The organism is Sporosarcina sp. NCCP-2331, from assembly GCF_023707945.1.
Lineage (GTDB): Bacteria > Bacillota > Bacilli > Bacillales_A > Planococcaceae > Sporosarcina > Sporosarcina cascadiensis.
In genome coordinates, this window is the sequence record NZ_BRCD01000025.1 from 1 (window position 1) to 54584 (window position 54584).

Genomic DNA, 54584 nt, shown 5'->3' on the forward strand with positions numbered 1-54584 from the left:
TCTGACCGCTGATCATACACCCTGCGCTCGTGCTCATTCTCTCCCTGCCAATGATCATGGACCTGTCGTACTTGATCATACACCTTGCCGCTGTGCTCATGGAGAGATAAATCACCCGTTCTCTTGCGTCGGAAACCTGAAGCAGTTTTTCGTTGGCTCGGCTGGCCGTGATATTGGTTCGGTGGGAGAGGTGTATGGTTCGTAGATATGGGATAATAGCGCGGTAATCGGCTGGATTGGTTCGGCGACAATGTAGATTGTTTCGTTGAACGGCTTGTTTGATTCACTTATCAAATCAACTTTGCGAGTTACGTATCTGCCTTGATGTACAGGGCATAAACGTCCCTGATAATAGACTGTGCATAGCAATTGCAACTTTTACTTTCATTAGTACTCTGTTTATAAAGTAATTAAAGGAGAGTTGGCTGTATGGAGTCGCTGCGTTATACTTAGTAAAAGAAAAGGAGTGCTTTGCGGATGAGTTATGAGGATCGGCCATTGATACAAGCATTAGAAGGTTTCCGTGCGAAGCAGCCTGTATCCTTTCATGTGCCGGGTCATAAGAATGGTGAGTTGTCCGGTCTGCCTATGGAATTGCGAAATGCCTTGTCTTATGATGTCACAGAGCTGACAGGGCTGGATGATCTTCATGAGCCTGCGGAAGCTATATTAAAGGCGGAAGAGAAACTCGCCAAGTTGTATCATAGTGATCAAAGCTTTTTCCTGGTTAACGGGTCCACTGTTGGAAATTTGGCTATGCTGTATGCGACAGTCGGCAGGGGAGATACTGTTCTGGTGCAGCGAAATGCACATAAGTCTGTGTTTCATGCTTTGGAGCTGACTGGAGCGCAGGCGGTTTTCTTGTCTCCTCTGTGGGATGAGCGGACTCGGTCGGCAAGCGGGGTTGCAGCTGCTGACGTGAAGGCGGCTTTGATAAATTTTCCTGACGTGAAGGCTGCAGTGTTTACGAATCCGACGTATTACGGGCTGGCGAATAAAGAAATGAGAGAGATCATTGACGTTTGTCATGCATATAATGTGCCGGTGCTAGTAGATGAAGCACACGGAGCACATTTCATTGTGAATAAGGGATTCCCGGAAGGTGCTTTGGCTTTAGGGGCTGATGTGGTTGTTCAGTCTGCACATAAGACACTTCCCGCAATGACGATGGCCTCTTTTTTACATGTTAGATCTGACCTGGTGAATACAGAAAAGGTTGCTCATTATTTACATATGCTGCAGTCGAGCAGTCCGTCTTATTTGCTGATGGCCTCGTTGGATGATGCGAGGCATTATGCAGAGACTTATGGAGAAACAGACTATGAAGAATTGCAGCTGTACCGTCAAAGACTACTAGAGGGACTGCGGGGTATAGACAATATAGATTTCGTCGAAACTGATGACTTACTAAAGCTGATTATTCGGGTGAAAGGCCAGTCGGGCTTTACTGTGCAGGAAGCACTTGAGGAGCAGGGGATTTATTCGGAGCTGGCAGATTTGTATCAAGTTCTGCTGGTGCTGCCTTTGGTAAAGGCAAATCATAATAGAGGGCCGTCTGAGGCAGTGAATAGATTCAAGTTTGCTGCCAAGAAACTGAGTGCATTAGAAAGTAATGCGGTTCAGGTCGGTGTCCTGGAAGCAGTTTTGCCAATATCGGCTGTTGTCTACTCGATAGATGAACTTCAGAGAATGAAAACAAAATGGGTTTCGTTTAAAAAAGCGGCGGGCAAGGTGGCGGGTCAGGCGGTAATACCGTATCCTCCGGGTATTCCTCTGCTGTGTGCGGGAGAGCGTATTACAGAAGATCACTGCAGACAATTACAGGAATTAGTGAACGCTGACGCTCATTTTCAGGGAGCAATTGATTTGGAGAAAATGAGGATACAGACAGTGATTGAATAGGTGAGGAGAGATTTTTTGTGACCGGTTTATTTATTAGTTTTGAAGGGCCTGAAGGGGCGGGGAAAACTACGGTATTGCATGAGGTGGCAGACAGGCTGAAAACACAGGGACATACAGTGACTGTCACCCGTGAACCGGGCGGCATCGCGATAGCCGAAAAGATACGTGAAGTAATTTTGGACTCAAATCATCAGGAGATGGACGGAAAAACGGAGGCGCTGTTATATGCAGCGGCGAGGCGTCAGCACTTGGTAGAGAAAGTGCTGCCTGCCCTGAAAGAAGGACAGATTGTACTGTGCGACCGTTTTATTGACAGTTCTTTGGCTTATCAGGGTGTGGCAAGAGGTCTCGGATTGGAGGAAGTATTGAATATCAACCTATTTGCGATCGAAAATCATATGCCGGACTGCACAATCTTTTTCGATGTGCCGCCCGAAGTGGGATTAGAACGTATTTGGAATGATAAAGGAAGAGAACGAAACCGCCTGGATCTTGAAAATCTGGAATTTCATCAGCGCGTCTACGAAGGTTATCAAGAAGTTATTAGACAGGACAGGGAACGAGTCCGTACGGTTAATGCAAATATGCCTGTGGCACAAGTAGTCGAAAATGTTTGGGAAATTGTAAGTTCAGAAGTCAACTTACACAAGGATTCATGATATAATAAGAAGGAACCTTATTTTTACTAATAGGCATGATTCAATTTGTGTCTTGCATAGATAAGAAATCGGAAAAGGGGAGAGTACATTGAAACTGATAGTAGCAGTGGTACAGGACCAGGACAGTAACCGATTATCTTCCGCGTTAACTAAAAGTGATTTTCGGAATACGAAGTTGGCCAGTACAGGCGGATTTCTTCGCGCGGGCAACACTACATTCCTTATGGGTGTGGAAGATGAATTAGTATCAAAAGCATTGGATTTAATTCGAGTAAACTGCCGTTCACGTGACCAGATGGTTGCACCGGTTTCACCGATGGGCGGTAATGCTGATTCGTATATTCCGTATCCTATTGAGGTAGAGGTAGGCGGAGCCACTGTATTTGTCTTGCCAATTGAACAATTCCACCATTTTTGATATTGAGGTGAGCTCTGATGAAAGTCAATGGTGACTATCGTACAGGGATGGAAAAGTTGCCGGATCCGCTTCGGCCGCACTCGAATAATGCACGTTTTGGGCAAATGGTTGAAAAACAGGAGTCGCGCCTGCAGGGAGAACAAATCACCCGTTTATTTGGAGATATTTCAAGTGCAGGGGATCGTCTGGCCAGATCAAGAAATCTGCGCGACATGGCAAAGTACAAAATGCTGATCAAGCGTTTCTTGAAGGAAGCAGTAGACTCCGGTATTGAGTTGAAACAGTCTCATACGTGGAACCAATTTGGCGAAGGGCGCCGGTTAAAAATTGTTCAGACTATTGATGAAAAATTAATTGCACTGACAGAAGCTTTATTGGATGAAGAATCATCATCGATTGATTTGTTGGCAAAAATAGGAGAAATTAAAGGCCTTCTGATCAACTTATATACGTGATCCCGTGCTGCCCAAACCGAGTAGCACGGGGTTTTTTACAACAGCCAGGAAGAATCGGCAAGGAGGGATTGCATGTCGGAAGCAATAAAAAATCATGCACTGCAGTCTCAGCAGCAGGTAATCCAGCGTTTACAGGCGATTCATCGACGTAAAAGAATAGGCCATGCTTATATATTTGACGGGCCTGCGGGAGCGGGCAAAGAGGAAATTGCAAAGCATTTCACCAAACTACTGCTTTGTATGGATCCGAAAGAAAATGTTCCATGTGAAACATGTCATTCGTGCAAACGAATTGATTCAGGGAACCATCCTAATATAAAGACAATCCGGCCAGACGGACAAGATATTAAAAAAGAACAAATTGAAAATGTTATTCAGGTGATGGCGAAGAAGGGCTTTGAAGAAGGGCGCAAAGTTTATGTCATTGTAAACGCTGAACGTATGAATGGTTTCGCGGCTAATACTCTTCTGAAGTTTCTTGAGGAACCTGAGGGAGAAGTGACTGCCATTTTGTTAACGGACTCTTATACTTCACTGCTGCCGACCATACAGTCGCGCTGCCAGAGGATTTCATTGCAGCCGATGAATCGGGAAGAAATTATGGAAAAGCTCATTCAAAGAGGAATCACTGCATCGATGGCAGCTACGGTAACGTTAATGACGGCAGATATAGAAGCGGCATATGAATTGGCGCAGGAAGATTCCTTTGTACAGAGACGGAAATTAGTGTTAAAATTAGTAGAGGCAATTGAGCAGCGTTCGCCGAGTGAGGCACTGCTGTTCATCCAGACAGACTGGATGCCTTTAATGAAGGAAAAGAACGATTGTGAACAAGGAATTGACTTGCTTCTCTTTGCTTACCGTGATATTGTTGCGGTGAAAGCGGGATTGCATGGAACTATTGCTTATCCTGATCAGCTGGAAACCTTCACTAGACACTCTGTCAAAAATGCGTATAGCAGTTTAACTGTGAAAATAGATGCCGTCTTGCAGGCAAAAAAGCGATTGCATCAAAATATGAATCGTACGCTTTTACTGGAACAATTGGTGCTTACTATGCAGGAGGGGTTATTGTTTGTATAAAGTCGTAGGCGTCCGTTTTAAAAAAGCGGGTAAATTATATTATTTCGATCCATTGGATATGCCAATTGAAATTGGCAACTATGTCATTGTGGAAACTGCAAGAGGCGTAGAGTATGGCAAGGTGGCCAGTCGGAGTAATGAAATAGATGATGAGGATGTCGTCTTGCCATTGAAGAAGATCATTCGTCTTGCAGATGAGAGTGATCGGGAGCGTGTGAAAGAAAATCAGACAGAAGCAGAGCATGCGTTTGTTGTTTGTGCTGAAAAGATTATAGAACATCGGTTGGACATGCGCCTGGTTGATGTGGAATATACGTTTGACCGCAATAAAATAGTGTTTTATTTTACTGCTGAAGGACGTGTTGATTTCAGGAACTTAGTCAAGGATCTCGCATCCATCTTCCGCACAAGAATCGAACTTCGGCAAATCGGAGTGCGCGATGAAGCAAAGATGCTCGGCGGTATAGGTCCCTGCGGCAGAATGTTATGCTGTTCAACTTTTTTAGGGGACTTTGAACCGGTTTCTATTAAGATGGCTAAAGATCAGAATCTTTCTTTAAATCCTTCGAAGATTTCAGGGCTGTGCGGCCGTTTGATGTGCTGTCTGAAATATGAGAATGACGCGTACGAGGAAGCGAAGGTACAGATGCCGGATCTCGGCACACAAGTAGCGACACCGGATGGCGTTGGAAAAGTTGTTGGACTGAATTTACTGGAACGTGTACTGCAAGTGAATATGCCTGCATTTGAAAGAGTGCTTGAATATGCGTGGAGTGAAATTGAGGATTTGCAAAAAGAAATGGCTCAATTGACGAAATGATGAGGTGGAACAGTTGAAAGAAGTGAACTTTCTTGATCGAGTGATGGAATTTGAGCAACAGTTAGATTCCATGCAAAAACAATTCAGGGAACTCATTGGATTTGTTGCAGAGATGACTGAAGAAAACCACTCGCTTCGTCTGGAAAATCATCATTTGCGAATGCGTCTGGATGAAATCGATAAGATTACACAAAATATAGAAGAGACCGCACGAGATGAACGTCCGAAGAAACTGGATGTCGGCGAAGGCGTTGATAATTTAGCCCGTTTGTACAATGAAGGGTTCCATGTGTGCAATGTACATTACGGCAGCAGCCGTAAGGGCGAAGATTGTTTGTTTTGTCTGTCATTTTTAAATAAACAGAACGGTTGAGAAGGTCAATTCCTATTTTTAGGTATTGGCTTTTTCTTTTGAGTAAGGAGTATGCTGGATGAATTTACAGGATGATGAACGACTGGATTACTTACTGGCAGAGGATTTGCGAATTATCCAAAGTCCCTCTGTCTTTTCCTTTTCATTGGATGCGGTATTATTGGCTCGCTTTGCTTATATGCCGATACGAGGAGGAAAAGTGGTGGATTTGTGTACAGGAAATGGTGTGATTCCACTATTTTTGAGTGCTCGGACCAAGGCTAAAATTACTGGAGTTGAGCTGCAGGAGCGGCTGGCTGACATGGCGGAGCGGAGTGTGGCATTTAATAAACTGGAAAATCAGCTGACGATTATGCAGGATAATGTGATCGGGATTGCCAAGAAGATCGGCTATGACCAGTTTGATACAGTAACATGCAATCCGCCGTATTTCCTGGCAAACGATGCAAGTGCCAGAAATAAAAGCGAGCATTATACGATTGCACGGCATGAAATCGAATTAACACTGGATCAGGCAGTGCAGTCTGCAAGTGAATTGCTGAAGCAAGGCGGGAAAGCTGCATTTGTGCACCGCCCGGGCAGGTTGCTGGATATAATCACTTCAATGAGACGGCATCGGCTGGAGCCTAAACGCATTCAATTTGTTTATCCCAAAGAAGGCAAAGAGGCGAATATACTGCTAATTGAAGCAATTAAAGATGGAAAGCCGGACCTGAAAATCCTTCCTCCTTTATATGTCTACCAGAAAGACGGTGAATACACAAAGGAAGTGAGGCTCTTGCTGTATGGAAACGAGTGAGCATTTCTTTTATGTGTTAGAATGCAAGGATGGTTCCTACTATGCTGGTTATACAAATGATTTAGAACGTCGTCTGCAAGTGCATAATGAAGGAAAGGGCGCCAAATACACGAGAGGGCGTTTGCCTGTGCGCTATATATATAATGAAGTATTTGAAACGAAGCGGGAAGCGATGCAAGCGGAGTACCAGTTTAAGACATTAACCCGCACACAAAAAGAGCAGTATATTAGAAAGGAGCGGATTGAATGATTACTTCTCAAAAGAGTGCCGAAGAAACAGCTGCAGGAAAATTATTTATTGTCGGCACACCTATCGGCAATTTGGAAGATATGACGTATCGCGCCGTACGAATTTTACAAGAAGCAGATTTCATTGCGGCAGAAGATACGCGCAATACGATTAAACTGTGTAATCATTTCGATATCCATACACCGATGATCAGTTATCATGAGCATAATACGCGGGATGCCGGCGAAAAGATTATAGATTACCTTCAAAATGGGAAGGATGTAGCTATAGTCAGTGATGCCGGTATGCCGTGCATCTCAGATCCGGGAGCTGATCTAGTGGAATTGGCAATTGAACATGATTTGGCAGTCGTTCCCGTTCCCGGTCCGAACGCAGCTGTTACAGCACTGGTTGCGTCAGGAATTACGCCCCAGCCGTTTTTATTCTGGGGGTTCCTGCCGCGGCAGAAGAAAGAGCAGAAAGCACAGCTAGTTGAATTACAGCGCTATAAAGAGACGCTGTTGTTTTATGAAGCTCCCCACCGGCTCAAGCAAACGCTGCGAAATATGGCAGAGCAGTTCGGCAATGAACGAAAGATTGTTATGGCACGTGAACTGACGAAACGTTTTGAAGAGTTATTGAGAGGATCGTTGGCGGAAGCAATAGAGTGGGCGGATACAAATGAAATTAGAGGTGAATTTTGCTTAGTAGTGGAAGGAAATCAGGAGACTTCGAATGAGGAAACAGAAGAGTGGTGGACAGAGCTTTCGATCAAAGAGCATGTGGAAAGGGTTATTGAACAGCAGGATATGCGTTCTAAAGAAGCTATTAAGGAAGTGGCGGAAGCACGAGGACTGGGCAAGCGTGATGTCTATCAAGCGTATCATGTGGATTGATGAATTTTAAATGAAAAAAGAACCCGGAACGGAAATACGCTCAGGATCCTTTTTCGTTAATTGATTTTATCTTGAATTTCTTCAATTAATTGCTTTGCGCCTTCTGGGCTTAAAATCAATTTACCGTCAATTAGACGAAGATTGTCGTCTGACACTTCTCCTGTAATAGAGCATGTCATATTCGGCATGTACTTCTTTAAGATAATTTTGTCGTCGTCCACGTATATCTCTAACGCGTCTTTTTGCTCAATACCAAGTGTGCGGCGCAATTCGATGGGGATGACCACACGGCCTAGTTCGTCAACTTTTCTTACGATTCCAGTAGATTTCATGACAAGAATTCCTCCTACACTCTAGTTTTCTATTCGTCAAAATTCGACATGATTCTCTTGTCTATTAAACATCATACCAACTCTTCCAATAATCGTCAATCATCATAACTCGAAATATCCATAATAATTTTTATTAATTTTTTGATAGGGAAAAAATGAGAAATGACTGGAATTTCAATTTGTTTTTCATTAACTGCCAAGGGAAAATGATAGAGTTAAGCTTTAGCGGAGGAGAACATGGCACTTTTGTACAATATCCGATAAAATGAATTTATACATTATTTAATCTGGAGGAATTTGTGTGGAGAATCAATCTAAAACATTTTATATCACAACACCGATTTATTACCCGAGTGGAAAATTCCATATCGGAACTGCTTATACAACGATTGCATCCGATGCAATGGCACGCTATAAAAGGCTACGTGGATATGACGTCCGCTTTTTGACAGGGATGGACGAGCACGGACAAAAGATTCAAGAAAAAGCGGAAGAAGAAGGGCTTTCACCAATTAAGTATGTAGATGCTATTGCAGATACTGCGAAGAAATTGTGGAAACTGATGGATATTTCGTATGATGATTTGATCCGTACCACTGAGGACCGCCATACGAAAGTAGTTGAAAAGATTTTCCAAAAGTTTCTCGATAACGGAGACATTTATAAAGGAAAATATGAAGGCTGGAAATGTGTGCCTTGTGAATCATATTTCACAGAATCACAGCTGGAGGACGGAAATTGTCCGGATTGCGGACGACCCGTGCAGCGTGTCGAGGAAGAATCATATTTCTTTAACATGAAGAAGTATGCGGATCGTCTCTTGGCTTATTATGATGAAAATCCAACATTTATTGAGCCGGAGTCGCGTAAAAATGAAATGATCAATAACTTTATTAAACCCGGTTTGGAAGATTTGTCCGTATCCCGTATGTCATTCGACTGGGGAATTAAGGTGCCTGGAGATCCAAAACATGTCATTTACGTGTGGGTGGATGCACTGACGAACTATATTACGGCGCTTGGCTATATGACAGACGATGACTCCCTGTTCCGTAAATACTGGCCGGCAGATGTGCATGTGGTCGGGAAAGATATTGTCCGTTTCCATACGATTTATTGGCCGATTTTCTTGATGGCACTTGATTTGCCTTTGCCAAAGAAAGTATTCGCGCATGGCTTTATCATGATGAAAGATGGAAAAATGTCGAAGTCCAAAGGCAACGTCGTGTATCCTGAAATGCTGGTTGAGCGCTATGGCTTGGATGCTACACGCTATTTCTTGCTGCGTGAACTTCCATTTGGACAGGACGGCGTATTTTCTCCAGAAGCATTTGTCGAGCGGATCAATTACGACTTGGCGAATGATCTGGGTAACTTATTGAACCGTACGATTTCTATGATCAATAAATATTTCGACGGAGAGATTTTGACAGAAGGACTCACTGCAACTGAATTTGACGAGCCGCTGCGCGCAATGATTCAGCAAACCGTGAATAAATATGAGCAATCAATGGAAAAAATGCAATTTAGTGTCGTTTTGTCTGATGTCTGGGCATTAATTTCCCGTACGAATAAATATATCGACGAAACATCGCCATGGGTATTGGCGAAATCGGAAGAAGACCGTATGAAACTTGCTTCCGTTATGTATCATCTGGCGCTTTCACTGCATCATACAGCGGTGTTGCTGCAGCCGTTCATGACGAATGCACCGAAACAGATGGTGGAGCAATTGGGTCTCCCGGCAGAATCACTCGGGTGGGATTCATTGGAAGACGGTTACAAAATCCCGGCCGGCACAACGGTCATCAATAAAGGGGTTCCGATCTTCCCGCGTCTCGATACGGAAGTGGAAGTAGAATACATTCGTCAGCAAATGGCCATCACGGCACCGGCTGAAGTGCAGGAAGAGCCTGAAGAAGCCATAGAGGAATCCAATGAAATCTCATTTGATGATTTTATGAACGTAGAACTTCGTGTAGCGACGGTAACGGCGTGTGAAAAAATGCCAAAAGCCGACAAATTACTGAAGCTCCAGCTCGATCTCGGCTACGAACAGCGCCAAGTGGTATCAGGCATCGCTGAGCATTACGCAGCTGAAGATGTAGTAGGAATGAAAGTCATTGTGGTAGCAAATTTAAAACCTGTAAAACTACGAGGCGAGCTATCCCAGGGAATGATTTTAGCCGGTCAAAAAGACGGTGTGCTGAAACTTGCCACCGTGGATTCTTCATTGGAAAACGGAGCGCAGGTTAAATAATAATAAAAGAGGCTCTTCACCAAAACATGTGCTTGATAATCAATTTAATGAGCAGTTTGAGATGAGATTGCGCAGAATAGGATGGTAAATGGGAGGATACCGTTTCCCTGCGTTCCAGGCGGACGCGTGTCTTGCGGGCCCGCGGTGAGCCAAGCGAACAGCGAAGGGTTCGCTTTGCCGTATTTCTGCGCTCTTTGCGGAAATTAAGGCAATACAGAGTTTCTTCTGCACGCTAATTTCGCTGCGCTCCCGCAAGTTGTCTCACCTGTCGGGCTGATCCTCCCAGAGTCGCCGCCTGGAACGAGGGTACACTGGCTGGTGTTTTAATACTTTTTATGTGAGTAAGCAGTATGAGCATAATATCTGAGACTGTTACAATAGGTGTGGCGTTTCATGCAATACTTAGCATTCTGCAAAGACTTAGATTCTTCTGTTGAATGTATTTGCAAAGTCGAGAAACGGGAACACCACCAACTAAATCCATACTCTGCAAAAAAGCAACATGTTATACTTTCCCCACATCAGCGAAGGCGCAACTGCGGGGTAGGCCGGTGTTATGAGACAACTGGCGTGTTCTTCGCCAGCTGGCTCATAGCGTAAGGCAATCCCCCAGCGCCGAAGCAGGTTTAAACTGCAGCATAATTTTTGCAATACAGACATGACAAGTTTTCAAGAACCGATTTTGGGACAGACCCATAAAAGATGCCAATTCTTAGACGGATTGGCGTCTTTTTTATGTGTTATTTAGAAGTAAAGACAGCTTGTGGTAAAATGAGTGAAAAACTTGCAGGGGGCGTCTATGGAAACGATCTATATTGCTGGCGGATGTTTATGGGGCGTACAGGCATTTATAAAAACACTGCCTGGCGTGATGTTTACAGAGGCAGGAAGGGCAAATGGCACAAGTCCAGTACTTGAGGAAGATTATGACGGGTATGCAGAATGTGTAAAGACAGAATTTGATCCAGCCATCGTAACAGTCAGGGAATTAATGGATTATTTATTCGAAATTATTGATCCTTACAGTGTGAATAAACAAGGACAGGATGTCGGAGAGAAATATCGGACCGGTATTTATAGCAGGGAACCCGAACACTTACGAGAAGCGCAGGCATTTCTCCGAATGAGAGATGATTATAAGAGAATAGCGGTAGAAGTGTTGCCTCTCACAAACTATGTGAGCAGTGCAGAAGAACATCAAGACCGATTAGCCAGATATCCTGACGATTATTGTCATATACCAGAAAAACTGCTGTATAAGTATTCGTAAAAAGGCTTTTCTGTCATAAAAGCACTCAGACATTTTCTGGGTGTTTTTATTTTTCATGGGTCTTTTTCCTATTTTTCGCGGGAGCAAATAAATTCACATGCGGGATAAATTATGATTTACTAGTGCAATCTGGTAATACGAATTGCACACTATAAAGCAGGTTTGTTACACATTTGTAATACAAATGAGATGAAAGACATAATGATTGCTCTTAGAATAGAGAATACTGTGAGGAGAGATACAGATGTTTATCGATACACATGTCCACTTAAATGCAGATCAATATGAAGAGGATGTTGAAGAAGTCATCCAGCGTGCAATTGATGCAAAAGTAGAAAAAATGGTGGTCGTCGGATTTGATAGAAAGACGATTGAAAAGGCGATGGTACTGGCAGATCAGTATCCATTCATCTACGGCGTAATCGGCTGGCATCCTGTTGACGCAATTGACTGTACGGAAAGCGACCTGCAATGGATCAAGGAACTGACCGTCCATCCGAAAGTAGTGGGAATTGGAGAAACGGGTCTTGATTATCATTGGGACAAGTCACCAAAGGACATTCAGCAAGAGCTGTTCCGCAAGCAAATTCAACTGGCAAAAGAAGTAGACTTGCCGATTATTATTCACAACCGTGATGCAACGGCGGACGTTGTTCGAATTTTGCAGGAAGAAAATGCGAGCGATGTGGGAGGCATCATGCATTGTTACGGAGGCAGCGTAGAAACTGCGAAACAATGCATCGACATGAATTTCCTCATATCTCTTGGCGGACCTGTAACTTTTAAGAATGCCAGAATGCCAAAAGAAGTGGCAAAAGAAATTCCTTTGGACAAATTATTAATTGAAACCGATGCGCCCTATTTAGCGCCTCATCCATACAGAGGGAAACGCAATGAACCCTCATACGTACCGCTTGTAGCAGAAGAAATTGCACGGCTAAAAGAATTGTCTGTGGAGGAAGTCGGCAAGCAAACAACCGAAAATGCCATGCATCTTTTCGGAATACAGTGAGTATAGTGTCACTGGGTTTGCGTTTCTGTACAGACAAAAAAGTGCTGCCTTCTCCCGACTGGCTATCAGTTTAAAAGGTTGACAGGCAAAATCAAACACTATATACTCAGCCGAGTAATGAAGGAGGAGTTTTTTTCATGTCTCAGAAACCCATGAAAAACCTGTTCATGCTTTCAACGAAGGGTAAGCGTATTGCAATTTTAGCAGTTGCAATGGCTTTATTTATAGCTACCACATCACTAGTTTTGATTGATGGTAAAAAGAAAAATGTCTCGTTGGCTCTAAACGGTAAGCAAACCGAATTGCGGACGGCAGCAGCAACGGTAGGGGAAGTGTTAGCTGCACATGACATAGAAGTAAAGACGCAAGACCATCTTGAACCTTCAATGAACACACCAGTGGAGAACGGCTTAGCGATCCAGTGGGAACAGGCGAGAAAAGTTACTATAGATATTGACGGCAAAGCAACAGAAATGTGGACGACGGAGCAAACGGTGCAAGATGTGCTGAAGACAGCAAATATTGAAGTCAGCACGCATGATCAAATTGAACCTGCTCTCGCCTCAAACGTTTCAGCCAATCAGCCGATCACGATTGAAAAAGCATTTCAAGTTACGGTAAAAGACGGTGGAAAAGAAAGTAGCCACTGGTCAACTTCGACTACGGTCGCTGACTTTTTAAGAGAACAAAATATCCGTCTTAATGAATTGGATAAAGTAGTAGGCGATTCAAAAGCAACGCTGACATCGTCTAATGCAACGGTAAAAATTGCACGAGTAGAAAAGGTCACCGATGTAGTGGAAGAAGCGGAGAACTTCAAAGTACAGACGAAAGCAGATCCTAAATTACTGAAGGGCCGCGAAAAAGTGGTTCAGGAAGGTAAAAAAGGAAAAGTACAGCGGAAGTTTGAAGTAACGAAGAAGAACGGAAAAGTGGTTTCTCGTGAGCTGGTAAGTGAAAAAGTAATTGAGAAGCCAACACATAAAGTAGTGAATGTAGGATCGAAAGTTATGGTCGCCAGTGCGAATACAGCTTCCGCTTCGCAGAGTAAAGGCAATGTAGGGGTATCACGAGGCAATGAACCAAGCGGCGGCCGTGAATTTTATGCCAACGCCAGTGCCTACACGGCATATTGCAATGGTTGTTCAGGAAGAACGGCAACAGGCATCGACTTGCGCGCAAACCCGAATTTAAAAGTGATTGCGGTCGATCCAAGCGTGATTCCATTAGGCTCAAAAGTGTGGGTTGAAGGCTATGGCTATGCAGTAGCAGGAGATACAGGCGGCGCGATTAAAGGCAACCGTATCGATTTGCATATGCCGACCAAAGCAGCGGCTTATCAATTTGGACGCCGTACAGTGAAAATTAAAGTAATCAACTGATAGATTGCCGGTAAAAGAGAGCGAGACTTTCTTTTACCGGTTTTTTCATGTGCCGGTCAAAGGGCCTGTATGGTTGTACAGCATGTGAAAAAACTGTAAAATAGAAAGAATGATAAGGGCAGAAAAGAGGAATCTTGTGAATATAGAAGAAGTCATCGTAGTGGAAGGAAAATCGGACACAGTCGCTGTCAGGCGGGCAACAGGTGCGGATACAATTGAGACAAACGGCTCTGCTGTCAATGAAAAGACTATAGAACGGATTCGTCATGCGCAAAAGACGCGTGGTGTCATCGTGTTTACAGATCCAGATTTTCCCGGAAGGCGCATTCGTGCGATTGTGGAAGAAAAAGTTCCGGACGTTAAGCATGCTTTCCTGCCGAAAAAAGATACGATTGCGAAAAACGGCCGCGGACTCGGGATTGAGCATGCCAGTGATGAAGCAATTCGCCGTGCGTTGGCTTCTGTTTATACAGTCAATGAGCATACTATAGAAGAGGTCCCTATGTCTATGCTGCTCGAGGCACGGCTGATCGGCCATGAAGATTCCAGAAAACGGCGCGAACGACTGAGCGAGCTGCTGCAAATTGGCCAGGTCAACGGTAAAGGATTAAAAAAGCGTTTGGAAATGTTTCGGATTTCCCAAAAACAATTAGTCGAGGCATTGACAGTTCTTGACGAGGAGGAAATGACAACTGATGTATAAAGACATCGCAACACCGATGAGGACGAAAGAAATACTACAGAAACATGGATTTTCATTCAAAAAAAGTTTAGGACAGAACTTTCTGGTGGATCCGAACGTTCTGCATAATATCGTATCTCACGCAGATATCACGAAGGAAACTGGTGTCATCGAAGTGGGACCTGGCATAGGGGCGCTGACAGAGCATCTGGCGCGTCAGGCAGGAAAAGTGATAGCGTTCGAAATAGACGGCCGTCTGCTGCCTGTACTGGAAGATACGATGTCTCCTTACCCGAATGTCACGGTACTTCATCAGGATGTGCTGAAAGCGGATCTTCATCAAGTGATTGAGGAGCATTTCGCCGACTATGAGGATATCGTGGTTGTCGCCAATCTGCCGTATTATATTACGACACCGATTATCATGAAATTCCTGATGGAAAAAGCGCGGGTCATGCAGCTGGTGATCATGATGCAAAAAGAGGTGGCGGACCGGATTACTGCTGTGCCGAGCACCAAAGCATACGGCTCCTTATCGATTGCCGTGCAGTATTATATGGATGCAGAAGTGTCAATGATCGTGCCTAAAACGGTATTTATTCCGCAGCCTAATGTAGAATCTGCTGTGCTGCGTTTAACGCGCAGGGAAGAAGCGTATCCTGATGTGGCAGATGAAGACTTTTTGTTTACGGTTACGCAGGGTTCATTCCTTCATCGCCGTAAAACAATCTGGAATAACCTGCAGGCCTCATTGCCTGATGGCAAAGAGAAAAAGGAATTAATACAGGAGGCTTTTGAGAAAGCGGAATTGGATCCCGGACGAAGAGGCGAAACTTTATCCATTCCTGAGTTCATCAAGCTGGCAAACGCGTTATACCCTCATTTTCATATGCCGAAACCGGAGTAGAAGTCAACAACATTTTGTTGTGAAAATATAGTGAAATTTATAAGAAAACATTTGACAAATATATAGGTTGACTGTTAAAATAAAAAATTTGGTTGACAGAAATGAACAGAAATGTTATGCTAGTAGTTAGTGAGGTGTAAGCAACATGCCAAAAACATTAGCAGACATTAAAAAGTCACTGGACGCTCATTTAGGAAAACGTCTCCACCTAAAAGCGAACGGCGGTCGTAAAAAGACGATCGAACATGCTGGAGTATTGCGCGATACGTATCGTGCGGTTTTTGTAGTTGAGTTAGACCAGGATGACAATGCGTTTGAAAGAGTTTCTTACAGCTATGCAGATATTTTGACCGAAGCGGTTGAAATAACAATTCTTGATGGTTCAGATCAAACGGCCTTTATCATCAAATAATTACCAAGCAATTTTAATTTATTTCCTAGTAAATCCGCCTGGAATGTTCTGGCGGATTTTTTGTTTTGGAAAAGTAACTTGTACACGGTCTGTATCACAATCGGTTTGACAACTTGTCATGTATGTATTGCGAAAATCATGCTGCAGTTTAAACCCGCTTCGGCGCTGGGGGATTGCCTTACGCTGATGTTGGAGGATGTATATCATGGTGCTTGTTTACAGGATGCGAGCTTAGTTGGTGTATTTTTTCTACTTTGTAATTGCATTGATCAAAAAGCTTTGTATTTGCAGAATAGTAAGTATGGCATGAAACATCGCTACTATCGTTATATTCTCGAATAGTATGCTCATACTACCTACCCACACAAAAAGTCTTGAAACACCAGCCAGTGTACCGGAGTGGAAGGCGGCGACTCCGGGAGGATCAGCCCGACAGGTAAGACAACTTGCGGGAGCGAAGCGACCAAGTTGGCTTACCGCGGGCCCTCCGGAACGCGTCCGCCTGGAACGCAGGGAAACGGTATCCACCCATTTACTATTCTATACTGCACAAGTCAAATCCATGGAATAGACTACCAAGCACATGTTTTAGTGAAGAGCCTTTACCATTCATGAAAGTTTTTTTGTGCCGGCACCTTATCGTGCATAACTTTAGTTAATTTCATTATTGCAATGCGTCAAGCGTACATAATATACAAGTCTTATCTATAAAAAGAAAGAATAATTCCTCCCATATACCACATGCTACACATGTCAGCCAAAGGAGGAAAGCCGAATGGCCAGAAAAGGTGTCATGTCAGAACAATTGAAAATAGAAATCGCGAAAGAATTGGGCTTTTATGAGACAGTGCAGCGGGAAGGCTGGGGCGGTATTCGATCACGTGATGCAGGCAATATGGTGAAACGTGCAATTGAAATGGCAAGCAGGCAGGCAGAGGAGAAAAAGTAACTTCCAATGTCACGGACAATCCAATAAAGGCTGACAAAAGGAACTGTAAACGCGAAATGCGCTTTACAGTTCTTTTTTCGTTTATTCCTCCTACGTTCTATCTATTGTGTGGTAATATAATGAGCAAGAACATGCTGTGGGGAGGGAGCTTTTATCATGATTTACGAAAAGGCGCCTGCAAAAATCAATTTAACGTTAGATGTGCTGAATAAACGGCCGGATGGATATCATGAAGTTGAAATGATTATGACAACTGTCGATCTGGCTGACCGTATTTGGCTGCGTCCTACACGGGACCGCAGCATTACGATTAAGTCATCTCATCGTTTTGTGCCGAATGACCGGAAAAACCTGGCGTATCAGGCAGCGGACTTATTGCGGAAACGTTTTCGAATAAATGAAGGCGTGGAGATTACGCTGGACAAGAATATTCCGATTGCCGCAGGGCTTGCCGGCGGCAGTTCAGACGCGGCTGCTGCATTGCGCGGTCTGAATCGACTGTGGAAACTCGGACTGTCACTGGACGAGCTGGCGGTGCTCGGCGCGGAAATTGGTTCAGACGTTTCATTTTGCGTTTATGGCGGCACAGCGATTGCCCAGGGACGCGGCGAGAAAATCACTCATTTGCCGCCACCTCCGAATTGCTGGGTCATCCTGGCGAAACCGGTAATCGGTGTGTCTACCGGAAATATCTATGGACAGCTTGATCTGGCGTCTATCAAACATCCGCAAACGAAGACGATGATGGAAGCCTTACAGGAAGGTGATTACGAAAAAGTGTGTTCATCTTTAGGTAATGTACTCGAGCCTGTCACAATGAATCTGCATCGGGATGTAGTGGTGCTGAAAGAGCAAATGGAGCGTTTCGGCGCAGATGCTGTGCTGATGAGCGGCAGCGGCCCAACGGTGTTTGGCCTGGTCAAGCATGAATCACGCGTACCGAGAATTGTTAATGCGCTCAAAGGATTTTGCCAGGACGTTCATGCAGTACGAATGTTGGGTGAACGTGTGACAGTTGATTAATTCCGTACGATTATGATAATGTACTTATAATTCATTCGGATTTAGGAGTCGGTATTTATGAAGTGGAAAAGAAGTGAAAGGCTAGTCGACATGACGCGCCATTTGCTGGAAAATCCGCACACACTCATTTCTTTGACGTATTTTTCTACTAGATACGCTGCAGCCAAATCCTCCATCAGTGAAGATTTAGGCATCTTAAAAGAAACATTTGAAGAGAGCGGTACGGGGCGGTTAGTGACCATATCCGGTGCAGCAGGCGGTATTAAATATATTCCTTTGGCAAGCAAAGAAGAAATACAGCAAGTGATTGATTCGTTAATGGAAGAGCTGGCCCAGTCTGACCGTCTGCTTCCAGGCGGTTATCTGTATATGACAGATCTGCTCGGCAATCCAAAGTTTCTCGATCGAATCGGCAAGGTGATTGCTACTGCGTTTTTTGATGCAGGCATTGATGCCATCATGACAGTGGCTACGAAAGGGATTCCTATCGCGCATGCGATTGCCCGGCATTTGAATGTCCCGGTGATTGTTGTAAGGCGTGACAGCAGAGTAACAGAAGGTTCCACGGTCAGTATTAATTATGTGTCAGGTTCTGCACGCCGGATTCAAACGATGGTACTGTCGAAGCGAAGCATGCAAAGCGGCCAGAAAGTGCTGCTGACGGATGATTTCATGAAAGTTGGCGGAACCATTCATGGCATGAAAAGCTTACTATCAGAGTTTAATTGTGAGCTTGGCGGGGTTGCAGTGCTCGTAGAGGCGGAACATCCCGAAGAGATTTTGGTGGATGACTATCTGTCTCTGATTAAACTGCACGCAGTGGACGAGAAACACAGAAAGATCGAGCTAGAAGAAGGAAACTATTTTTCGAAAGGCGGTAATGAGAAATGGAATATGTAAAAACAGAACAGGCACCACAGGCGATTGGCCCGTATTCTCAAGCGGTGAAAGTAAACGGAATGGTCTATACATCAGGAGCAATTCCATTGAACGCAGCGGGTGAACTTGTAGAAGGCGGAATTAAAGACCAGACAAACCAAGTGTTTGCCAATCTAAACAAGATTCTAGAAGAAGCGGGATCAAGCCTGCAGCAAGTAATCAAAGCAACTGTATTCATCCAGGATATGAATGAGTTTGCTGAATTAAATGAAGTATATGCAGAGCATTTCGGTGACCACAAACCGGCACGTTCCACAGTGGAAGTCGCACGTCTTCCAAAAGACGTACGCGTTGAAATCGAAGTAATTGCGCTTTGTAAATAATCTCAACAGTCAAACAGGCGGTTCCTATTTCTAACACAGACATGGGAACTGTTTTTTATTAGGGTACTCTTAAAAGGAAAATTTGGGATGCAATGAAAATAGAATTTAAAAATTCACAAAAATTCTATTTTAATCTGAGTGAAAAACTAGTATTATAGAATCAACACAAAAATTCTGGGTAAAAAGAGGAAATTTTCCATTCTATCTAGAATATATACATTGTGAATAACTGACAACAAGGGAGTGGGGAAAATGGAGATTACAGATGTGAGATTACGCAAAGTAGACACAGAAGGCAGAATGAGAGCGATTGCTTCCATTACGCTGAACGATCAATTTGTCATCCATGACATCCGGGTCATCGAGGGGAATGACGGATTATTTGTGGCGATGCCGAGCAAACGCACGCCAGACGGGGAATTCCGCGATGTAGCGCATCCAATCAATTCTGATGCGAGAACAAAAGTACAAGAATCAGTCTTGGCAGCTTATCATCGAGTTGGGGAGCTTGAGGAAGTTGCGCTTTAAACTAATTGAAACAAAAGAAAGCGTTCTCATATGATTGAATCAGCCAGAAGGCCGTCTATTCGAGTAGATGGCCTTTTGGTTTCATTATATGATGAAAGGGTATAAACAAGACATTCCTGTTAGTTTGGGTTAGTGATTTAGCGGAGTACTGCAAAATCCGCAAAAAGATTAATAATGATAAAAGATAGTTCTGCAATTGTCAAGGGAGTATGCTTGAAAAACCCTATCACTTCCTATATAGTCAATATTGAATTAAGGATGGGGGCCGGCAGATGACAAACACATATGCTATCGTCCTGGCAGCAGGACAAGGGACTCGTATGAAGTCGGATTTATATAAAGTGCTTCACCCGGTCTGCGGTAAACCGATGGTAGAGCATGTTATCGATCATATTCGCCATTTGGATGCAGACCGAATCGTTACCATTGTTGGTCACGGTGCAGAAATGGTAGAGCAGTCATTAGGAAATAAAAGTGAATACGCGCTGCAGGAAGAACAGCTCGGCACAGCACACGCGGTGCAGCAGGCGGAAGAGGTACTTGGCAATCTTGACGGTACAACGCTTGTCGTCTGCGGGGATACGCCGCTGATCAGCAGCGAAACAATGAAGGCGTTACTTGCCCATCATCATGAGTCGGAAGCAAAAGCTACAATACTTACTGCAAACGCAGATGACCCGGCAGGCTATGGCCGGATCATCCGCGCAGAGAATGGTGACGTATTGCGAAACGTCGAACATAAGGATACAAATGATGAAGAACGCAAAGTAACCGAAATCAACACAGGTACGTATTGCTTTGATAATCGTGCATTATTCGAAACACTGAAACAAGTGAACAATGAAAATGCCCAAGGTGAATACTATCTTCCGGATGTCATCGGCATTCTGAAATCTAAAGGACAGCGCATCTCGGCATACACGACACCGAACTTTCACGAAACATTGGGTGTCAACGACCGTGTAGCGCTTGCCCGGGCAGAAAAAGAAATGCGTCACCTGATCGCAGAAAAACATATGCGCAATGGTGTAACGATCATTAATCCGGAACAGACTGTGATCAGTGTGGATGCACAAATCGGCCGCGACACAGTCATTCAGCCGGGCGTGATGATTGAAGGACCGACAAAAATCGGCACGCATTGTATTATCGGACCCAACAGTCATTTGCAGAACAGTACAGTGGGCGATCACACGACAGTCCACTCTTCTGTTGTACTGGACAGCCGGGTAGGCTCAAATACCGCTGTCGGTCCGTTCGCACATTTACGTCCTGATTCCCAATTGGGCAATCACGTAAAGGTCGGGAACTTTGTTGAAGTGAAAAAGTCTCAGCTCGGCGATCACAGTAAAGTATCTCATTTGAGCTATATCGGAGACGCAGAAATCGGTACGAATGTAAACGTCGGCTGCGGTACCATCACAGTCAATTATGATGGCAAGAATAAGCATAAAACCGAAATACAGGACAACGCATTTATTGGATGCAACGCCAATTTAGTAGCCCCTGTGACAATAGGGAAAAATGCTCTTGTAGCCGCCGGATCCACTATTACAAAAAATGTTCCAGAAAATTCACTTGCAATTGCGCGTGTTCGCCAAGAGAATAAAGAGGGATACGTAAAAAACTAATCTTACCCAACTAACAGGAGGGCCATCATGGCAAATCATTATCCAAACAATAAACTGAAAATCTTTTCGTTAACTGCGAATGAACCACTGGCAAAAGAAGTAGCAGAACAAGTCGGACTTCCATTAGGAAAATGCTCAGTCAAACGCTTTAGTGATGGAGAAATCCAGATCAATATTGAAGAAAGCATTCGTGGCTGTGAAGTATTTGTTATTCAGTCTACTTCCAACCCGGTAAATGATAACTTGATGGAACTCCTCATCATGCTGGATGCACTGATGCGTGCTTCTGCGCGCACAATTAATGTGGTTATGCCATATTACGGCTATGCACGCCAAGACCGCAAAGCGAGTTCCCGTGAACCGATCACGGCGAAATTAATTGCGAATTTATTGGAAAAAGCAGGTGCAGACCGTGTAATCGCGGTAGATTTACACGCCCCTCAAATCCAAGGTTTCTTTGATATTCCGATCGACCACTTAATTGCTGAACCGATCTTGACGGAATATTTCCAGGGCCTAGGTTTAGCAGGTGATGATCTTGTCATCGTATCGCCTGATCATGGAGGCGTTACAAGAGCGCGTAAAATGGCGGACCGCATGAAAGCGCCGATTGCGATTATCGATAAACGCCGACCGCGTCCCAACGTGGCAGAAGTCATGAATATTGTTGGAAATGTAGAAGGGAAAACTGCAATTCTAATCGATGATATCATTGATACTGCCGGTACAATTACCATTGCAGCGAGCGCGTTAATTGAAAGCGGAGCGAAAGAAGTGTATGCTTGTTGTTCACATCCTGTATTATCCGGTCCCGCAATTGAACGGATAAACAACTCGCAGATTAAGGAATTAGTTATTACGAATTCCATTAAATTGCCGGAAGATAAACAATCTCCGAAAATCAAACAGCTGTCAATTGCGCCTTTATTGGCATCTGCAATTATTCGGGTGTTTGAGAACAAGTCTGTAAGCACGCTATTTGATTGATGACAAGTTACCTGATGTCGTCTGGTATTGAATGTTTCAAGAGTTAGAAAAAACTTTTTCAAAGGAAAGGTGACTATACAAATGAGCACAATGCAGTCGAACTTAAGAGAAACTGACAAAACAACACTGAAGCACTTACGAAGTGACGGATGGATTCCTTCCGTAGTCTATGGTTACAAGACAGAAAGCACACCGATCTCCGTTAAGGAGCGCGACTTAATTGATACGCTCCGCGAAACAGGAAGAAACGGTGTTATCAAATTGAACGTAGACGGCAACGATGTAAATGTCGTGTTAAGTGATTATCAATCTGACGTACTTAAAGGAAATATTACGCACGCTGACTTTTTGGCAATCAATATGACAGAAGAGCTAGAAGTTGAAGCTGCGATCAACCTGGTTGGCCAATCACCGGGTGAAAAAGAAGGCGGGACAGTTCAGCAGCCGCTGTGGGAATTGTCTATTCGTGTAAAGCCGTCTGATATTCCTGATGGCATTGACATAGACGTTTCAGAACTTCAGATCGGAGATACTATACTTGTCAGCGATATTCGCGACAAAGTGAAGTTCGAAATTCTGAATGAAGATGAAACAGCACTGGTCACGATTTCTGCACCTCGCACAGAGGCAGAGATGGAAGCGCTGGATGAAACAACTGAAGCAGAAGCAGAACCAGAAGTAATTGGTGAAGATAAAGCAGCAGAATAAGTAATGAAATGGGCGCACGGAGTTTGTAACGTGCGCTCCTTTTCTATGCATATATCGATCGCTCAGAAAAGGAAGAGAAGCAAATGAGATTATTTATTGGACTCGGAAATCCCGGAAAAGCGTATGAGAAGACGCGTCATAATATTGGTTTTCAAGTAATTGATGAGTTGGCAAAACGCCTGGAGGCACCGCCTTTCCAGCAAAAGTTCAATGGGCACTATACGACTGTTCATACGGCACAGGGGAAAGTAATCCTGGTAAAACCGATGACGTATATGAACTTGTCAGGAGAATGTGTGCGCCCGCTGGCTGACTACTTTGAAGTCGATGATGAAGAACTTGCTGTCCTTTATGATGACTTGGATCTGCCGGCAGGTAAAATCCGTTTGCGTCAGAAAGGAAGTGCGGGCGGTCATAATGGAATGAAGTCATTGATTGCACATTTAGGGACTTCAGAATTTAACCGGATCCGCATAGGTGTAGACCGTCCGACAGGCGGCATGAAAGTTTCAGACTATGTATTGGCTCCTTTTACTAAAGAGGAACTGCCGCTAATGGAAGAAGCCGTCCAGAAAAGTGCAGATGCTTGTGAAGCCTGGAGCAAGGAGACACCTTTTCTTGAAGTGATGAATAAATTTAACGGATAAGCATAACATATGAATTCTTTGCCTATACTTTGTAAAAGGAAGGTGAAGAGTACGTGATCCGTTATTCTTGCAATCACTGTCACACGGAAATAGGTTCGATTCCATTTGAAGCAGCGAAGGAAACCCTCAGCCAGATTGAGAAGCTGGAAAAAGAAGAGAAACAATCTATGTTGTCCGTCGATCATGACGGGGGTCTGCATATACGCTGTATTTGCGAACACTGTGAACAATCGCTGAAGTCGTTTCCGGCCTATTACACCTTAAAAAAATGGTTACAATAGTAACAGTTGCTTTGGCGCTTACAGCCAAAGCTTTTTGTGCATAAAGCTTTCTGTTATGAAAGAGAAAACTAGACTTGGCAGACAAGTCATAATTGATATATAGAGAGGATTATTCGATTGGAAGTACTAGATCAGCTATTTTTAGAAGAAAAAGAGATTCAAGGTCTGTTGAGTGATTTGCAGACTGGACAAGATCAGCAGTTGGTTACCGGGCTCTCCGGAGGATCTAAAGCTATCTTCTTTAAAGTGATCCAGCAGTCATTGAAGCGGCCGGTCTTAATCGTCTCGCCAAACATGCTTCAGGCACAGCGCACGTATGAGGATCTAATCAAGATGACAGATGAAGATCATGTTCATCTGTATACGGCGGAAGAGCTGGTCGCTGCGGATTTTTCATTCGCAAGCTATGAGCTGCGGGCGGGCCGCATTGAGACACTGGATCATATGGCGCGCACAGGCAGCGGAATTTATATCACTCCTGTGGCGGGCCTCCGAAAACTGCTGCCGTCAAAAGAGCGGTGGCTGTCAAATTACATCACGGTAAAAACGGATGAAGAGATTGATGTCGGCATTTGGCTTGAGAAACTTGTTTCGATGGGCTATATACGTCAAGACTTGGTCAGTGCGCCAGGTGAATTTGCATCGCGCGGGGGGATTCTGGATATTTATCCGCTGACGATGCAGGAACCCGTGCGAATCGAGCTGTTTGATGCAACGATCGATTCAATCCGTACGTTTTCAGCTGAAGATCAGCGTTCGACAGGCAAGCTGGATACTATTACACTACTGCCTGCGACGGAGTTCATTTGGTCGCAGGAAGAACTGCTGCAAGTATCCCGTAATGTCGAGCAGGCATTGGGTGACAGTCTGACACGAATCAAAAGTGAAGAGCTGCAGCAGCAACTGCTGACGACCATTATGGAAGACATCGGTCTCATGAAAGACGGAATTGTCCCGGATACGATGAAAAAGTATGCCTCATTTTCATCTGAAGCAAGCGCTATGCTGACAGATTATTTTCCTTCAGACGGCCTGATTGTATTTGATGAATTAGGACGGATTCAAGAATCGGTTGCCACCTTGGAAGCGGAAGAGCAGGAATACCAGCTGGCGATGCTTGAAGACGGCAAAATGCTGCATGACACGAAGCCGGCATGGAAATATGAGCATGTGCTGAGCGAAATTCATCAGCTTAGGCTATATCTGTCTTTATTCACGCGTACGGTGCCCGGTTTCACCATCAAAAAAACACTAGCGATTTCCTGCAAGCCAATGCAGCAGTTCCACGGTCAGATGCCTTTAGTAAAGAATGAGATTGAGCGCTGGAAGAAAGAGAATTTCAATGTCTTCCTTCTCGCGTCTTCAGATGAACGCATGAAGCAAATTCAAGAAATTTTGCGGGAATATGATATAGAAGCCGTGTTTAATGGCTCGCCGACTAAAGAGGGAACGCTGTCGATTATTGAAGGGGAGCTGACAGCTGGTTTCGAATTGCCGTTTCAAAAGCTCGCGGTCATCACAGACACTGAATTGTTCACGGGCAAGCCCAAGCGCAAAGCCCGTCCGCCTAAAATTACAAACGCGGAACGGATCAAAAGTTATTCGGAAATTAAACCAGGCGATTATATTGTCCATGTCCATCACGGAATCGGCAAATATTATGGTGTCGTGACGCTCGAAGTGGGCGGTCTGCAAAAAGATTACCTAGATATACGCTATCGCGGGGAAGATAAATTATTCGTACCTGCCGATCAGATTGATTTGATTCAGAAGTATGTTGCATCAGGAGAGAAAGAGCCGAAGCTGCATAAGCTTGGCGGAGCAGAATGGACGAAGACGAAACGTAAAGTCACAGCTGCCATCCAGGATATAGCGGATGATTTGATCAAGCTGTATGCCAAACGGGAAGCGGAAAAGGGCTTTGCTTTCAGTGAAGATGATGATTTACAGCGCTCGTTTGAAAATGCTTTCCCGTATGATGAAACAGCCGACCAGCTGCAGTCGATCGGTGAAATTAAGAAAGACATGGAAAGAGAACGCCCGATGGACCGGCTGTTATGCGGGGACGTAGGCTATGGAAAGACCGAAGTGGCGATCCGGGCAGCATTTAAAGCAGTTACCAACGGCAAGCAGGTAGCCTTTTTAGTGCCGACAACCATTTTAGCGCAACAACATTATGAAACAATGAAAGAACGTTTTGCGGATTATCCGGTGACTGTATCCTTGCTGAACCGATTCCGTACGAAGAAAGAGCAAGACGAAACAATTAAGGGTTTAAAAGCGGGAACGGTCGACATCGTCATCGGCACGCACCGATTGCTTTCAAAAGATGTAATCTACTCAGATCTAGGGCTGCTGGTAGTTGACGAAGAGCAGCGCTTTGGCGTGACGCATAAAGAGAAATTGAAACAGCTGAAAAATAATGTCGATGTACTGACATTGACGGCTACACCGATTCCGCGGACATTGCATATGTCGATGGTCGGCGTGCGTGATCTGTCTGTCATCGAAACACCGCCTGCCAACCGTTTCCCGGTCCAGACCTATGTTATGGAGCATAACGGCGGATTGGTGCGGGAAGCGATTGAACGGGAGATGGGCCGCGGCGGGCAGGTATTTTATTTGTATAACCGCGTAGAAGATATGGATCGAAAAGTAGAGGAAATCCGTGAGCTTGTGCCGGAAGCGCGTATTGCATCCGCACACGGCCGTATGGGAGAAGCTGCACTGGAAGCGGTGATCATGAGCTTTCTTGAAGGGGAATATGATGTGCTCGTCACCACAACAATCATTGAGACAGGAATCGATATTCCGAACGTCAACACACTGATAGTCCACGATGCCGATCGCATGGGTCTGTCGCAGCTCTATCAATTGCGGGGACGTGTCGGGCGTTCAAATCGTGTAGCTTACAGCTATATGCTCTATCAGCGCGATAAAGTGCTGACGGAAGTGGCGGAAAACCGTCTCCAGGCAATCAAAGAGTTCACAGAGCTTGGTTCGGGCTTTAAAATTGCGATGCGTGATTTATCCATTCGGGGTGCCGGAAACTTGCTGGGTTCACAGCAGCATGGCTTTATTGATTCGGTTGGGTTTGATCTATATTCTCAATTGCTGCAGGAAGCGATCGAGGAACGGCAGACGGGCGTTGCCAAGGAAGAGAAGACCGATGTCGAAATTTCCCTGCCGATCAATGCTTATCTTCCTGAAACGTATATTCGGGACGGCTATCAAAAAATTCAAATGTATAAACGTGTAAAAGCGATTGAGAACGATGAGGATTATGTGGAATTGGTCGATGAGATGATCGACCGGTTCGGCGATATGCCGCTTGAAGCAGATTTATTGCTGCGTGTCGGTCGAATGAAAGCATGGGGGCGCACGGCTGGTGTAGAATCTATTAAAAAGCAGCAGAATATGGTGGAAATCAGGCTGACTGTAGAAGGAACTGCACGCGCAGACGGCGCCAAGCTTATGGAGCATTCATTAAAATTTGGCCATGCTGTTGGACTGACTCTTGAAAACGGCCAGATTATCGTGACTGTGAACGAGAAGAAGTCAAATCAATTTACGGAGTTTGACATGATTGAGGATATGGTGCACACCATGCAGGAGACGGCAAAAGAAGATTGATCAGCAGATTCCGCGGAAATCCTTCATTGCATAAAATGACCAATGATGATGCATACTACTCTCAGAAATACATTTCATTTCGAGAAAGTGAGGCATTATACATGAAGGCAACGGGTATTGTCCGCAGAATTGATGACTTAGGCAGAGTGGTCATCCCAAAAGAAATCAGGAGGACACTCCGAATTCGTGAAGGAGACCCTTTAGAGATATTCACCGATCGAGAAGGGGAAGTCATTCTAAAAAAGTACTCACCTATATCAGAGCTTGGCGAATTTGCAGTGGAATATGCAGAAACTCTGTATGAAACGCTTGGAACGCCTGCTTTGATCAGTGATCGTGATGAGATGCTGGCGGTGGCGGGTCTGTCGAAAAAGGACTATGTCAACCGTCAGTTGTCAGCATCTTGTGAAGAGCTGCTGAACGACAGGACGGTTATTGTAGAAAAGCATGAAAAGTCAGTGGAATGGGTGCCTGGACAGGTGGAACAGATTAAATCCTATTGTATGGCGCCGATTGTGACGAATGGAGATGCAATTGGTGCAGTCTATTTATTGTCCAAAGTTCATTTTGTTGGGGAAGTGGAACAAAAAGCAGCTGAAACTGCAGCGAATTTCTTAGCAAAGCAGATGGAAAATTAAACAGATGCGGTTATTGTGTCAAATTTTTATCGGAAAACTCACAGTCCAGAGTAATGGGATTGTGAGTTTTTTGTTTGTGGAGTTAGTATGTGCAGGTTTCGTTACTCGACTTTGAAGGAAGCTTAAATACGGTGTGAATTTGCAGTTTGAAGCCGCTTCGGCGCTGGGGGATTGCCTTACGCTATGAGCCTACTGGCGAAGAGCATGCCAGCAGTCTCACAGCAACGGCCGACCCCGCAGTTGCGCCTACGCTGGTGTGGGGAATGTATGTTATGTTGCTTTTTGCAAAGTGTAAATTTAGGTGGTATGGTTTTCGTTTCTCGACTTTGTAAACGCATTGATCATAAGAGTCTGAGCCTTTGTAGAATACTAAGTATTGCATGAAACACCACACCTATCGTAAGAGTCTCAGACATTATGCTCATACCGCTACTCACACAAAAAGTATTGAAACACCAGCCAGTGTACCGGAGTGGAAGGCAGCCTAAGTTCGCCGCGTCCTGCGGCAACGGCTGCATGACTCACTTCGTGTGAGCCCGCGGTAAAACTACTCCGGGAGGATCAGCCTGATAGGATGAGACAACTAAAGGGAGCGAAGCGACCAGTTGGCTCACCGAGGGCCCTCCGGAACGCGTCCGCCTGGAACGCAGGGAAACGGTCTCTTTCCGCATAACCCTATATTCACAATCAAATCTCAGACTGCTGATGAAATGGATAGTCAAGCACACGTTTTTAGTACAGAACTTTAATTTATTTCGATTTTCTCCGTTCTTGCCGAGGATTGGACAACTTCTAACCAAAAAGCGAATATTTTTCCTTCTATATAAGGTGAAAAATTTCACATACTACTCATGTGATAAATTTCACATGACAGAAATGATTAAGTGAAGCTTTTCACATGGGTGATACGTGAAAATATTCACATAAGCCAAATCAAAAGTGAAGGATTTCACATACTACGAAATTAAGCAAAAGTCAAAACTTTTTTTAAAAAATTTTCATCTGTCAGAAAGGCCTTGACAAAGGCAATGTAACCGCTTTCCGATTTTCAATTTTTAGAGTTGATAGAATATTCCCCCTTGTATTTGCTTTGTCAATGCGTTTATAATCACTAACAACAAGAACCACCAACTATTTAACAGGACAGGGAGAGAGATATTTATGAACAGGCAATACAAATCTTCTTTACACATGCATCAAATCCACAACGGAAAAATGGAAACTGTTTCAAAAGTGCCCTTGGAAAATAAAGAGGATTTAAGTTTGGCGTATTCACCAGGAGTTGCTGAACCCTGTGTAGAAATTGCACAAGATCCGTCACTTGCATATGAATATACAATTAAAGGGAATCTGGTGGCGGTTGTAACAGATGGAACTGCTGTACTGGGTCTCGGGGACATCGGTCCTGAAGCAGCTTTGCCTGTCATGGAAGGAAAAGCTTTATTGCTGAAGCAGTTCGCAGGAATTGATGCATTCCCGATTTGTCTGGATACGAAGGACCCGGACGAAATTGTCAATATAGTCAAAGCGATGAGCCCGACGTTCGGTGCAATCAACTTGGAAGACATCTCCGCTCCGCGCTGTTTTGAAATCGAAAAAAGATTACGCGAAGAATGTAATATCCCGATTTTCCACGATGATCAGCACGGTACGGCAATTGTTGTCGGTGCTGGATTGATCAATGCATTGAAACTGGTCGGCAAAAAAGCCAATGAAGTGAAAATCGTTTTGAACGGTGCGGGCGCAGCAGGTGTAGCTATTACAAAACTATTGCTTAGCATGGGCTTTGAAAACATTATCATGTGTGATTCTAAAGGGATTATCTTTGAAGGCAGAGATTACTCCATGAATAGTGTGAAGCATGAGATGTCACGCATTACCAACCGTAACAAAATCGAAGGTTCATTAGAGCAAGCGATGAAAGGTGCAGACATATTTGTAGGTGTTTCCGTAGCAAACTTACTGACGAAGGAATTAGTTGCGAGCATGAATACTGATCCGATCGTTTTTGGTCTTGCTAACCCAATTCCTGAAATGAAACCTGAACTGGCTGAAGAATACGGTGTCCGCGTAATCGCGACAGGACGTTCCGATTATCCGAACCAGGTAAATAATGTCTTGGCATTCCCGGGGATTTTCCGAGGCGCGCTTGATGTCAGAGCAACGGAAATTAACGAAGAGATGAAGCTTGCGGCAACTTACGCAATCGCGGGATTGATTAGAGAAGAAGATTTACGTGAAGATTATATAATCCCTGATCCATTTGATGATCGTGTGGCTTCAATTGTAGCGCATGAAGTAGGTAAGGCGGCAATGCGCACGAACGTGTCAGTAGCTAAAGAAATCATACTTCCCACCCGTTAAAACTGAGTATACCGACCAATCTTTCACTATTTATGAAAGATTGGTTTTTTTATGTGCAGAGGTATTCTCTGCTGCACGCACACACGCTGTCTTCCCTCTGTACGTATAGTAAGATAAAACCTATAGTCTGGAGGGATATACAATGACTTGGCTGCTTATCGCAGGCTTCGCGATTTCATCAAGTATAGATAACTTTGGAGTTGGACTTTCATACGGTGTCCAGCGGGTGCGAATCCCTGCATTATCTAATTTGCTGATTGCAGTAATTTGTTTTGTTTTCAGTTTGCTGGGGATTGTATCGGGTGTCTGGCTGGCGGAATTACTACCGGGGATACTGCCGGATCTAATCGCATTTGCCGTTTTGAGCGTCATCGGGCTGCGGATTATGGTAATTGCGCTTTCACAACAGAAGAAAAGGAATAATGGTGTGCTGAATGAACCGGAAAAGATGGATTTTGACGGTTCATCCCATATTAGTCTTGGTGAGGCACTGTTGTTGGGGGTGGCGCTGTCTGCCAATGCACTGACGAATGGCATCGGGGCAGGGCTTCTGGAACTGTCAGCGCTCGCTATCGCCCTTTCGGCAGCTGCCGGGAGCTATCTAACTCTTTGGATAGGCGTCGCATTAGGAGTGAAACTGTCAGGCTTGCGGATCGGCAGGATGACTGTCGGACAATTTGGCACGTTCATGAGCGGTGTTATCATATTACTGATCGCATGCACCCGTCTCTTCTAACAGCTCGGGTAAATGGTATACTAGTAACCATTATCGAATGAAAGAGGCACATGTATGGCATTGACTAAATGGAATATGAAGTCGTTTATGAAAGGTGCGTCCATTTTGACGATTGCAGCAATTATTGTCAAAGTACTGAGCGCAGTCTATCGAGTGCCTTTTCAGAATCTGGTGGGAGATAAAGGGTTCTATATTTATCAGCAAGTCTATCCGTTCATCGGGATTTTCATTGTCTGGACATCATCGGGTTTTGCGGTGGCGGTATCGAAAATGCTGGCAGAAAGCAAAGGGCCGGGTGAATCACGCGGAATCTTGCGTATATCCCTTGCCTATCTGCTTATTGTGTCAGGAATGATTTTCCTGCTGCTGCGTGCAGGCTCGGCTTTTTTTGCAGAAGTAATGGGTGATATTGCGTTAGCCCCTGTATTGCAGGCGGGCGCGTATATTGTTTTAGTGCTGCCGTTTCTTGCTGTGCTCAAAGGAACTTTCCAGTCGGAAGGCCGGATGATACCCGTGGCGATTTCAAATGTATCAGAGCAGCTGCTGCGGGTGGTCATCGTTCTGGCGGGGACGTGGATTGCGGTAAAGGCCGGGACTTCTCTTTATAAAATAGGGGAGATTACGATGTGGGCAGCGGTTGCCGGAGAAGCGGCGGGTGTATGTATTCTAACCTGGTTCTTTTTGCGGCGGGAGAGGGCGCCATTGGTTTTCGTGAAACCGTGGCATGTGGTGAAGGACCTGACAACGCTTAGTATCAGCGTCAGTGCCAGTTCCCTGATATTGCTCGTTTTCCAGCTGATCGACTCGTTTACAATTTATAATGCACTTGTTGAAACAGGAATTGCGAGCGAGACAGCAATGGCAATGAAAGGTGTGTACGACCGGGGTCAGCCCCTTGCGCAAATGGGGATTTTATTGGCTTCTATATTAGCGCTCGCCCTCGTCCCTTTGATTGCTCATCATGCTGCGAAAAAAGACGGAAATAGTGCGCTTCCTTTCATCAGTCTGACGTTTCGCACATCGATTTTATTCGGCTGGGCCGCTACGGTAGGACTTGCGCTAGTGCTTCCTTACGTCAATGAAATGCTGTTTGAAACACGGACGGGCTCTGCAGCGCTCATCATATTCTGTATCCAAATCTTATGGCTGTCGATCATCCTGCCGCTGACCGCCATTTTGCAGGGAAGCGGAAAAGTACGGGGGCCGTTGTTATTGATGCTGATCGGTGTCGTCATCAAATCAGCGTCGACTCCATACCTAGTCCGGCAGTATGGGATTGAAGGCGCTGCAATCTCGGGAGCTGCGGCTTTTGCAGCAGTGGCCATTTTATTAGTGATCTATTTTAAGCGCTATTGGAGATTCTCCCTGGCCCCGAGACGATTTTACACGGTGCTGCTGGGTGCGGCGGGTGCAATGGCGGCGGTGCTGATTCCTTGGATGCTGCTTTCAGATATTTGGCTGTTTGATTGGCTGCCTTCACGCTTGCAAGCAACCATGACAGCTATGACGTCCGTTACGATCGGAGCAATCATATTCCTGTTCGTCGTATTGAAATCACGTATAATGAAGGAAAGAGAATGGTACTTGCTGCCTTTCGGAAAACGGCTGGCTGCAGTACAATTATGGCTGACTAAAAATAGAAGGTGAAGCATGTGAAGAAAATTACAGTGATCGGACTGGGTGCAGGCGACTTGGAGCAATTGACGCTCGGCACTTACCGTTTATTACAGAAGGCCGAACATCTGGTCATCAGAACTGAAGAGCATCCTGTTGTAGGCGAACTGCGCGCAGAAGGTCTGCAAATGGAAAGTTTTGATGCAGTCTATGAAGCGAATGATTCATTTGAAGATGTCTATCAGACAATTGTCGAAAAGCTGCTTGAAATGAGTGCAGAGCAGCCGGTTACGTATGCAGTGCCGGGCCATCCGCTTGTGGCGGAGAGAACGGTGCAGTTGTTGATTGAAAAAGAGCAGGCTGGCGAGGTTGAACTGCAGATAGCAGGCGGCAGCAGCTTTTTGGATCCCATTTTCACTGCTTTGCGCATTGATCCGATTGAAGGCTTCCAGCTGCTCGACGGCACTGATGTAAAGCGCGACGATATTCGAATGGACCAGCATGTGTTAGTGGGACAAGTATATGATGCCTTCGTTGCGTCTGACGTCAAACTGTCGCTGATGGAAAAGTATCCTGACGAGCACGTGGTGACCATTGTGACAGCTGCCGGTTCTGCAGATGAGAAACTGACTGCCGTGCCGCTGTTTGAACTGGACCGCGCCGTTGCGCTGAATAATCTTACGACGATCTACGTACCGCCACTTGTAAAGCGTGAGCAGCGTCTGAAAGAGTGGAGTTCATTCAGAGAGATTATTGCGGCTCTGCGCGCGCCTGACGGCTGTCCGTGGGATCGTGAACAGACCCACGAGACGCTGAAACGCTATTTGATTGAAGAATCGTATGAATTAATTCAGGCGATTGACGAGGAAGACGATGAAGCGATTATTGAAGAGCTCGGAGACGTGTTGCTGCAAGTCTTTCTGCATGCGCAGATTGGAGAGGACAGCGGATACTTTTCCATGGAAGACGTGCTTGAATCGATCGGTTCCAAGATGATTCGCCGTCATCCTCATGTTTTCGGACAGACAGAAGCAGATACAACGGAAGAAGTACTGACGAATTGGCAGGCAATCAAAGAACAGGAAAAGCCGCAGCTTGATTCTTTGTTGGAAGATCAGGCACGTTACGCTTCCTCTTTGCTGACTTCGTTCAATTATCAAAAAGCGGCTGCCAGAGTCGGCTTTGACTGGCCTGACAGGGAAGGGGCTTTTGCGAAGTTCGAAGAGGAGTGGAAAGAGTTTCAGGCAGAAGTGGAGAACGGCGATAAAGACCGTCAGCTTGATGAGCTGGGCGATGTCCTGTTTACAATCGTCAACATTGCCAGATTCCTGAAAATTTCACCTGAAGAAGCCATGTGGCACGCCAATGAAAAATTCAAATCCCGTTTTCAATATGTTGAGCAAAGTGTCCGGCAAGGAAGCGGCGGATTTTCCGATTACACATTGGAACAGTTAGAAGAATTCTGGCAGCAGGCCAAACGAGAGGAAGAAACTACATGAGACTGGATAAATTTCTAAAAGTATCCCGCTTGATCAAGCGCCGTACATTAGCGAAACAAGTGGCAGACCAAGGACGGATTACCATCAACGGAAAAGTGGCAAAAGCGGCTTCAGATGTAAAACCGGGTGACGAGCTGGCGATTCGTTTCGGCCAGAAGATTGTGACCGCAACCGTTAATGAACTAAAAGCCTCAACGAAAAAAGAAGACGCAGCAGGCATGTACACCATCGTCAGCGAAGAGCGCCTGGACAAAGTGGATCCCGAGTTTGTGGATGATGAGGATTGAATAGGCATTGAAGCAGGAGACAGCTGTGTTTTGGCTGTCTTTTTAGTTTGCAGGTAAAAGATTGGCAGGAGGACCCTCCGGAAAGCGTACCGGCTGAAGCGCAAATCCCATACTGTAACCCGGTTTCAACCTTCTAAACCTTTTGTAATGTTTGCCCAGCCCGCTGCATATGATATGGGGAACGCACTAGAAAAGGGGGACGCATATGCAAATTCAAACTGACAGTTCTACGTATACCATTCCAACAGGAGATCATGTAGTGACCATGCGCAATCGCAAAAGAATGGATCTCACGTCTGTAAAAACAATTGACCGGTTCGACCAAGAGGAATTTCTCGTACGTACTTCGCAGGGAATGCTGCAAATCCGCGGGGAGGAATTGCGCATTGTACATTTGGATGTGGACAAGGGCTTGCTGACACTCGAAGGCTCTGTTCAGACCTTGCAGTACGATGAAGAAGAAGCCGGTTCAAGAAACTTTCTCCATAAATTATTCGGATGAGTCTATCCGTCCAATTCTTCAGCTTACTCGCAATGATTGGAGCAGGAATCCTGGCGGGAGCCGTCATGGATTTATTCGGCACAGTCATTGCTGCCTGTGATAAACGATCCTGGATCCGCAGGCGGGCATTCTGGTTTGAATTGGTCATCTGGGTGCTGCTCGGGATCGGTGCATTTTGGGTTTTGCTGATCGTACGTGAAGGGGCCTGGCGGATGTACGACCCTATTGCGCAGGTCAGCGGCATGCTGCTGTATGCGGCGTTATTTCATTATCCGTTCCGGTTTGCCGGAAGACTGATACTGCTGTTGGTCATCCGTCCTGTTTGGTATTTCATCCGCTTGGTCATCTTTATCATTCAGCGAATCGTCCAAGCTTTGATCTCCATTCTGACATTTGTCAGCTGGCCGGCTGTCCGATTTGCTAAGAAGACCGGGAAATTCCTTCAAAAAAAAGGTAGAGTGCTATATAATAGAGAACAATAGAGTATAAGAGCAGGAAAGGTGTGTGCGCCATGAACAAATCACAGAAGCCGGCATCTCGGAATGTTACATCAATCGAAACTGAATATGTGCGCTCCATGCAGAAAAAAGAAAAATGGAAACTGGCACAAAAGAAGAGGCTGCGGAATCGTCTCATTGTCTTCGCCGTTTTGACGTGCGTAGTGTTTGGAAGTTTATTCAATATGTATTCCGGCCAGAAGAAGTTATTGGCAGCGAAAGAACAGGAAAAGACCGAAGCGATTGCGACACTAAAGGATTTAGAGGCTGAGCAGGAACAATTGAATAAGCAGCTGGCTAAGTTGGATGACGAAGAATATATCGCGAAACTGGCGCGTAAAGAATACTTCCTTTCTGAATCTAACGAGATCATATTTTCCATTCCTGACAAGAAGAAATCGTCAGAAAAAGAGACGAGAAAAGAGTAGTCGTATTGACACTCTTTTTTTGTTGGCTATAATATAGGTAGGAGCCTGTAAAAAACAGGCACTGCCAATATGGTTGATAGGCTTACGGGCCGCTTAAAACTTAAGGAGGAGCATTTTTTTTATGTCAATTGAAGTAGGCAGCAAGTTAGAAGGTAAAGTAACCGGGATCACAAATTTTGGGGCATTTGTTGAGTTACCGAACGGATCCACAGGATTAGTCCATATTAGTGAAGTAGCTGACAATTACGTCAAAGATATAAATGACCATCTAAAAGTCGGTGATATGGTAGAAGTAAAAGTGATGAATGTGGGGGCAGACGGTAAAATCGGTCTTTCCATCCGTAAAGCAAAACCTGAGTCAGAACGTCCTCAGCGTCCACAACGTCCACAAAGACCTCGTCCAGGCAGCAAACCGAGCTTTGAGCGACCAGAGAATTTTGAACAGAAAATGGCAAAATTCATGAAGGACAGTGAAGAACGTCTAACTACCTTGAAGAGAGCGACAGAATCTAAACGCGGCGGTCGAGGAGCAAGAAGAGGGTAACTTGCTGTCTGTTTCAAACACTTAAGTTGTTTATATATAATGGGGCTGCCCGAAAAGTGAACGATCACTTTCCAGGCAGTTTTTTTGTGCTATGAAATAAGCAATGGGAAAGGAATTCGTCAAAGTAACCCGGCAGCTATGATCGCGAATGAAGGCTGTATGAGCGCTTGGGCAACGGATATGATCACACCGACTGTCCGCATGAGCCGCTGGCCGGGCTGAATGATCACGCAGCCCCATCCATGAGCGCAAACAGATTTTTCATGATCACCGACAAGTTCTGCCGCCATGTTAAAACGTATGAACGCACCAATAATGCGCCTCAGCGCGCGAATGAAGGCTGGAAGCGAGCCAAAGCCCCCCGGCAGCGCACCTTTCGCTTGCTGTCGCGCGCCAAACCGGTATCCCAACGAACCAAACCAGCCGCCCGCCGCACATTTGCGACCTCAATAGACAAAGCAGGATGCCCCGGCCTTTATAAATTTTAAACAAAAAAAACCTCCTGCATAGACAGGAGGATCTTACATATATAGCGGCGGAGGGAGTCGAACCCACGACCTTTCGGGTATGAACCGAATGCTCTAGCCAGCTGAGCTACACCGCCAAGACGTATTTGCTGCACATTCAAATAATGTAATTCGAGCGCAACGTCTTTTATCATACAAGGCAAAGCAAGAAGTGTCAACAATTCTTTGGAAAAAAGAAAAAAACAACCGGATTACGTCGAAATGTTTTTTAAACCAGCTGTCACAATGTTACAAAATCTCTTGGGAACCCCATGTATAGTTGCTAGTAAGAGAACATAGGGGGTATGGGAAATGAAGATGATTGACAATATGGAGAGACCGTTTGGCGAACAGTTCAGAGTGGCATGGCAGGGACTGATGAACAGAAAAGTCTATTTTCTGACTGCGTTCCTTTTCTTGATCGGCTCCTTCTTTCTGTCGCAGGCAGTAGTATTCGACATGGCGGTTCCATTTTTCTTATCGATCTGGGCGCTGGCCGCTGTACGTTATCGACAGCATCTGATTTACGTATTCATCGGAGGGATGGCCGGAAGTGCGTTTTTAGGAATGGGACAAGCCGTTATCCATCTGGCACAGCTGCTGCTGTTTCATACGGCAATCAAGTCTCCGTTTGTAAAGAAATCAATACCGCTCGCTGTGGCAGGCTGCATGATCATCCCGCAGATCATCTGGCAGCTTATTATGTACAGCGGGAGCCCGCCGGTGACGGTGCAGCTGTCAATCGGGCTGGAAGCGCTGCTTGCACTGTTCATGACTGTCTTCATGCTGCTCGCCTTTCCTTCTATAGAAAGGCTGCTGTACGGCCCTTGGAATCCTGAGCAGGTAAGTGCCATTTGTATAGTAGGGGCGCTTGCGACGACCGGGATGGGCGGTCTGCAGCTCGGCTACGTCTCGGTGGCAGGTGTGTTTTTATTTCTGGCTATTTATGTAGCCGCCATGGTCGGCGGCGTTCCATTTGCCACAACAGTTGGTATGATTATCGCGTTAATTATAGGTGTTTCCGATTTGGCGTTTACCGGCATGATGGCGCTCTACGGGATGACAGGGTTGCTTGCGGGTGGTCTGAAAAGGTTTGGGAAAATAGGAATTGTGACAGGAAGTTTATTTGTATCGGTCTTTTTCTTGCTGTACGATGCGACTTTGCCGCTGGATACAGTGCATTTTGCAACAATCGGCGTCGCGGCCGGGCTGTTTTTCTTCATTCCTTCGCGCCGAATGAACAAGATCCGCCAAGTGTTCTTACCAAAGCAGGAAGGGATCTCAGAGAAACGTCAGCAATGGCTGGCGGATAAATTAGACGGTCAGCTGGAAGAGTTTCAGCAGTTTGCTCATTTTATGTCGACGCTCGTCAATGATCGTTTTTCTCCCGAAGAGGAAATCGCCGCCACAGACTCGGTGCCGTCTATTTGTCAATCCTGTTTTCGCTATAAAAAGTGCTGGGAGAGTGAGGACAGCAGTATGGCGGGGTTAGTGAATGAATGGGAATCGACTTATTCCGCAACGAAAAAAGCAGCCCGTCTGCGTGTAGAAGAGAAGATGAAGTTTAAATGTCTGCGTTTTAAAGGACTGCTCAATGAATTGGAAGAGCACGGAACAAACCGTCTGTTAATGGGGCAGCTGCAGCATGGAAGGAAGATGCTTGCACTGCAGTTGCGTGATATGAGCACACATATAGAAAAAGTGATGCGGGAAGTGAAGGAGGATCTGACGACGTATAAAATGGCGGAAGAGGAGCTGGCAAATCGTCTGCAGGCGCAGGGAGTGGAATTTTTCCAAGTGGATATACTGTCTGAAGAAAGAGGTTCCTGCAAAGTAGTCATATCAATTCCAGAGAAGAAAGCGGATTTCGAAACGGAGACAACGGTAGGAGAGTATTTAATTTTGCCTATATTGGAACAAATGTATGAGGAACCGATTTATATTTCAAAGTCAGTCTATCAGCCGTTTCCGTTCCCGCATATGCAGCTGACATTCAGTTCGGCCGTTCGTTTTTCATTGGATTATGATATTGTTACGACGGCCGGCGGAGGAACATTCCAGGCGGGTGATGCGTATGAAGTGTTTAAAATTCATGATGGCCTGTATGCTGTGCTGTTATCTGACGGGATGGGACAAGACCTCAATGCCTATCACGAGAGCAGGAAAGTGATCCGTCTGATGCGTGAATGTCTGGGGCAGAATATGGACCCAGAAACTGCCATCCATACATTGCATTATATGATGGCGCTGAACGGACTGGATGATATGTACGCGACGCTTGATCTGGCGTTGATTGATTTGCAGGAAGGCAGGCTGTGGTCGTGGAAAGCCGGTTCGATGAGCACGTATATTAAGCGGGGAGATGAGTGCATACGTCTGGACAGCAAGAACGTGCCGTTTGGCTTCCTGCCGTCCTTTTCGATAGAAGCGAAACAGGAGCAATTGAAGTCAGGGGATATTCTGGTGATGATGACAGACGGTATCTTTAACGGAGAAATTCCTCTGGAAGCACAGGAGAAGGTTCTCGAGCAGACAATCGAACGATACAAGGAACTGGATTGCCGGACGATTGCAGATCAGGTCATGGCCGAGATGGAACGGACATTTGAATCGATCGATGACGACCGGACAATCCTGGTAATGAAAATTGATCATGTGCTGCCGAAATGGTACAGCGTAAATAAGAAACCAAGGATTATTTCACAGAAAAAGATGGTAGGATAGAGACAGAGGGGGAGAATCATGAAAAGTTTGACGCAGAAAGTATTGGAATTCATCGGTAGACAAACGTTGATTCCTCCCAATTCACGTGTGCTTGTCGCTTGTTCAGGCGGCGTTGATTCGATTGCGCTGCTGCATTTTTTGGCAACTCACAGGCAGACGCTTTCTATTGAAGCGGGCGCAATTCATATCGATCATATGCTTCGCGGCAAAGAGTCGGCTGAAGATGCATATGCGGTAGAACAGCTGTGCAAGGAATTTCATTTGCCTTTTTACTCCGAGAAGGTTCCGATTCCGTCGCTGGTGAAAAACAGCGGGGGAAATGTACAGATGCTGTGCAGAGAAGAGCGTTATAAATGTTTTACGAAAACGATGGAACAACAGGGATTTTCTATCTTAGCAACCGCTCACCATGCAGAAGATCAACTGGAGACATTGCTGATCCAATTAACTAAAGGCCGCTCGATGAACGGCATGCCCTTGCAGCGGCCATTCCATCAAGGGAGCGTGGTTCGTCCCTTCCTTCCCTTAAAAAAGAATGAGCTGTATGAGTATGCCGCTTATCACGATCTTACTTTCAGAGAAGATCCGAGCAATCAAAAGGATGATTATTTACGGAACCGCATCCGTCATCAGGTAGTGCCGTTTTTAACGGAAGAAAACCCTTCGGTAGCAGCGGGTGCTGTCCAATTAACCGTACAGCGCCAAGCGGAAGAAAATTTCCTGCAGGAACTCGCGCTGCAGTCTTGGCAGGCAATTGCAGCTTATACTGATGAACAGCTTCCTTCTTTTGACCGCAAGGCATTTCTGGCTATACCCCAAGCTTTACAAAAGCGAGTGATTCAACTACTATTAAGTTGTCTTCCCAGCCAGGAAATCGTCAAAGCGGAGCGGCGTTCTACATTAGTGGATGAGCTGTTGCAGCACATTTGCAATTCCGCTGGAAATAGTACGATGGATTTGGCATATGGCTACCGATTTGTTAGAGAATATGATAAACTGCTAGTTACAAAAACGTATACGGATACAGCCCCTCTTCGTCCAAAAGTACTGTCAAAAGGAACTTGGCATTCTTGGGGAAGTGTTCAGTTTTATTGGCAGCATACCGAAGCGCACATGATCGAGCAATTCCGATCTTCAGATGAAGTGCGCTACTTCCAATTGCCCGCCTCTGAACTGCCGCTGACGGTGCGTCTCCGAGAATCCGGCGATCGTTTACTTGTCAAAGGCATGTCTCATGCAAAACGTGTTTCAAGATTACTGATTGATGAAAAAGTTGGAATGGCGCAAAGACAGCGGCAGCCGGTTCTTACAACGGCAAGCGGTATCGTATGTGCGGTGCCGAATGTTCGGTACGGTGAGATGTTTTCATCTTCCCGGCCGGAAGGCGAGTCATACATATGGATTACGCGAGAAGGCGAAAACAGATAAAATGGAGGGGACGAGCCGATGATCGCACAAGATATCGAGCAAGTGTTAATATCAGAAGAAGAACTTCAAGAAAAGGTTCGGGAACTCGGAGCTACTCTAACGGAAGAGTACCAAGAGAAGTTCCCGCTGGCAATCGGTGTCCTAAAAGGTGCACTGCCATTCATGAGCGATTTGATCAAACGGATTGATACGTATATTGAATTGGATTTTATGGACGTATCTAGTTACGGCAATGCAACAGTTTCCTCAGGCGAAGTAAAAATCGTCAAGGACTTGAACACAAGTGTAGAAGGACGCGATGTACTGATCATTGAAGACATTATAGACAGTGGCAAGACATTGAATTATTTAGTGGAACTATTTAAATATAGAAAAGCCAACTCCATCAAAATTGTAACCTTACTGGATAAACCGACAGGCCGCAAAGTGGATCTGAAGGCAGATTATGTAGGTTTCATCGTTCCGGATGCATTCGTTGTCGGCTACGGACTCGACTATGCGGAGAAGTATCGGAACCTGCCATACATTGGTGTGCTGAAAAAAGAAATTTACTCTTTTTAACGCTTTCCGACTGGATGCAGACTGACCAGTTTGAAAGCCTTTTTCCATGAAGGCATTTTCATTGTAGAGTCGTGTTAATCTATGTTAAAATTTACAATAGTTTTCTGTTTAGTTTTCTGTTGAATGAGATGAGGAGGCTTGGGATGAATCGAATACTTCGATACTTTCTTTTATATGGGTTGATTTTCCTTGCAATCATGGGGATTTTCAGTTCGCTAAATAATCCAAATCCGAAGATGAAACCGATTCGGTATGACGAATTTGTCAAGGCGCTGGAGCAGGGAAAAGTTGAAAACGCTACTTTTCAGCCGTTACAGCTCGTGTTTGAAGTAAAAGGGGAAATGGAAGGCTACGAAAAAGGAGAAACATTCGTAACCAACATTCCGAGTAATGATATGGACGGTATTAAAGAGATCGCTAATACCACAAAGACTGAAATTGAGATCCTGAAGCCGGCTGAAACCAGCGCGTGGGTATCCTTCTTCACAGGACTTGTGCCATTTATCATCATTATTATTCTTTTCTTCTTCCTATTGAATCAGTCACAAGGCGGCGGTGGCGGCCGAGTGATGAACTTCGGAAAGAGTAAAGCGAAACTGCAGACCGACGATCGAAAGAAAGTACGTTTTAATGACGTAGCAGGTGCAGATGAAGAAAAAGCTGAGCTTGAAGAAGTCGTGGACTTCTTGAAAGATGCCAGCAAGTTTGTGGAATTGGGTGCACGGATTCCCAAGGGTATTTTGCTTGTGGGACCTCCGGGTACAGGGAAAACATTGCTTGCGCGTGCGGTTGCAGGCGAATCAGGCGTGCCGTTCTTCTCGATTTCAGGTTCTGATTTCGTTGAGATGTTTGTAGGTGTCGGTGCTTCCCGAGTTCGTGATTTGTTTGAGAATGCCAAGAAAAATGCACCTTGTATTATCTTTATTGATGAAATTGACGCAGTTGGACGTCAGCGTGGAGCCGGCTTAGGCGGCGGTCATGATGAGCGTGAGCAAACATTGAACCAGTTGCTGGTCGAAATGGATGGATTTGAAGGAAACGAAGGAATTATTATCGTTGCCGCGACAAACCGTCCGGATATTTTGGACCCGGCACTTCTTCGTCCGGGACGCTTTGACCGTCAAATCACGGTTGGCCGTCCGGATGTAAAAGGAAGAGAAGCTGTATTGAAGGTTCACGCACGCAATAAACCGCTTGATGATACCGTCGATATGAAAGCTCTTGCCCAGCGTACTCCAGGATTCTCTGGTGCGGATCTTGAGAACTTATTGAACGAAGCTGCTCTTGTGGCGGCGAGAAGAGATAAGACGAAGATCGATATGTCTGATATTGATGAAGCGACGGATCGTGTCATTGCCGGTCCGGCGAAGACAACGCGTGTCATCTCGAAGAAAGAACGAAACATCGTTGCATTCCACGAAGCGGGCCACGTGGTTGTGGGGTTAATGCTCGATGACGCGGAAATCGTCCATAAAGTAACCATTGTTCCTCGCGGGCAGGCCGGCGGATACGCAGTCATGCTTCCGAAAGAAGATCGTTACTTCATGACAAAGCCTGAGCTTCTCGATAAAATTGCGGGTCTTTTAGGCGGACGTGTAGCGGAGGAAATCGTGCTCGGTGAAGTATCGACCGGGGCGCATAATGACTTCCAGCGTGCTACAGGCATCGCTCGTTCGATGGTGACAGAATACGGAATGAGCGATAAGCTTGGACCGATGCAGTTCGGACAGACGCAGGGCGGCCAGGTATTCCTTGGACGTGACTTCAACTCCGAGCAGAACTATTCTGAAACGATTGCATACGAAATTGATTCTGAGATGCAAGTAATCATTAAAGAACAATATGAACGCACGAGACAAATCTTGACAGAAAAAAGGGATTTGCTTGATCTGATCGCTACGACTTTATTGGAAGTCGAAACGCTTGATGCAGAACAAATCAATCACTTGAAAGACCATGGCGTCTTGCCTGAAAGATCATACGAAAATAATAGCGGCACGAAAGAAGTGAAAGAGTCTGATAAGGAGACTCCGAAACTTGCTGAAACGCCGGAAAATGATTCGGATGAAACACCTAATGCAAATCCGGACGTAACGGGTGCTCCGCAAGATCCGTCTACAGGAGATTTGCCGAGTGAAGGCGGAACGGGCAGCAAAACGCTCCCTTCCATTGATGAGGAACGCAGAGATTAAGCGTAACAACAGCCGACTGTATATAGCAGTCGGCTGTTTTCTTATGACAGGTTTTATTTTCGGGGCAGCGAATTCCGTGATGAAATACACCAATCATCAGCGTGTATAAACGATGATTGTTTATGGTATGATGTGTGGGAAAAGTCAGAGCAAGAGAGGAAAGCGACTATGCTGTTAGTATTAGATACGGGCAATACCAATATTGTTTTAGGTGTATATGAAGGAGACGTATTAAAACATCACTGGCGGATGGAAACGTATCGCCATAAGACGGAAGATGAATACGCAATGCAAGTTAAAGCGATGTTCCAGCACGTCGGTCTGTCATTCAAAGACATTACAGGGATCATTATTTCTTCTGTAGTCCCGCCTGTTATGTTTCCGTTAGAACAGATGTGCAAAAAGTATTTCAATCAGAAACCGATGATTGTAGGTCCCGGTGTAAAGACGGGCTTAAATATTAAGTATGAAAACCCCCGGGAAGTCGGAGCCGACCGCATCGTGAATGCAGTCGCTGCTATCCGTGATTATGGAAGCCCACTTATTATTGTTGATTTCGGTACCGCCACAACGTACTGCTTTGTCAATGAACATGGTGAATATATGGGAGGTGCCATTGCTCCCGGAATTAAAATCTCGATGGAAGCATTGTTTGACCGTGCATCCAAATTGCCGCGTGTAGAACTGACACGTCCGGAACATGTAGTAGGTAAAAACACAGTGGCGGCTATGCAGGCGGGCATTGTCTTCGGCTATGTAGGACAGGTCGAGGGCATCGTCAACCGGATGAAAGCAGAAAGCAATCTGGAGCCGACCGTCATTGCGACAGGCGGAATGGCAGAACTGATATCTACAGAAACAAAAATCATTGATGTAGTGGATAACTTTTTGACACTTAAAGGGCTGCATCTCATATATGAAAGAAATCTGTAATAGGAGTGAAGAACATGTCAACAGATTATTTAGTAAAGGCGCTTGCATTTGATGGAGTGATCCGGGCATATGCAGTGCGTTCTACAGATACAGTAGGAGAAGTTCAGCAGCGTCATCAGATGTGGCCGACTGCAACAGCGGCACTTGGCCGTACGATTTCGGCATCTGTCATGATGGGTGCGATGCTGAAAGGTGATAACAAACTGACTGTCAAAATTCAAGGCAACGGTCCGCTTGGTCCAATTGTGGTAGATGCCAATGCTCACGGCGAAGTGCGCGGCTATGCCACGAATCCGCAGACGCATGTTCCGCTAAATGAAAAAGGCAAATTAGACGTGCGCGGAGTTGTCGGTACTGAAGGAACACTTTCAATTGTCAAAGATCTAGGGTTGAAGGATTATTTCACGGGGCAGGTTCCGATTATTTCCGGGGAAATAGCAGAAGACTTCACGCAGTATCTTGTGGTCTCTGAACAAGTGCCTTCCGCTGTAGCGCTGGGTGTGCTGGTGAATCCGGATAACACGGTGAAAGCTTCGGGAGGTTTTATCATTCAGGTAATGCCGGGTGCTACGGATGAAACTATTTCACTTCTGGAAGATAAGATTGCAAATATGTCTCCGATATCTGCACTGATTGATCAGGGCCTTACTCCTGAAGGAATCCTTGCGGAAGTATTAGGCAAGGAAAATGTAGAGTTCTTGGATAAAGTAGATGTAAAATTTGACTGTGAGTGTTCGAAGGAGCGTTTTGGCGAAGCGATAACCGGCCTTGGCGCTGCAGAGATTCAAGCGATGATTGACGAAGATCACGGCGCTGAAGCACAATGTCATTTCTGCCTGGAAAGATATCAGTATTCGGAGCAAGAGCTGAAGGGGTATATCGATGAGATTCAATCGGCCGACTGAGCCTGTACCGGCTCCTCAAAAAAAGAGGCTGAAGACAAAACCCTTCATCGCGTTATTAGGTATACTTTTTGCAATGAATGTTTTTTGGTTGTTTCATTGGCTGTTAACGGATCGTTCTCCTGCTGCAGATACAGAAGAAGTGGCTTCTGTAGCGGGTGAGCCGATCACCAGAGCGGAATGGATGTCGGCGATGGAGCAGCAGGTAGGCAGGGAAGTTCTCGAAGATTTGGTGAATCACCGGGTGATGAGTGCTGCCGCTGATGAATATGGCATTAAAGTATCGGATAAAGAAATTGATCTGGAGCTTGCGCTCATTACATCGGTTGATGGCCAGCAGCATTCGGGACTTGATACGGAACAAACGAGGAATCAAATTCGCAGTGAGCTAATTTTGGAGAAAGTGCTGACGAAAGATGTAGTGATTAAGGAAAGCGCTATCAAAAAGTATTTTGAGCAAAATGAGGTGTTCTTTCATGTACTGCCTGCCTATCGCACATCGGTCATTATTTCCTCTACCGAAAAGGAAGCAAAGCAAGTAACCAATGAACTGAAGGACGGTTCTGCATTTTCTGCACTCGCAAAAGAGCGGTCAGTTGATCTTTCCTCTGGTAATTTGGGCGGGGATCTGGGTTATGTGAACGCACAAACCGAAGATGTCGATCCGCAAGTGGTCAAGACGGCAGAAAGCCTGAAGACTGGCGAAGTGAGCAAGCCGGTTGCGTTGAAGGATGGCACTTATGCGGTTGTCACCGTTCTCGAAACGATTAAAGAACGTGATTTCACTTATAAAGAAGTAAAAGACCATATTAAACGTCAGCTGGCTTTGGAACAGCTGCCTGAATCGATAAGTCCGGAAGCCTTCTGGAAAGAGTTCGATGCAGAATGGTTTTACGGCAAAAAGTAATAGGTTGATAGCCGATTGAAACTCTCTGAATAATTTAATTGACAAGTGAAAACTAAGATAGTATGATTAAAACAACAAAACATATCAACCTACTAGGGATTAGGAGTGGATCATTTATGAGTAAAGTCGGAAATTCAGTAATTGATTTAGTCGGCAACACGCCTCTCGTCAAATTAAATCGTTTAGCAGGTGCAGAGGACGCAGACGTTTATTTGAAATTAGAGTACTTTAATCCAGGTTCGAGTGTTAAAGACCGAATCGCACTGGCGATGATTGAAGCAGCTGAAAAAGACGGCAGCTTGAAGGAAGACAGCACAATCATCGAGCCGACAAGCGGCAACACAGGAATCGGTCTTGCGATGATTGCAGCAGCCAAAGGATATAAGGCTGTTCTTGTAATGCCGGATACGATGAGCCTGGAGCGCCGCAATCTGCTTCGTGCATACGGAGCGGAATTGGTATTGACCCCCGGCGCTGAAGGTATGAAAGGTGCCATAGCTAAAGCAGAAGAGCTGGCAAAGCAAAATGGCTGGTTCCTTCCACAGCAATTCAACAACGAATCAAACCCCGAAGTGCACCGCTTAACAACGGGACCTGAGATCGCAGATGCGCTCGACCGTGTGGATGCATTCATTTCTGGAATTGGAACAGGCGGTACGATTACAGGAGCCGGCGGCGTTTTGAAAGAGCGTTTCCCGGAAATTCAGATTGTAGCTGTCGAGCCCGAAGATTCAGCTGTACTTTCCGGAGGGAAACCGGGACCGCATAAGATTCAGGGGATCGGAGCAGGTTTCGTTCCAGAAGTGCTGGATACAGATATTTACGATGAAATCATTCAAATCTCGAATGACGATGCATATGATTACGCACGCCGCGCTGCACGCGAAGAGGGAATTCTGGGCGGTGTATCGTCAGGGGCTGCCATTGCAGCTGCACTGCAAGTCGCAAAGAGACTGGGCAAAGGGAAAAAGGTAGTGGCGATCATTCCGTCCAACGGCGAGCGCTACTTGAGTACGCCGCTTTACCAATTTGATGAAGAATAATCCGGAGAGCGCTCATTTGCGCTCTTTTTTTATTCCAGCAGCTAAAACCTCTACACTTTCGTCAGACTATAAGAATCTGTATAATTAAAAATAAGTGAGTTGCATAACGAGGAGGATGGCTGTGAAGAAGTGGGGTATGTTGATTTCAGTTTTGATTATCATCGGTATGATCACGATTGTTATCATAACAAGACAAGAAATTAAGAAAGAAACCGGCGGGATTCCGGGATATGAAAGTGCCATGATGAAAGATATGTCAAAAGATGAGCTGGCAGACGTGCCGGAAGAATGGCGGGTTGCTGAAGGTGATGACAGCGGAACAGGTGATGTGAGTGAAACGACCGGTCTGGCAAGAGGAGATCTTGCGCCGGACTTTGAATTGACCACGCTTGCCGGGGAGACGGTCAAGCTGTCTGATTACCGCGGAAAGAAAGTCATGCTGAACTTTTGGGGGTCGTGGTGTCCGCCTTGCCGCATAGAAATGCCGCATATGCAAACTTATTATAATGAATACAAAGAGTCATCAAATATGGAAATACTGGCAGTGAATATGACGAAGAAAGAAGTCAAGAAGGAAGAGAGCGCGAAGGAGTTTGTTGAAGAATACGGCCTGACCTTTCCCATTTTATTGGATGTAGACGGCGGGGTGGTGGAGACCTACCGGGTAAAAGCATATCCGACGACATATATTCTGAACACAGAAGGAGTCATCACGGATATCGTAGTGTCCGGCATAGACGATAAATTCCTGAAGAAAATCATTGATGAAAGTAAATAAATATAAACACGAATGCAGGGGGAAACATCATGGAGACAGCAGCCTACACATCCGTTTCAATGACGAGAGACGAATTCTTTTATTCCTATAAACAACTGGCAGCAAAGAAAGAGCGCCACGTTTTATTGGAGAGCGGACGCGGCGGAGAGATGTGCATTGCGGGAATAGATCCGATTGCGACTGCGAAGGCAGTGTCGGAGGGTCTGCATATAGAATGGAAGGATGGTACGGAAGAATTGCGTAAAGGGGAAGATCCGCTTACGCTTCTTCATGAATTTATTTCGCGGTATGAATTGCGGATGGATGAAGAGCTGCCTGCTTTCCAGGGCGGCGCAATCGGAATGATCAGCTATGATTATGTCAGACGTTATGAAACACTGCCTGCTCTGGCAGATGAAGACTTGCTGACACCGGATATTTACTTCTATGTATTTGACCGTTGGGCTGTGCTCGATGTGAATACGGAAACAGCCTACTTTATGGCGCTGCCTGATGCCGGAGTTTCATTGGCGGGTATGGAATTGGAATGGCTGGAAGCTGCGAAATCGGCTGCCCGACAGTTTTCGGCAGGAAAAGCTGCAGATGTTTCGGTATCAGAAGAAGAGTTGGAAGTCTCCGTAACAGGCGGGCAATTTGAAGAGATGGTACGTGATGTGCAGCGATTTATCGAACAGGGTGTTGTGGTGCAGGTGAATCTTTCTGTCCGCCAATCAAAGCCGCTCCGCGCGACATCTCTGTCAATGTATGAAGCGTTGCGTTCGTTCAATCCGTCACCATATATGGCTTATATGGCCGCTCCCGATTTTGAAGTGGTGTCGGGTTCGCCTGAACTGCTGTTGAAAAAGCGGGGGGGCGAACTGAGCACCCGGCCGATTGGCGGGACTAGAAAACGGGGAACGACTGAAGCGGAAGATGCTGGCTTGCAGGAGGAATTAGTATCGGACACGAAGGAAAAGGGCGAGCATAAGATGCTGGTTGATCTTGAGTGCAAGGACTTTGAAAAAATCTGTTTACCCGGAACGGTAGAGGTCGATGAATTCATGGTCGTGGAAAAATACTCGCATGTCATGCATCTTGTCTCAAATGTCCGTGGAACAGCTGCAACGGAAGATGTCGGAACGATTATCCGCGGTGTATTCCCCGGCGGTTCAATCACGGGGGATCCGAAGCTGCGGACGATGGAGATTATTGAACAACTGGAACCAACGCGAAGAGGATTGTATACAGGCTCAATGGGCTGGATCGGTTTTAACCGCGATATGGAGCTGAACATCACAATCCGCACTGCATTTATTCAGGATGGGATGGTTCATATTCAGGCGGGGGCAGGATTAGTGCCTGATTCGGTGCCGGCAGCGGAATATGAAGAATCGCTCAATAAGGCAAAAGCATTGTGGCAGGCGAAAGAGATGGCAGAACAGGTAATGGGTCAGCTGCATTGATTTGTTGGATGAACGGAGAGCTGAAGCAGTCTGATGAATTGCGTATTTCGCCTTTTGACCACGGATTTCTGTACGGACTTGGATTTTTCGAGACATTCCGTACGTATAATGGGACTATCTTTTTATTTGATCTTCATATGCAGCGGCTGCGGACGGCGCTTGCGGAATACCGCATCAATATGTCGTATACAGACAGTGAAATCAAACAGGCAGTTTATTTGTTATATGTGCAGAATGGCCGTGAAGATGGTTATTTCAGGTTGAATGTGTCAGCGGGAGTGCATGATATTGGACTGGCTCCCATGGATTACGAAAAACCCAACGTGCTGATTTTTCAAAAACCTTTAGTGTTGCCGCCTGCCCATACTGAAAAAGACGGAGTATGGCTGCAGACGAAACGCAGTGAACCGGAAAGTTCACAGCGGCATAAATCACACCAGTATGCGAATAATGTGAAGGGAAGACTTGAATTATCTTCACTGCAGAAGCTGGAAGGTCTTTTTGTAACGAAAGAAGGTTTTGTTGCGGAAGGAATTACGTCCAATATCTTCTGGGTAAAGCAAGGAGTGCTTTACACGCCTTCATTGGAAACGGGTATTTTGCCGGGGACTACTCGGGCGTTTGTGCTGGAGTTAGTTGATGAGCTCGGTATTGCTTCAGAAGAAGGATTGTTTCTGCCGCAAGAGCTAGATTCGGCAGAAGAAATGTTCGTTACGAATGCAATTCAGGAAATCGTGCCAATTCGAAGCACGGGAAGCAACGAATACCTAGGCAATAGAGGGCCTGTTTATCAACGATTACATACCAGCTATCAACAAGCCGTCAACCGAATGAAAGTGAGTGACCAGTAATGAAGTTAGAGAAGGCGAAGACGTCATACCAATTTGGTAAGACGACGATGAATTTTGCAGAGGAAACAGTCATCATGGGGATTTTGAATGTAACGCCTGATTCATTTTCGGATGGCGGGAAGTTTGGCCGACAAGACCCCGCGCTCCGTCATGCACAGCAAATGTTGATGGACGGCGCAAAGATCATTGATATCGGAGGGGAATCAACACGTCCCGGATATACGCCTGTTTCATTGGAAGAAGAACTGGAGCGGGTTGTGCCGGTTGTCGAGCTGCTGACAAAAGAGCTCGGCTGCGTCATTTCCGTCGATACTTCCAAAGCAGCGGTAGCCGAAGCGGCTGTTCAGGCTGGGGCGAGTATCATCAATGATGTTTGGGGAGCGAAGCGCGAACCGGCGATTGCAGAAGTGGCGGCGCGCTATAATGTGCCGATTATTTTGATGCATAACAGGGACAATAGAGATTACCAGCTGCCATTCATGAATGCGGTTGTGCAAGATTTGCAGGAAAGTGTGGAGATTGCGAGAGCGGCAGGAGTTCGGGATGAGATGATCTGGCTGGACCCGGGTATCGGTTTTGCAAAAGATCTAGAGCAGAATATCTTGGCGATGCAGGGGCTTCCGGCGATTGCGGATCTCGGCTATCCGGTGCTGCTCGGCACCTCCCGCAAAGGAATGATCGGGAAAGTGCTCGATGTGCCGGTTGAAGAGCGAATGGAAGGCACCGGTGCGACGGTATGTTATGGAATCGAACACGGCTGCCATATTATGCGCGTTCATGACGTAAAGGAAATTGCGAGGATGGTCAGAATGATGGATATACTGACGAAAAAGACTGCGTTCACTATGTAAGCACTTAAAGGGGAGATTTCATGGATTATATTCATTTGAATGATATGGAGTTTTATGGCTATCATGGAGCGCTGCCGGAAGAAAACAAGTTGGGGCAGCGTTTTCGGCTGACAGTTTCATTGGCGGTGGAACTGGCGGATGCAGGGCAGACTGATGATTTATCGAAAACAGTCAACTATGCGGAAGTATATGAGATGTGCAAAAACATCGTGGAGGGGGAAGCTGTGCGGCTGATTGAAACGGTTGCGGAAACAGTTGCAGGAACGATCATGACGGATTTTGCCGAAAAAGTGAACGGGGTGCGTGTGGTACTGGTAAAACCTGATCCTCCGATTCATGGCCATTACGCATCTGTCGCTGTCGAAATCAAAAGGGGGCGCTATGCGTGAAGACTGCCTATCTGTCGCTGGGATCAAATATCGGCAACCGGCTGGATCATTTGAGGCAGGCAGTACGCTTGCTGCATGATCATCCTGCAATTACGGTGAGGAAAGTGTCATCAGTATACGAAACGGAGCCGCTTGGATTGACCGAGCAAGCGAAGTTTTTAAATATCGCTCTGGAATTAGTGACTTCATTGGAAGCAGCAGAGTTACTGCGTGCCTGTCAGTCGATTGAAAACAAACTCGGCAGAATGCGGAAAATCCGCTGGGGACCGCGGACGGTTGATTTGGATATTTTGCTTTATAACGAAGACAGCATACAAACGGAGGATTTAATTGTTCCCCATTTGCGCATGCAGGAACGTGCATTCGTGCTTGTCCCGCTCGTTGAAATTAATTCGGAAGTGAAGCATCCCTCTACAGGTGCGCTTTATCGCGAAGAGCCGGCTATGAGGGAAGAGGGAGTCATCCTCTGGAAACAGATTCAAAACGCCGGGGAGTTCTTGCAGCAGGATTGAGCTTGCCGGCTGTATAACGATAAAGCTGCTCTTTAATAGGGCAGTTTTTTCTATGGAATCAAACTGGATAACCATTTGGACTTTTGTTAGGCGGGTAATTTGTGTACAATAGTTGCAGACGGCTGGATCTGAGAAGAAGATGAGCCAAAGTATAAGGAGTGAAAGGGAATGTCCTATTTGGATGAAATGAATGATCAGCTTTTGGTGAGACGCCAAAAGATGAATGATATACGAGAAGGCGGTTTAGATCCGTTTGGCCAGCGTTTTGAGCGTACTCACCTGACAAATGAAATTCGTTCGGCTTATGAAGAGCAATCGAAGGAAGAGCTTGAAGAAACTGAGCATGAAGTGACGATTGCAGGCCGGATTATGACGAAGCGCGGTAAAGGAAAAGCTGGTTTTGCGCATATTCAGGATCTAGGCGGACAGATTCAAATTTACGTACGCCAGGATGCAATCGGTGAAGATGCGTATAAATTGTTTACATTGGCGGATTTAGGCGACATTGTCGGTATTCAGGGTGTAATTTTTAAAACAAAAGTAGGAGAGCTTTCTATTAAAGCGACGAACTTTACGTTCCTGACGAAATCACTTCGTCCGCTGCCCGAGAAATTCCACGGCCTGCAAGACGTTGAACAGCGCTATCGCCAGCGTTACCTAGACTTGATTTCAACGGAAGGAAGTAAAGAGACATTCATCATGCGCAGCCGGATTATCCAATCTATGCGTAATTACCTGGATGGACAAGGCTTTCTGGAAGTTGAAACACCAATGCTGCATTCGATTGCCGGGGGGGCCGCGGCACGCCCGTTTGTTACTCACCATAATACATTAGACATGACACTCTACATGCGCATTGCAATTGAACTTCATTTGAAACGCCTGATTGTTGGCGGCTTGGAGAAGGTCTATGAGATCGGACGTGTATTCCGTAATGAAGGAATGTCTACTCGACATAATCCCGAGTTTACGATGATTGAGTTATATGAAGCATACGCAGATTATAACGACATTATGGAACTGACGGAAAACCTGGTTGCACATATTGCGCAAGAGGTTCTCGGCACAACGACCATTCAATACGGCGAAGACCAGATTGATTTGGCACCGCGGTGGAAGAGACTTCATATGGCAGATGCAGTAAAAGAATATACAGGAGTAGACTTCTGGCAGCAGCTGACAAGAGAGCAGGCGCACGAACTTGCGAAGGAACATAATGTTCAAGTAACTCCTTCAATGGAAGCAGGCCACGTATTGAATGAATTCTTCGAGCAAAAAGTTGAAGAAGAGCTTGTGCAGCCGACATTCATCTACGGGCATCCTGTAGAAGTGTCGCCACTTGCTAAGAAGAATCCTGAAGATCCGCGCTATACGGACCGGTTTGAGTTGTTTATCGTTCGCCGTGAACACGCAAATGCTTTTACTGAGCTGAATGATCCAATCGATCAGCGCCAACGCTTTGAAGCGCAGCTAGTAGAGAAAGAGCAAGGCAATGATGAAGCGCATGAAATGGATGAAGATTTCATTGAAGCGCTTGAATACGGCTTGCCGCCTACCGGCGGACTCGGTATCGGTATCGACCGTCTCGTCATGCTATTAACAAATTCTCAATCAATCCGTGACGTTCTGCTTTTCCCGCAGATGCGTTCTAAAGACTGATCTGAACAGCTCTGACTGCAAATGTCGGAGCTGTTTTATTATGTTCAATAATGAAATATCGAGAAAATATAAAAGTAATTCAAATTAGGCTTGCATTATAAAAAGAACGATGGTATATTAATAAGCGTCGCATTTGCAAGACAGCAACTCAGCTGAAAAAGCACTTTAAAAGAAGTTAAACAAAAGTGTTGACAACAATACAGCGATTTGGTATTATTAAAAAGTTGCCTCTTACGAAAGCGCGACAACATGAACCT

56 protein-coding genes and 1 tRNA gene are annotated in these 54584 nt (G+C 45.5%); 53 read left to right on the forward strand and 4 right to left on the reverse strand.

Annotated elements, in window-relative coordinates; translation table 11 throughout:
* Positions 1-287 (reverse strand): hypothetical protein (locus tag NCCP2331_RS13850; RefSeq protein ID WP_251671430.1); only part of this gene is annotated, 287 nt, incomplete at its 3' end.
* A gap of 190 nt (positions 288-477) precedes the next feature.
* Here NCCP2331_RS13850 and NCCP2331_RS13855 point away from each other — a divergent pair.
* From NCCP2331_RS13855 to rsmI, 10 genes are all read left to right on the forward strand, one after another.
* Positions 478-1902, forward strand: coding sequence for an aminotransferase class I/II-fold pyridoxal phosphate-dependent enzyme (locus tag NCCP2331_RS13855; protein WP_251671431.1), 1425 nt, complete (start codon positions 478-480; stop codon positions 1900-1902).
* A gap of 17 nt (positions 1903-1919) precedes the next feature.
* Entirely contained in the window at positions 1920-2561 is a 642-nt protein-coding gene (tmk, locus tag NCCP2331_RS13860) for a dTMP kinase (protein ID WP_251671433.1), read from the forward strand.
* A gap of 88 nt (positions 2562-2649) precedes the next feature.
* Positions 2650-2979: a cyclic-di-AMP receptor gene (locus NCCP2331_RS13865; RefSeq protein WP_153723284.1), complete on the forward strand. Its 330-nt coding sequence runs from the start codon at positions 2650-2652 to the stop codon at positions 2977-2979.
* Between the two features lie 17 nt (positions 2980-2996).
* Entirely contained in the window at positions 2997-3434 is a 438-nt protein-coding gene (locus tag NCCP2331_RS13870) for a YaaR family protein (RefSeq protein WP_153723283.1), read from the forward strand.
* A 72-nt stretch (positions 3435-3506) separates the two neighbouring features.
* Positions 3507-4517, forward strand: coding sequence for a DNA polymerase III subunit delta' (gene holB / locus NCCP2331_RS13875; protein ID WP_251671435.1), 1011 nt, complete (start codon positions 3507-3509; stop codon positions 4515-4517).
* A complete protein-coding gene (locus tag NCCP2331_RS13880; protein ID WP_153723281.1) occupies positions 4510-5337 on the forward strand; it encodes a PSP1 domain-containing protein in 828 nt (275 codons plus the stop codon). Before holB ends, NCCP2331_RS13880 begins: the two co-directional genes overlap by 8 nt.
* Positions 5338-5350: 13 nt before the next feature.
* Positions 5351-5710 carry a DNA replication initiation control protein YabA gene (yabA, locus tag NCCP2331_RS13885; RefSeq protein ID WP_153723280.1) on the forward strand — a complete coding sequence of 120 codons (360 nt, stop codon included), beginning with the start codon at positions 5351-5353 and terminating at the stop codon, positions 5708-5710.
* 58 nt (positions 5711-5768) lie between these two features.
* Positions 5769-6509, forward strand: coding sequence for a tRNA1(Val) (adenine(37)-N6)-methyltransferase (locus tag NCCP2331_RS13890; RefSeq protein ID WP_251671437.1), 741 nt, complete (start codon positions 5769-5771; stop codon positions 6507-6509).
* Positions 6496-6759 carry a GIY-YIG nuclease family protein gene (locus NCCP2331_RS13895; protein ID WP_153723278.1) on the forward strand — a complete coding sequence of 88 codons (264 nt, stop codon included), beginning with the start codon at positions 6496-6498 and terminating at the stop codon, positions 6757-6759. The genes NCCP2331_RS13890 and NCCP2331_RS13895 overlap by 14 nt, the downstream gene beginning before the upstream one ends.
* Complete coding sequence (gene rsmI, locus NCCP2331_RS13900; RefSeq protein WP_376776826.1) at positions 6759-7634, forward strand: 16S rRNA (cytidine(1402)-2'-O)-methyltransferase; 876 nt, start codon at positions 6759-6761, stop codon at positions 7632-7634. The genes NCCP2331_RS13895 and rsmI overlap by 1 nt, the downstream gene beginning before the upstream one ends.
* Before the next feature lie 56 nt (positions 7635-7690).
* Here rsmI and NCCP2331_RS13905 read toward each other — a convergent pair whose 3' ends face one another.
* Entirely contained in the window at positions 7691-7966 is a 276-nt protein-coding gene (locus tag NCCP2331_RS13905; protein ID WP_153723277.1) for a transition state genes transcriptional regulator AbrB, read from the reverse strand.
* Between the two features lie 301 nt (positions 7967-8267).
* On the opposite strand from NCCP2331_RS13905, the gene metG reads away from it, so the two are divergent.
* From metG to NCCP2331_RS14045, 28 genes are all read left to right on the forward strand, one after another.
* Positions 8268-10226, forward strand: a complete 1959-nt coding sequence (gene metG, locus NCCP2331_RS13910; RefSeq protein ID WP_251671441.1) for a methionine--tRNA ligase — start codon at positions 8268-8270, stop codon at positions 10224-10226.
* A gap of 799 nt (positions 10227-11025) precedes the next feature.
* Positions 11026-11496 carry a peptide-methionine (S)-S-oxide reductase gene (locus NCCP2331_RS13915; RefSeq protein WP_251671444.1) on the forward strand — a complete coding sequence of 157 codons (471 nt, stop codon included), beginning with the start codon at positions 11026-11028 and terminating at the stop codon, positions 11494-11496.
* Between the two features lie 244 nt (positions 11497-11740).
* Entirely contained in the window at positions 11741-12508 is a 768-nt protein-coding gene (locus NCCP2331_RS13920) for a TatD family hydrolase (RefSeq protein ID WP_251671445.1), read from the forward strand.
* Positions 12509-12645: 137 nt separating this feature from the next.
* Positions 12646-13890 (forward strand): G5 and 3D domain-containing protein, encoded by a 1245-nt coding sequence (locus tag NCCP2331_RS13925; protein WP_251671448.1) that lies wholly within the window; start codon positions 12646-12648, stop codon positions 13888-13890.
* A gap of 136 nt (positions 13891-14026) precedes the next feature.
* Positions 14027-14593 (forward strand): ribonuclease M5, encoded by a 567-nt coding sequence (gene rnmV / locus NCCP2331_RS13930; protein ID WP_251671450.1) that lies wholly within the window; start codon positions 14027-14029, stop codon positions 14591-14593.
* Entirely contained in the window at positions 14586-15479 is an 894-nt protein-coding gene (gene rsmA, locus NCCP2331_RS13935; protein WP_251671452.1) for a 16S rRNA (adenine(1518)-N(6)/adenine(1519)-N(6))-dimethyltransferase RsmA, read from the forward strand. Before rnmV ends, rsmA begins: the two co-directional genes overlap by 8 nt.
* Positions 15480-15624: 145 nt before the next feature.
* Positions 15625-15891 carry a biofilm formation stimulator Veg gene (gene veg / locus NCCP2331_RS13940; RefSeq protein WP_081243506.1) on the forward strand — a complete coding sequence of 89 codons (267 nt, stop codon included), beginning with the start codon at positions 15625-15627 and terminating at the stop codon, positions 15889-15891.
* Positions 15892-16666: 775 nt separating this feature from the next.
* Positions 16667-16840, forward strand: a complete 174-nt coding sequence (locus tag NCCP2331_RS13945) for a small, acid-soluble spore protein, alpha/beta type (protein WP_153723270.1) — start codon at positions 16667-16669, stop codon at positions 16838-16840.
* Between the two features lie 156 nt (positions 16841-16996).
* Entirely contained in the window at positions 16997-17863 is an 867-nt protein-coding gene (gene ispE, locus NCCP2331_RS13950; protein ID WP_153723269.1) for a 4-(cytidine 5'-diphospho)-2-C-methyl-D-erythritol kinase, read from the forward strand.
* Between the two features lie 57 nt (positions 17864-17920).
* The gene (purR, locus tag NCCP2331_RS13955) at positions 17921-18763 is read left to right on the forward strand and encodes a pur operon repressor (protein WP_153723268.1); all 843 of its coding nucleotides are present in this window, start codon (positions 17921-17923) and stop codon (positions 18761-18763) included.
* Positions 18751-19125, forward strand: coding sequence for a RidA family protein (locus tag NCCP2331_RS13960; RefSeq protein WP_153723267.1), 375 nt, complete (start codon positions 18751-18753; stop codon positions 19123-19125). The genes purR and NCCP2331_RS13960 overlap by 13 nt, the downstream gene beginning before the upstream one ends.
* A 252-nt stretch (positions 19126-19377) precedes the next feature.
* Positions 19378-19653 carry a septation regulator SpoVG gene (gene spoVG, locus NCCP2331_RS13965; RefSeq protein ID WP_153723266.1) on the forward strand — a complete coding sequence of 92 codons (276 nt, stop codon included), beginning with the start codon at positions 19378-19380 and terminating at the stop codon, positions 19651-19653.
* A 272-nt stretch (positions 19654-19925) separates the two neighbouring features.
* Positions 19926-21284, forward strand: a complete 1359-nt coding sequence (gene glmU, locus NCCP2331_RS13970; protein WP_153723265.1) for a bifunctional UDP-N-acetylglucosamine diphosphorylase/glucosamine-1-phosphate N-acetyltransferase GlmU — start codon at positions 19926-19928, stop codon at positions 21282-21284.
* 27 nt (positions 21285-21311) lie between these two features.
* Positions 21312-22271 (forward strand): ribose-phosphate diphosphokinase, encoded by a 960-nt coding sequence (locus NCCP2331_RS13975; RefSeq protein WP_153723264.1) that lies wholly within the window; start codon positions 21312-21314, stop codon positions 22269-22271.
* 81 nt (positions 22272-22352) lie between these two features.
* Positions 22353-22979, forward strand: a complete 627-nt coding sequence (locus NCCP2331_RS13980; RefSeq protein WP_194841203.1) for a 50S ribosomal protein L25/general stress protein Ctc — start codon at positions 22353-22355, stop codon at positions 22977-22979.
* Between the two features lie 83 nt (positions 22980-23062).
* Positions 23063-23626: an aminoacyl-tRNA hydrolase gene (gene pth, locus NCCP2331_RS13985; RefSeq protein ID WP_153723262.1), complete on the forward strand. Its 564-nt coding sequence runs from the start codon at positions 23063-23065 to the stop codon at positions 23624-23626.
* 53 nt (positions 23627-23679) lie between these two features.
* On the forward strand, positions 23680-23907 hold the full coding sequence (locus tag NCCP2331_RS13990; RefSeq protein ID WP_153723261.1) for an anti-sigma-F factor Fin: 228 nt from the start codon (positions 23680-23682) through the stop codon (positions 23905-23907).
* A gap of 117 nt (positions 23908-24024) precedes the next feature.
* Positions 24025-27540: a transcription-repair coupling factor gene (gene mfd / locus NCCP2331_RS13995; RefSeq protein ID WP_251671453.1), complete on the forward strand. Its 3516-nt coding sequence runs from the start codon at positions 24025-24027 to the stop codon at positions 27538-27540.
* Positions 27541-27641: 101 nt separating this feature from the next.
* On the forward strand, positions 27642-28178 hold the full coding sequence (gene spoVT, locus NCCP2331_RS14000) for a stage V sporulation protein T (protein ID WP_153723259.1): 537 nt from the start codon (positions 27642-27644) through the stop codon (positions 28176-28178).
* Positions 28179-29339: 1161 nt separating this feature from the next.
* On the forward strand, positions 29340-30542 hold the full coding sequence (locus NCCP2331_RS14005; RefSeq protein WP_153723258.1) for an NAD(P)-dependent malic enzyme: 1203 nt from the start codon (positions 29340-29342) through the stop codon (positions 30540-30542).
* A gap of 142 nt (positions 30543-30684) precedes the next feature.
* A complete protein-coding gene (ytaF, locus tag NCCP2331_RS14010) occupies positions 30685-31278 on the forward strand; it encodes a sporulation membrane protein YtaF (RefSeq protein ID WP_153723257.1) in 594 nt (197 codons plus the stop codon).
* 54 nt (positions 31279-31332) lie between these two features.
* Positions 31333-32925 carry a putative polysaccharide biosynthesis protein gene (locus NCCP2331_RS14015; protein WP_153723256.1) on the forward strand — a complete coding sequence of 531 codons (1593 nt, stop codon included), beginning with the start codon at positions 31333-31335 and terminating at the stop codon, positions 32923-32925.
* 5 nt (positions 32926-32930) lie between these two features.
* Positions 32931-34391 carry a bifunctional methyltransferase/pyrophosphohydrolase YabN gene (yabN, locus tag NCCP2331_RS14020; protein WP_153723255.1) on the forward strand — a complete coding sequence of 487 codons (1461 nt, stop codon included), beginning with the start codon at positions 32931-32933 and terminating at the stop codon, positions 34389-34391.
* Positions 34388-34678: an RNA-binding S4 domain-containing protein gene (locus tag NCCP2331_RS14025; RefSeq protein WP_153723254.1), complete on the forward strand. Its 291-nt coding sequence runs from the start codon at positions 34388-34390 to the stop codon at positions 34676-34678. The genes yabN and NCCP2331_RS14025 overlap by 4 nt, the downstream gene beginning before the upstream one ends.
* A 205-nt stretch (positions 34679-34883) precedes the next feature.
* The gene (gene yabP, locus NCCP2331_RS14030) at positions 34884-35180 is read left to right on the forward strand and encodes a sporulation protein YabP (RefSeq protein ID WP_153723253.1); all 297 of its coding nucleotides are present in this window, start codon (positions 34884-34886) and stop codon (positions 35178-35180) included.
* Positions 35177-35662, forward strand: coding sequence for a spore cortex biosynthesis protein YabQ (gene yabQ, locus NCCP2331_RS14035; protein WP_153723252.1), 486 nt, complete (start codon positions 35177-35179; stop codon positions 35660-35662). Before yabP ends, yabQ begins: the two co-directional genes overlap by 4 nt.
* Before the next feature lie 29 nt (positions 35663-35691).
* Positions 35692-36105, forward strand: coding sequence for an FtsB family cell division protein (locus NCCP2331_RS14040; RefSeq protein WP_153723251.1), 414 nt, complete (start codon positions 35692-35694; stop codon positions 36103-36105).
* Positions 36106-36226: 121 nt separating this feature from the next.
* The gene (locus NCCP2331_RS14045) at positions 36227-36649 is read left to right on the forward strand and encodes a S1 domain-containing RNA-binding protein (RefSeq protein WP_153723250.1); all 423 of its coding nucleotides are present in this window, start codon (positions 36227-36229) and stop codon (positions 36647-36649) included.
* 119 nt (positions 36650-36768) lie between these two features.
* On the opposite strand, the gene NCCP2331_RS14050 is transcribed toward NCCP2331_RS14045, so the two are convergent.
* Positions 36769-37059, reverse strand: coding sequence for a hypothetical protein (locus NCCP2331_RS14050; protein ID WP_153723249.1), 291 nt, complete (start codon positions 37057-37059; stop codon positions 36769-36771).
* 120 nt (positions 37060-37179) lie between these two features.
* Positions 37180-37253: transfer RNA gene (locus NCCP2331_RS14055), tRNA-Met, on the reverse strand.
* Between the two features lie 214 nt (positions 37254-37467).
* Here NCCP2331_RS14055 and NCCP2331_RS14060 point away from each other — a divergent pair.
* The 15 genes from NCCP2331_RS14060 to lysS all read left to right on the forward strand — a co-directional run bounded on the left by NCCP2331_RS14060 (position 37468) and on the right by lysS (position 54327).
* Positions 37468-39879, forward strand: a complete 2412-nt coding sequence (locus NCCP2331_RS14060; protein ID WP_153723248.1) for a SpoIIE family protein phosphatase — start codon at positions 37468-37470, stop codon at positions 39877-39879.
* An 18-nt stretch (positions 39880-39897) separates the two neighbouring features.
* Positions 39898-41307: a tRNA lysidine(34) synthetase TilS gene (gene tilS / locus NCCP2331_RS14065; RefSeq protein WP_251671455.1), complete on the forward strand. Its 1410-nt coding sequence runs from the start codon at positions 39898-39900 to the stop codon at positions 41305-41307.
* Positions 41308-41325: 18 nt separating this feature from the next.
* Positions 41326-41868, forward strand: a complete 543-nt coding sequence (gene hpt, locus NCCP2331_RS14070) for a hypoxanthine phosphoribosyltransferase (protein WP_153723246.1) — start codon at positions 41326-41328, stop codon at positions 41866-41868.
* 143 nt (positions 41869-42011) lie between these two features.
* The gene (ftsH, locus tag NCCP2331_RS14075; protein ID WP_251671458.1) at positions 42012-44060 is read left to right on the forward strand and encodes an ATP-dependent zinc metalloprotease FtsH; all 2049 of its coding nucleotides are present in this window, start codon (positions 42012-42014) and stop codon (positions 44058-44060) included.
* Between the two features lie 168 nt (positions 44061-44228).
* Positions 44229-44993: a type III pantothenate kinase gene (locus NCCP2331_RS14080; protein WP_153723244.1), complete on the forward strand. Its 765-nt coding sequence runs from the start codon at positions 44229-44231 to the stop codon at positions 44991-44993.
* Positions 44994-45007: 14 nt separating this feature from the next.
* Positions 45008-45898, forward strand: a complete 891-nt coding sequence (hslO, locus tag NCCP2331_RS14085) for an Hsp33 family molecular chaperone HslO (protein ID WP_251671460.1) — start codon at positions 45008-45010, stop codon at positions 45896-45898.
* Positions 45876-46802: a peptidylprolyl isomerase gene (locus NCCP2331_RS14090; RefSeq protein WP_251671462.1), complete on the forward strand. Its 927-nt coding sequence runs from the start codon at positions 45876-45878 to the stop codon at positions 46800-46802. Before hslO ends, NCCP2331_RS14090 begins: the two co-directional genes overlap by 23 nt.
* A gap of 116 nt (positions 46803-46918) precedes the next feature.
* The gene (cysK, locus tag NCCP2331_RS14095; protein WP_251671464.1) at positions 46919-47845 is read left to right on the forward strand and encodes a cysteine synthase A; all 927 of its coding nucleotides are present in this window, start codon (positions 46919-46921) and stop codon (positions 47843-47845) included.
* A 121-nt stretch (positions 47846-47966) separates the two neighbouring features.
* A complete protein-coding gene (locus tag NCCP2331_RS14100; RefSeq protein WP_251671466.1) occupies positions 47967-48623 on the forward strand; it encodes a peroxiredoxin family protein in 657 nt (218 codons plus the stop codon).
* A gap of 29 nt (positions 48624-48652) precedes the next feature.
* The gene (locus tag NCCP2331_RS14105) at positions 48653-50065 is read left to right on the forward strand and encodes an anthranilate synthase component I family protein (RefSeq protein ID WP_251671468.1); all 1413 of its coding nucleotides are present in this window, start codon (positions 48653-48655) and stop codon (positions 50063-50065) included.
* Entirely contained in the window at positions 50017-50916 is a 900-nt protein-coding gene (gene pabC, locus NCCP2331_RS14110; protein WP_309296376.1) for an aminodeoxychorismate lyase, read from the forward strand. The genes NCCP2331_RS14105 and pabC overlap by 49 nt, the downstream gene beginning before the upstream one ends.
* The gene (folP, locus tag NCCP2331_RS14115; RefSeq protein WP_153723238.1) at positions 50916-51767 is read left to right on the forward strand and encodes a dihydropteroate synthase; all 852 of its coding nucleotides are present in this window, start codon (positions 50916-50918) and stop codon (positions 51765-51767) included. The genes pabC and folP overlap by 1 nt, the downstream gene beginning before the upstream one ends.
* Before the next feature lie 20 nt (positions 51768-51787).
* A complete protein-coding gene (gene folB / locus NCCP2331_RS14120; protein WP_153723237.1) occupies positions 51788-52156 on the forward strand; it encodes a dihydroneopterin aldolase in 369 nt (122 codons plus the stop codon).
* Entirely contained in the window at positions 52153-52668 is a 516-nt protein-coding gene (gene folK, locus NCCP2331_RS14125) for a 2-amino-4-hydroxy-6-hydroxymethyldihydropteridine diphosphokinase (RefSeq protein WP_251671469.1), read from the forward strand. Before folB ends, folK begins: the two co-directional genes overlap by 4 nt.
* A 168-nt stretch (positions 52669-52836) precedes the next feature.
* Positions 52837-54327, forward strand: coding sequence for a lysine--tRNA ligase (gene lysS, locus NCCP2331_RS14130; protein WP_251671471.1), 1491 nt, complete (start codon positions 52837-52839; stop codon positions 54325-54327).
* The last annotated feature ends 257 nt before the right edge of the window (positions 54328-54584 follow it).

Bases quoted from the DNA above. Each gene is read 5' to 3' on its own strand.
- NCCP2331_RS13855 (WP_251671431.1), top strand. From the start codon at position 478: ATGAGTTATGAGGATCGGCCATTGATACAAGCATTAGAAGGTTTCCGT.
- NCCP2331_RS13870 (WP_153723283.1), top strand. From the start codon at position 2,997: ATGAAAGTCAATGGTGACTATCGTACAGGGATGGAAAAGTTGCCGGAT.
- holB (WP_251671435.1), top strand. From the start codon at position 3,507: ATGTCGGAAGCAATAAAAAATCATGCACTGCAGTCTCAGCAGCAGGTA.
- NCCP2331_RS13890 (WP_251671437.1), top strand. From the start codon at position 5,769: ATGAATTTACAGGATGATGAACGACTGGATTACTTACTGGCAGAGGAT.
- NCCP2331_RS13895 (WP_153723278.1), top strand. From the start codon at position 6,496: ATGGAAACGAGTGAGCATTTCTTTTATGTGTTAGAATGCAAGGATGGT.
- NCCP2331_RS13905 (WP_153723277.1), bottom strand. From the start codon at position 7,966: ATGAAATCTACTGGAATCGTAAGAAAAGTTGACGAACTAGGCCGTGTG.
- NCCP2331_RS13915 (WP_251671444.1), top strand. From the start codon at position 11,026: ATGGAAACGATCTATATTGCTGGCGGATGTTTATGGGGCGTACAGGCA.
- NCCP2331_RS13920 (WP_251671445.1), top strand. From the start codon at position 11,741: ATGTTTATCGATACACATGTCCACTTAAATGCAGATCAATATGAAGAG.
- NCCP2331_RS13925 (WP_251671448.1), top strand. From the start codon at position 12,646: ATGTCTCAGAAACCCATGAAAAACCTGTTCATGCTTTCAACGAAGGGT.
- rsmA (WP_251671452.1), top strand. From the start codon at position 14,586: ATGTATAAAGACATCGCAACACCGATGAGGACGAAAGAAATACTACAG.
- veg (WP_081243506.1), top strand. From the start codon at position 15,625: ATGCCAAAAACATTAGCAGACATTAAAAAGTCACTGGACGCTCATTTA.
- NCCP2331_RS13945 (WP_153723270.1), top strand. From the start codon at position 16,667: ATGGCCAGAAAAGGTGTCATGTCAGAACAATTGAAAATAGAAATCGCG.
- ispE (WP_153723269.1), top strand. From the start codon at position 16,997: ATGATTTACGAAAAGGCGCCTGCAAAAATCAATTTAACGTTAGATGTG.
- purR (WP_153723268.1), top strand. From the start codon at position 17,921: ATGAAGTGGAAAAGAAGTGAAAGGCTAGTCGACATGACGCGCCATTTG.
- NCCP2331_RS13960 (WP_153723267.1), top strand. From the start codon at position 18,751: ATGGAATATGTAAAAACAGAACAGGCACCACAGGCGATTGGCCCGTAT.
- spoVG (WP_153723266.1), top strand. From the start codon at position 19,378: ATGGAGATTACAGATGTGAGATTACGCAAAGTAGACACAGAAGGCAGA.
- glmU (WP_153723265.1), top strand. From the start codon at position 19,926: ATGACAAACACATATGCTATCGTCCTGGCAGCAGGACAAGGGACTCGT.
- NCCP2331_RS13975 (WP_153723264.1), top strand. From the start codon at position 21,312: ATGGCAAATCATTATCCAAACAATAAACTGAAAATCTTTTCGTTAACT.
- NCCP2331_RS13980 (WP_194841203.1), top strand. From the start codon at position 22,353: ATGAGCACAATGCAGTCGAACTTAAGAGAAACTGACAAAACAACACTG.
- pth (WP_153723262.1), top strand. From the start codon at position 23,063: ATGAGATTATTTATTGGACTCGGAAATCCCGGAAAAGCGTATGAGAAG.
- spoVT (WP_153723259.1), top strand. From the start codon at position 27,642: ATGAAGGCAACGGGTATTGTCCGCAGAATTGATGACTTAGGCAGAGTG.
- NCCP2331_RS14005 (WP_153723258.1), top strand. From the start codon at position 29,340: ATGAACAGGCAATACAAATCTTCTTTACACATGCATCAAATCCACAAC.
- ytaF (WP_153723257.1), top strand. From the start codon at position 30,685: ATGACTTGGCTGCTTATCGCAGGCTTCGCGATTTCATCAAGTATAGAT.
- NCCP2331_RS14015 (WP_153723256.1), top strand. From the start codon at position 31,333: ATGGCATTGACTAAATGGAATATGAAGTCGTTTATGAAAGGTGCGTCC.
- NCCP2331_RS14025 (WP_153723254.1), top strand. From the start codon at position 34,388: ATGAGACTGGATAAATTTCTAAAAGTATCCCGCTTGATCAAGCGCCGT.
- yabP (WP_153723253.1), top strand. From the start codon at position 34,884: ATGCAAATTCAAACTGACAGTTCTACGTATACCATTCCAACAGGAGAT.
- yabQ (WP_153723252.1), top strand. From the start codon at position 35,177: ATGAGTCTATCCGTCCAATTCTTCAGCTTACTCGCAATGATTGGAGCA.
- NCCP2331_RS14040 (WP_153723251.1), top strand. From the start codon at position 35,692: ATGAACAAATCACAGAAGCCGGCATCTCGGAATGTTACATCAATCGAA.
- NCCP2331_RS14045 (WP_153723250.1), top strand. From the start codon at position 36,227: ATGTCAATTGAAGTAGGCAGCAAGTTAGAAGGTAAAGTAACCGGGATC.
- NCCP2331_RS14060 (WP_153723248.1), top strand. From the start codon at position 37,468: ATGAAGATGATTGACAATATGGAGAGACCGTTTGGCGAACAGTTCAGA.
- tilS (WP_251671455.1), top strand. From the start codon at position 39,898: ATGAAAAGTTTGACGCAGAAAGTATTGGAATTCATCGGTAGACAAACG.
- hpt (WP_153723246.1), top strand. From the start codon at position 41,326: ATGATCGCACAAGATATCGAGCAAGTGTTAATATCAGAAGAAGAACTT.
- ftsH (WP_251671458.1), top strand. From the start codon at position 42,012: ATGAATCGAATACTTCGATACTTTCTTTTATATGGGTTGATTTTCCTT.
- NCCP2331_RS14080 (WP_153723244.1), top strand. From the start codon at position 44,229: ATGCTGTTAGTATTAGATACGGGCAATACCAATATTGTTTTAGGTGTA.
- hslO (WP_251671460.1), top strand. From the start codon at position 45,008: ATGTCAACAGATTATTTAGTAAAGGCGCTTGCATTTGATGGAGTGATC.
- NCCP2331_RS14090 (WP_251671462.1), top strand. From the start codon at position 45,876: ATGAGATTCAATCGGCCGACTGAGCCTGTACCGGCTCCTCAAAAAAAG.
- cysK (WP_251671464.1), top strand. From the start codon at position 46,919: ATGAGTAAAGTCGGAAATTCAGTAATTGATTTAGTCGGCAACACGCCT.
- NCCP2331_RS14105 (WP_251671468.1), top strand. From the start codon at position 48,653: ATGGAGACAGCAGCCTACACATCCGTTTCAATGACGAGAGACGAATTC.
- folP (WP_153723238.1), top strand. From the start codon at position 50,916: ATGAAGTTAGAGAAGGCGAAGACGTCATACCAATTTGGTAAGACGACG.
- folB (WP_153723237.1), top strand. From the start codon at position 51,788: ATGGATTATATTCATTTGAATGATATGGAGTTTTATGGCTATCATGGA.
- lysS (WP_251671471.1), top strand. From the start codon at position 52,837: ATGTCCTATTTGGATGAAATGAATGATCAGCTTTTGGTGAGACGCCAA.